The following is a 50,564-nucleotide window of genomic DNA, read 5'->3' as shown; positions in this document are numbered from 1 at the left end:
CTCATGATGAACCCTGTTCCATGGCTCCAGATGACAAACATGATCTCATATCAGGGACTTGTTCGCACCTTCCCTAGATTTTTCATCATGCTTCAAATCAGGTATTTGAATACGTTTTGCCCAATGACATGTGTCGATTAATTTGGAGTGATTTAAAAAATTGTTATAGTTTTTAGCATTGATAGAGTTAATTTCTTTTTTTAGCTTCTCTATGGCTTTAGTTTTTAATTGAGCATGTTCGGTATTGAAAATCCACTTTCTGGGGGCTCTTTTTAATACGTGTTCTTCTAACTGATGCCTTGATATATCTAAGCTTACCTCACTAAGATCTATTTCAATGGACATCAGTTTATTTTGTTCGAATTTGGATACGGCGGCATCATCCTTTTTGTTTGTTCGATATATTTCAATGGCAAAGGCTTGCCCTGTAATATTGTCTGTGCATAAAACATCCACTATCAGATTGTCAATTTTAACTTCTAGTTTTGCTGTGTAGTTAGATAAAAACAAGTTTTTATATTGCCAGTGTTCCACATGCCATTCTTCTAGATCGCAATATGAACCTTCTTCTCCCTTCGAAGAAGGAAAATGGATTCTTTCAGATTTTTTTGACGCATTCTCTATAATTTTCTTTGCTAAGAAATGAATAATGCTTTCACCGGTACAATTAGTCTCTGTTTGATGTGAGAAATGCCAAGTTTTAATTTCTCCTTGATTAGCACATAGTGCACCACCACATTCAATACACACGCATTGACATTTATTTCCATTAGGCACCTCATAAATATGCTTTATATCGCCATTAAGATTAATCCCCCATGCTAATTTTACACTATGAATCATTCTATACCTCGAATAGTCATCCGAAACAAAAGTGATTTTTTATAAAAAGATGAAGATTATCAATAGTTCTTCTTTAAAATTTCGATATCTGTGATTTGAAACTAACCTTGCATGTTGGGCTTCGCTGCGCTCTGCACCAGCCTACGCCCGCGTCTACCCATATCCCGCACGACGCCCCAACTAGCATTAAAGCCCCAAGTGGCCACCAGACCGGCCTTGGCCCCACTCTTGCTAAGTCTTATCCCATTAATGGCTGTGGCCGCCCTGAATGTCCTGCTCTGATCCGTCCCGAACGGGGTGGATCACGGGGGAGGGCGGCCTGGCAGAGACCTTCTGATGGGAGCCGTGACAGTGCAAGAGACAACCAAACCCCTCTCCCCGCAGCGCTGGCTGCAACTGGAGTTAAAGGCCATCGACAGCCAGGTTGGCCGCTGGCAGAGCCGCCGTTTCGAGATTGCGGCACTCCACCCCGCGCAGCCCAAGGCTGCCGGTGCCTTGCCCCTAACCCTGTTTCGCGATGAGCGGGGGGATTATCGCTTCAATTTGAGCTCCGGCTCGCCCCGCCTCTTTGTCACCGGAAGCCGCGTGGACAATGGCTTTGTGGCCGATGGCCTGACCCTGAGCCAGACCGTGGCCGCCGCCTATATGGATGGCGAGCGGCAGGTGCTCTCCTGCCCGCTGCCCGAAGCGCTGCAAGCCTGGGTGGAGGCCTTTATCGGCCGCCACGGCGAGCTGCTGGAGGCCCGTCGCAAGGGCAAGAAGGGCAAGGGGCGGGCGCAGGATCAGCTCGGTGTCGATAGCCAGGATCAAGCCAGCTGTGGCGCCGTCAAGGCCACCGGCCCCGATGGCCGCGAGCGTGGCAGCGACGCCGGAACCTGTGCCGTAAACAGCGCCCATGAGTGAGTTTCTCAAGCGCTGGTCGTCTCGCAAGAGTGAGGCGCGCAAGCATCAGGCATTGCAGCCGAGGGAAGAGGCCATCCCCGAGACTGTTGTCACCCCCATCGAAAGCAGTGACGAAGGTGAAATCCCTGATAATGCGCTGGATAGCCCCGTAGTCAGTACTGACAAGGGGAGCAGTGAACCCCTTGCCGTTGAGGGGGCCGAGAGTGGCGAACCGCAGCTAACAACAGCCCAGCCGGGCAAGGCCAAACTCCCCGACAGGGAGGCGCTGCGGGCCATGTTTCGCAGCCATAAGCCGGATGGGCTCGACGACTACACCCAGGATTTCAGCCAGCCCGAATTGCTGCCCGCGGCCCTGACCGCCGGCCTGCGCAACTGGCTGGTGGAGCAGGCGACGGCGCCGGATGACGAAGCGCCTCACTCAACCGCTGCCGCACCCGAACCGGCGACAGTGGCCGCCACGGCCATAACCAGCGAACCGCAAGGTTTGGCTGATAACCATTCTCAAACCCACACCGACGATCGGGACATTTTGGTTGACTATGATGGACAAAATGTCCCAACCAAGGGTGGGGAAATAGAGCATTTGGGATCCTGACTCCCTGCCAGTCACTTTTTTCCTGGGGGAGTTGGCTCGGCTCTTGCTCTCCCAGCTGACCAACAAGCACGCCGTCCCACGAGGTGGCGCGCACAGGAGTGCATGTGAGCATCGAACAACCCATAACAACATCCGTCGCAACTCTGACCGCCGATGGCGTGGCCGCGCGCAACGAACGTGCCCGCGCCCATGCCCTGCAGCATACGGTCAAGACCAACAACCTGATCCCGGCCACCGTCTCTTACCAGAGTCAGGGGCGCTTGCTGCTGGTCGGCCCGGAAGACCGCATTCGCCGCGCCGCCAGCCTGCTGCCCCAAGGCGTGATGCCGACCCTGCTGGTGACCGAGTCGGTGCATGACGCCGAGGCAGCGGATCTCGAGGCCATCTTCGAGGCTACCGCCACCCTGGATGCTCTGACCCTGCGCGAACCGAGCCTGACCGGGTATCTCGGTCAGTTTCAGCTCACCGGCCTCAATGGGCAGGGTGAGAGGTTTGATCTGGCTGCGCTCTGTTTTCCACAACAAGCGGCTGCTGCTAGTGAACAGCTACGCGAACCACGCTTCGATCTGGTGGCCGATCTGGGCCGCGTCCCGCTGTTTGCGCTGGAACGCCCGCCGGTGGGCTATCTGCATCTCTTTGATGACGCTGACCTGGCCGAGCGGCTTGCCGAGCTCTGTGCGCTGACCGGTATCTTCGACAAGCCGCGCTATTTTCGCCTCGACCCCGAGGCGTGCGCCTTTACCGCCCGCGGCGTGCCCGGTTGCAGCCGCTGTCTCGATGTCTGCCCGACCGATGCGCTCAAGCCTATCAATGGTCGCATCCAGATCGATCCCCATCTCTGTCAGGGCTTTGGTAGCTGCGCCTCAGCCTGTCCGACCGGGGCGATTGGCTATCACCAACCCGACGCCAATACCAGCGGCGACTATCTGCTGCGTCTGCTCAAGCACTACCGGGAGGCGGGAGGCGACGCACCTCGGCTGTTGATTGCCGGTGAAAGCGAGCGCGAATGGGTGGAAGCCGAGCTCACCCACCTATCTGCCAACTGGCTGCCGGTCTGGGTGGAGGAGAGCGCGAGTTTAGGCATCGAGAGCTGGCTCGCGGCACTCGCCTACGGTGCCAGCGCAGTGCGCATTGCGCTGGGTGACGATGCCCCCGCAAGCGTCCGTGCGCTGGTTGAGCGGGAACTGGCCAGCGCCGCCGTGCTGTTGGCGGGCGCTGGGCTTGCTGCCGATCGCATCGCCCTGTTTAACCCGGATGCCGAACAAGATAAGCCGATCTCCGGTGAACCAGCCATTGCCCTGCTGGACAAGCCGCTGAAAGGAGACAAACGGGAGAACCTGTTTGCCGCCTTCGATGCCCTCTGGCAGGCCAATGAGGGGCGCCGTGAGCCGCTGGCAGTGCCCCACGGCGCCCCTTACGGCAGCGTGGAGCTGAAAGACGCAGACTGCACCCTCTGCATGGGCTGCGTGGCGGTCTGTCCGAGCCGCGCCCTGCATGCGGTGGGTCATGCGCCCGGCCTCAACTTTATCGAGCAGGATTGCATCCAGTGCGGCATGTGCGAAAAGGCGTGCCCCGAGCAGGCCATCGTGCTGATGCCCCGCTTGCAGCCTGTGCCCGAGGCGCGCCGCGCCGTGCAGAGCCTTAAAGCCGAAGAGGCGGCCTGCTGCATTCGCTGCGGAAAGCCGTTCGCGCCGGCCTCCCTTATCCGCCGCATCCAGCAAAAACTGGCCGGTCACTCCCACTTTCAGAACGAGGCCGCCCAGCGGCTGCTGATGTGCGAGGACTGCCGGGTCAAGGATGTGTTTGCGGCGCTGGCGGCGGATCCCGTCTCCCAGCTCAAGGTGTGAGGGGGCTCTGATGACTGAACAACGCAATGACTACCCGGAGGCGCCGGCAATGACCGACCTGGATCGCAATAGCGCCGACATGTACGCCCTGCTGGCGAGCCTCTGGCGCGCCGCCCCCCGTGGCGAACAGCTCGCCTGGCTGCAAGGCCTGCAGGCCATGCCCGGCCCCTTTGCCAGAGGGCTGGGGCTGGTGCAGCTGGCGGCCAGCAGCCACCACGAGAATGAGCTTGCCGAGGAGTATCAGGATCTCTTTATCGGGCTGGGGCGCGGGGAGATCGTGCCGTTTGCCTCCTGGTATCTCACCGGCTCTTTGATGGAGCTGCCGCTGGCGGTGCTGCGCGCCGACCTCCAGTCGCTCGGCTTCGAGCGCCGGAGCGGGGTGTGCGAGCCGGAAGATCACCTGGCCGCCCTCTGCGAGGTGATGGCGGTGTTGATTGCCGAGCAGCACCCGGATCGCAACCGCTTCTATGAACGCCACCTTGCCCCCTGGGTACTCGCCTGCTGCCGCGATCAGCAACAGGCGAAAGGGGGCAGCTTCTATCGGGCGGTCGGTGCTCTTGCCGAAGACTTTTTCAAACTGGAACAGGAACTGCGCCTGCCCTTTGGCAGCCCGGTGGTGACGCAGCCATGACGCTGCGTCACCCACTCATAGCAAAACCGGCTCACCGCAGCCGACCATAACAACAGAGGTCACAGAAAGATGAGCGATGAACAGCTGAAAGACCCGTCCCGCCGCAATCTGATCAAGGGGGTGGGGGTGGTTGCCACCATCGGCGTGCTGGCCGGTGCCACTGGCCGGGTGGTGGGCAAGGAGGTGCTGACCCACGACACCGAGCCGGATAAGGGCTATCGGGAGACCCCCCATGTTCACGACTTTTATCGCACCCTGCGCGGCACCGACTGAGCCGGCTCAGTGAAGGAGAACTCATGAAACTGACGAAACGTGCCGAGCAGCCCCAGGCGGGCGAGCAGGGCAGCTTGCAAAGCAATGGGGCCGCTCGCGGTCAGGGGCTGACCCGTCGTGCCTTTATGGTCAACTCAAGTCTGGTGGCCGGCGGCGCCGTGGCCGCCGGTTGGCTGGCCCCTGCCATGATGCAGCGGGCCGAGGCCAAGAGCGTGGCGGCCGACGTGCCGGTCGAAGTGAAGCGCACCATCTGTTCCCACTGCTCGGTGGGCTGCGGCGTCTATGCCGAGGTGCAAAACGGCGTCTGGACCGGCCAGGAGCCGGCCTTCGATCACCCCTTCAACTTGGGCGGTCACTGCGCCAAGGGGGCGGCCCTGCGCGAGCACGGCCACGGCGAGCGTCGCCTCAAGTACCCGATGAAGCTGGTGGGCGGCAAGTGGCAGCGCCTGAGCTGGGAGCAGGCCATCGAAGAGGTGGGCAATGAAGTGCTGCGCCTTCGCAAGGAGTCCGGCCCCGACAGCGTCTACTGGCTCGGCTCCGCCAAGCACTCCAACGAGCAGGCCTACCTGTTTCGCAAGATGGCGTCCCTGTGGGGCACCAACAACGTGGATCACCAGGCGCGCATCTGCCACTCCACCACGGTCGCCGGGGTCGCCAACACCTGGGGCTACGGCGCCATGACCAACAGCCTGAACGACATGCACAACAGCAAGTCGATCATGTTCATCGGCTCCAACCCGGCGGAGGCCCATCCGGTCGCCATGCAGCACATCCTGCTGGCCAAAGAGCGCAACGGCTGCAAGATCCTGGTGGTCGACCCGCGCCGTACCCGCACCGCTGCCAAGGCGGACATGTACCTCTCCCTGCGTCCGGGCACCGACGTCGCCTTTATCTGGGGCATGCTCTGGCACATCTTCAAGAACGGCTGGGAAGACAAGGAGTTCATCCGCACCCGCGTCTACGGCATGGACGAGGTGCAAAAAGAGGTGGCGCGCTGGACCCCGGCCGAAGTGGAGCGGGTGACCGGCCTCAACGAACAGCAGGTTCATGGCGCCGCCAAACTGCTGGCCGACAACCGCCCCGGCTGCGTGGTCTGGTGCATGGGCGGCACCCAGCACACCACCGGCAACAACAACACCCGCGCTTACTGCATCCTCGAACTGGCCCTCGGCAACGTGGGCAAGAGCGGGGCGGGCACCAACATCTTCCGTGGTCACGACAACGTGCAGGGCGCCACCGACTTTGGTGTCACCTCCGACTCCCTGCCCGGTTACTACGGGCTGGAAGAGGGCTCCTGGAAGCACTGGGCCCGGGTGTGGGACGTCGATTACGAGTGGATCAAGGCCCGTTTTGACAACAAGGCCTACAACGGCAAGCTGCCGATGAACAACAACGGCATTCCGGTCTCCCGCTGGGTTGATGGTGTGCTGGAGAACGCCGATCTCATCGAGCAGGGTTCCAACATCCGCGCCATGTTCTACTGGGGTCATGCTGTCAACTCCCAGACCCGCGGCCCCGAGATGAAGAAGGCGATGCAAAAGCTCGACATGATGGTGATTGTCGACCCGTACCCCACGGTCGCCGCCGTCATGAACGATCGCACCGACGGCGTCTACCTGCTGCCGGCCACCACCCAGTTCGAGACCTATGGTTCCGTCACCGCCACCAACCGCTCCATGCAGTGGCGCGACAAGGTGGTCGAGCCGCTGTTCGAATCCAAGGTCGACCACGAGATCATGTATCTCTTGAGCAAGAAGCTCGGTTTTGCCGATGAGCTGTTCAAGCACATCAAGGTGGAGAACAACGAGCCGCTCTTGGAAGACATCACCCGCGAATACAACCGCGGCATGTGGAGCGTAGGCTACACCGGCCAGAGCCCGGAGCGGCTCAAGGCGCACCAGCAGAACTGGCACACCTTCCACAAGACCAACCTCAAGGCCGAAGGGGGCCCGGTCAGCGGCGAAGTGTACGGTCTGCCCTGGCCCTGCTGGGGTACCCCGGAGATGAAACACCCGGGCAGCCACATCCTCTACGACACCAGCATTCCGGTGTCGGAAGGGGGCGGCGGTTTCCGTGCCCGTTTCGGCATCGAGTATCAGGGCGTCTCGCTGCTGGCCGAAGACTCCTGGCCGAAGGGGAGCGAGGTGGAAGACGGTTATCCCGAGATCACCGCCGATCTGATGAAGCAGCTTGGCTGGTGGGATGAGCTGACCGAGGCCGAGAAGAAAGAGGCCGAGGGCAAAAACTGGAAGACCGATCTCTCCGGCGGTATCCAGCGGGTGGCCATCAAGCACGGCTTCGTCCCCTACGGCAACGCCAAGGCGCGCTGCGTGGTGTGGACCTTCCCGGATCAGGTGCCCAAGCACCGCGAGCCGCTCTACACCCCGCGCCGGGATCTGCTGGCCGACTACGCCACCTGGCCCGATGCCAAGAGCCTGTGGCGCCTGCCGACCCAGTACGCCTCGGTGCAGGAGAAGGACGTCAGCAAGGAGTTCCCGATCATCCTCACCTCCGGCCGTCTGGTGGAGTACGAGGGGGGCGGTGACGAGACCCGCTCCAACCCCTGGCTGGCCGAGTTGCAGCAGGAGATGTTCGTCGAGATGAACCCGGCGGATGCCAACGACGTCGGCGTGCGCGACGGTCAGGACGTGTGGGTCGAGGGGCCGGAAGGAGGCCGGGTCAAGGTGAAGGCGCTGGTGACCCCGCGGGTCAAGCCGGGGCTCGCCTTTATGCCGTTCCACTTCGGCGGCCACTTCGAGGGCAAGGATCTGCGATCCAAATATCCGGAAGGGTCTGACCCCTATGTGCTGGGGGAGTCGGTCAACATAGTCACTACCTATGGTTATGACCCGGTCACCCAGATGCAGGAGACCAAGGTCACCCTGTGCCGTTTTCGCAAAGTAGGAGCCTGATCCCATGGCCAGAATGAAATTCATGTGTGACACCAAGCGCTGCATCGAGTGCAACGGCTGTGTGACGGCGTGCAAGAACGAGAACGACGATGCCCTGGAGTGGGGCATCCAGCGCCGCCGGGTGGTAACCCTCAACGACGGCCTGCCGGGTGAGACCTCCATTTCGGTCGCCTGCATGCATTGCACCGACGCCCCCTGCATGGCGGTCTGCCCGGCCGACTGCTTCTATCACACTGACGACGGCATCGTGCTGCACAACAAGGATCTCTGCATCGGTTGTGGCTACTGCCTGTTCGCCTGCCCGTTCGGGGCGCCCCAGTTCCCGAAGACCGCCGCCTTCGGCGATCGGGGCAAGATGGACAAGTGCACCTTCTGTGCCGGCGGCCCGGAGGAGGATCACAGCGAGGCGGAGCGCCAGAAGTACGGAGCCAACCGCATCGCCGAGGGCAAGCTGCCCATGTGTGCCGAGCTCTGCTCCACCAAGGCGCTGCTGGCGGGGGATGCGCAGGTCATCTCCGACATCTTCCGCGAGCGGGTCGCCTATCGCGGCGCCAAAGAAGCGGGCTGGGGCAGCGGTGAAGAGCTGTTCCATGACGCCAGCAAGGCGGGCAAGGGAGGGGCGGCATGAAAACCTGGCTAATGGCCCTGTTTGCCGCCCTGCTGCTGGTGAGTACCGCCAGCTTCGCCGACGCCGAGAAAGAGGCGGTCGGTTTTGCCGGCGCCGACTACTGGCGGGCGGTGAAGGACGGGCAGGAGGGGGTGACCACCTCCCGCTCGCCGGAGCACGGGGTGCTCATCTCGGTGCCGGGCCAGCTCTGGTTCGAGGTGAAGACCAAGTGGGTGTCGCCGCTCGGTGCCATCGCCATTTTCGGGTCGCTCGCCATGTGCGGCCTGATGTACTGGGCGGTGGGGCCGACCAAGCTCTCCAAGCCGCGCACCGGGCGCAAGCTCAAGCGCTGGAGCCGGCTCGATCGGGCGCTGCACTGGACCACGGCGGGCATGTTCCTGACCCTCTCCGGGTCCGGGCTGGCCATCATCTACGGCAAGCACTTCATCAAGCCGGTGGTGAGCATCGGGGTGTGGGAGAACTGGATCTGGTTCGCCAAGGTGTTCCACAACTACGTGGGGCCGCTCTTCTTCCTCTGCCTGATGGGAGTGCTCATCAAGTGGTTTCGCCACAACATCGTCAACATGGTGGACGTGCGCTGGTTCATGAAGGCGGGCGGCATGCTGGGGCCCCACAAGGGGAGTCACCCCTCGGCGGGCTTCTCCAACGGCGGCGAGAAGGCGATCTTCTGGCTGCTGATCTGGTTTGGCGGCATCGTCGTGGCGACCGGGCTGTTTCTGGACTTCCCCATCTTCGGCCAGCTGCGCCGCCAGATGGAGTGGGCCAGCTTCATCCATATCGTCGGCGCCTTGATCCTCATCTGCGGCTTCATCTTCCACATCTACATGGGCCTGTTCCAGCTGGAAGGGGCGCTGGAGGGGATGATCAGCGGCGAGGTGGACGAGACCTGGGCCAAGGAGCACCACGATCTCTGGTATGAAGAGGTGAAGCACCAGCTCGACGAGCCCAAGGTAGGCAAGTCAGGCTGAGGCTGGCCGCGACATCAGAATGAAAGAAAAGGGGCGCTGCGGCGCCCCTTTGTTGTGTCTGCCGCTCAGAGCGGCGGCTGCAGCGGCAGCCGGATGCAGTAGCAGAGCCCCTCGCCGGGCGGGCTGGTGACGGCAAGCTGGCCGTGCAGGTTGTTCTCCACCAGATTGTGGATGCGACAGGCGCTCAGCCCGCAGTGGCGGGCGTCACCGCGCAGGGTGGTGAAGAAGGGCTCGAACAGGTGGGCGAGCTGCTCGGCCGCCATGCCGGGGCCGTTGTCCCGGTAGATCAGCAGTAGCTCGCTGCCGGCCCGCTCCACCTGCAGGGAGAGGCGGTGTTCCCCCGGCCCCTTGAAGGCGTGCTCCATGCTGTTCTTGATGAGCTCCTGCACCAGGTCGAGAAACAGCGACTCGGGGGCGGTCAGGGTGACCTCCTCGCCGCCCAGCTCGGCGTTGACTCGGGCGATGAGAAACTCGGGGGTGAAGGCCTGCAGCAGCTTGCGCAGGCTCTTCTGTACGGCAAAGGGGGTGGCGGGCAGTTCGGTCTGATCCCGGGTCAGCTCCTTGAAGCGGGTCACCAGCAGGGCGACCCGGCGCAGGCTGGATTCCACCAGCTCGGTGCCCTCCTTGATGTCGGTGAGCTGCTGCTGGAGCAGGCGCTGCCCCAGCATGCCGTTTTGCACCGCGCTGGCCAGCAGATCGCCGGCGCCGTGAATGAGGCTGGAGGCGGTGATGCCGATGCCGATCGGGGTGTTGATCTCGTGGGCGATGCTGGCGGTGAGCTGAAACAGGCTCTGGTAGAGCTGCACCTTGGCTTGCTGGCGCCCCAGCTCCTTGAGACGCAGCTGGTTTTGCACCCGGGCCAGCACCTCGAGCTGGTGGAAAGGCTTGGAGACATAGTCGCAGCCGCCGGCCTGAAAGGCCTGCTCGAGCGCCCCGATCCCGCTGTTGGTGCTGATGAAGAGCACCGGCAGGCACCACTGGCCCGGCAGCTGCTTGATGCGGCGGCACGCCTCGTAACCGTCCATCACCGGCATGTTGATGTCCATCAGCACCAGATCGGGGGGGAACTCGGTGGCGGCATCCACCGCCTGCAGGCCGTCGGTGGCCTCCCGCACCCGGTAACCCGCCTCTTCCAGCAGACTGCGCAAGATGTAGCGGTTGGATGCCATGTCATCGACGATCAGGATTTCACTCATCTGTGTGTTCTCTCCTGCCCCCGGGAACCTCTCCCTGCCGGTGGCCTGCTGTTGAGCATAGTTGGCCGCTCTCTGTGGCGCGTGGCCGGTATGAGACCATCATCCGCCTCGGCGCGGATTTTGGCCGCAGGGTATGCCCAAGCTCACAAAACTAAACAGGCAAACGTCATATGATTGATTTCATTATGAGTCTTGCTCTCCTGCCGAACGGCAATTTCACGTAAATCAAAGAGAATGACTATGGCTACCGGACAATATCTGCTGTGGAAAGATGCACAGGGACAAGATTTTCGCCCCGTCGCACTGACTGGCACCGATCTGCTCAACGATCGCAATCTCAACAAGGGCACCGCCTTTACCGAACAGGAGCGCGCCGACTTCGAGCTCGACGGCCTGTTGCCTCCCCAGGTGCAAACCTTCGAAGCCCAGCTGGATCGGGTCTATCAGGGCTTTTTGAGCGCCTGCAGCGACATCGAGAAGTATCAGAACCTGCGGGCATTGCAGGATCGCAACGAGACCCTGTTCTACGCCCTGCTGGCGCGCCACGTGGAGGAGATGACCCCCATCATCTACACCCCGACCGTGGGCAAGGCGTGTCAGGAGTTCAGCCACCGCTACCAGAAGGCGCGCGGCCTCTACATCACCCCGAAGAACGTCGATGACATGGGCTCCCTGGCCCGTCAGCTGGATGCCAAATCGGTGCGCATCATCGTCGTGACCGACAGCCAGGGGATCCTGGGGATCGGTGACCAGGGAGTGGGCGGCATGGGCATTCCCATCGGCAAGCTCTCCCTCTATACCCTGGCCGCCGGTATTCACCCCGCCTGCTGCCTGCCCATTGCGCTCGACGTGGGCACCGACAATCAGGCGCTGCTGGATGATCCCATGTACCTGGGTCAGCCCCACAAGCGCATCCGTGGCAAGGAGTACGACGACTTCATCGACAAGTTCGTGGCCGGGGTCAAGCGCCACTTCCCTAACGCCGTGCTGCAGTGGGAGGATTTCAGCAAGTCCAACGCCTTCAACAATCTCTCCCGCTATCAGCAGTCGCTGCCGTCGTTCAACGACGACATCCAGGGTACCGGGGCCGTGGTGCTGGCGGGCATCATAGGGGCGGTCAAGGTCAAGGGCGAGACCCTGGGCCAGCAGAACTACCTGGTCTATGGCGCCGGTGCTGGCGGGGTCGGGGTGGCGGATCAGATCTGCGCGGGCATGATCCGCGAAGGGTTGGATCCGCAGGCGGCCCGCGATCGCATCTATATCCTGGATACCCAGGGGCTGGTGTGTGACAACCGCGAGGGGCTCGACGAGTACAAGCGCCGCTACGCCAAGCCGGGTCTGCTGCTGGCTGGCTGGGACACCGAGGTGCCCGGCAAGGCCAACCTGACCGATGTGCTGCGCCATGTGCCGATCACCGTGCTGCTGGGCACCAGCGGCTCGGGCGGCGCCTTCAAGGAGGAGCACGTGCAGCTGATGCAAAAACACTGCGCGCGCCCCATGGTATTCCCGCTCTCCAACCCGACCGCCAACTGCGAGGCGCTGCCGGACGACATCTATCGCTGGAGCCAGGGCAAGGCCATCGTCGCCACCGGCAGCCCGTTCAAGGATGTGCACTACGAAGGGCAGGAGTTCCGGGTCGGCCAGGGCAACAACGTCTTCATCTTCCCGGGGGTGGGCCTGGCGGCCATCGTCAGCCAGATCCGCGAGATCACGCCGGACATCTTCACCACCGCCGCCTTTGCGCTGGCAGAGTGCGTGAGCGAGGTGGACCTGGCCAAGGGGGCCGTCTATCCGCGCATTCGCGAGCTGCGCAACATCTCGGTGCACGTGGCGACGGCGGTGCTCAAGGACATAGTGCGGCGGGATCCTTCCCATCCGCTCATCGGTCAGGATCTGCAGCAGCACATCCTCAACCACATGTGGGAGCCGGTCTACCTGCCCTATCGCCGGGTATGATGGCTGCAAGCTTGCACTGGCAATAGCAGAGGGGTGGCCACGGCCACCCCTTTTTTGTTACCTGAGCTGTCAGCTGCGCAGCGGCAGCCAGTGCCCCACCTTGCTGCGGCAGGCGGTGTCCTGCCACTGCTGACTGGCTTGGCCTATGTAGAGCTGCTCGCGGTAGTCGCGACACCAGAGGCCGTTGGGGTGGCGGAAGGTGCGCAGTGGCGTGACGCTGCCTGAGTGGCGGTTGGCGGAGTTGAACCAGGTGAGGCTCTGGCCCTTGGGGCGGGTTTGCAGCGCCTCGGCCAGCGCCTGATTGGCCAGCGCCACATCCTGCTTGTCCATCTGGTGATAGAGCGGGGTGGCTGGCTGGGTGGCACAGGCGGACAACCACAGCGCCAGGCAGATCAGCAGATAACGGCTCATGGTTGCACCTTGCTGTTGAACCCTTGCTGGATCAGCGCTTGCTCCTGCGCATCGGTCAGGGTCTGGTCGCGATCGTCTATCGTGCCGTCGCCCCGGATCTCGTTGCCATTGGCGTCGACGGCATCTACCCCGTTGTCGTCGACCGTGCCGTCACCCCGGATCTCGTTGCCATTGGCGTCGACGGTATCGACCCCGTTGTCATCGAGGCCATTGCCGAGGCCACGCCCGCCACCGTGACGATCTCCGCCGGCGTGGCTGTCCCCTCCGCCATGCTGCTCACCACCGGCATGCCGATCACCTCCTGCATGCTGTTCGCCGCCGGCATGTTCCCCACCGCCGTTGTCGTCACCGCCATGGCTGCTGTCGCTGCCGCCATCGTGACTGCTTCCACCACTGCTGCCGCCGCCATCGCTGTCACTGCCTCCACCGCTGCTGCCGCCGCCATCGCTGTCACTGCCTCCACCGCTGTCACTGCCTCCACCGCTGCTGCCGCCGCCATCGCTGTCGCTGCCTCCACCGCTGCTGCCGCCGCCATCGCTGTCGCTGCCTCCACCGCTGCTGCCACCGCCGTCGCTGTCATTGCCTCCACTACTGCTACCGCTACCGCCTCCGCCGCTGCTTCCTCCTCCACCGTTTCCACTGCCGCCGCCACTGCCATCGCCATCCTTGTTGTGAACGATCAGCCCATTGGCGACATAGCTGTGGCTGCCATCCAGGATCAGGTTGAACAGTGCCGTGGTGGGCGGGGCGTCCAGCCAGCAGAGGGACTCCACCAGTAGCGGGGTGGGTTGGGGGGCCAGCGCCAGGTTGCCTGCACTGCTGTGTTCCGACCAACCCAGCAGATGCATGCCGGTAAAGAGCGGCAGCACGGCGAGGGTCGGGTTCTCGGTGCGGGTCATGGCCGGGGCGATGGCCGCCCAACCGCGGGTGGTCAGCAAGGGGTGTTCGGCGGTGAAGAAGGGGGCCAGCCGGTTGAGCCCGTATAGTCTGCGCTCTCCCAGCGGTACCCGCTCGATCGCCAGGATCCGGTTGCTGTGGCCATATTGATCCCGCACCCGCTCACCGACCTGCAGGGTCTCGATGGGACTCTCCTCCCCATCGGCCATCAGGATGCGGGTGCCGGCCACGAAACAGGACTTGGCATAGGCCTGATTTAGCTGCCATTGATGGTGGCTGAAGTCATAGCTGAGCGGGGTGGCAAACAGGGCCAGGGCGATGGCCGAGCCCACCAGCAGTCGACGCTGGCTGGGCTTGAAAGCGGGCAGTGACATGGGGGACTCCTTGTCCGGCTGGGTTCACGCCATCAAGTATAGAGGGGGCCGGTGGCGGGGCAGGGGCAACACCTGACAACAAAACAGCGTGGAAAAACGATTGGCGTCAGCCATAAAAGTGCGTAAAATCGCTTCCTCGATGCTTGTAGCAACGAATCCCGCCTAAAAAGCCAGTTTCATGCTCTCCCCAAGCAGTAAGAGGCAACAAATGACGCCGAATGGCTCATTTAGTGCCTTGAAAAAGTCTTGTGATAACTGAAAAGTGTCAAATATCCCTGTCAGTTATCAAAAAATTAAGGACATCCATGTTTTCCTTAGTCAAGCAAAGTGTCGCCGGGCTGCAAATCCTGTTTGTCGCCTTCGGTGCCATGGTTCTGGTGCCCCTGCTCACCGGACTGAACCCCTCCATGGCCCTGCTTGGCGCCGGTGTGGGCACCCTGCTGTTCCAGCTCTGCACCCGCCGCCAGGTCCCGATTTTCCTCGGTTCCAGCTTTGCCTTTATCGCCCCCATCATTTACGCCACCCAGACCTGGGGCCTGCCCTCCACCATGTTCGGTCTGTTTGCCGCCGGTTTCATGTACTTCATCCTGGCCGCGCTCATTCGCGTACGTGGGATGGGCTTCGTGCACAAGCTGCTGCCGCCGGTGGTGATTGGTCCGGTGATCATGGTGATCGGTCTGTCGGTCGCCCAGGTGGCCTGCAACATGGCGATGGGCCGCGCCGGTGGTGAACAGGTGGTGCCAGCCTCGGTTGCGCTGACCCTGGCCGGTATCTCGCTGGCGGTGACCCTGATTGCGGCGGTGTTCTGCAAGGGCTGGATCAAGCTCATCCCCATCCTCTCCGGCGTCATCGCCGGTTATGTGGCCGCCGTGCTGATGGGTCAGGTGAGCTTCGATGGCATGGTGAACGCCCCCTGGTTGGCGCTGCCCCACTTCGTGACCCCCGAGATCAACTGGGCCGCGGCGCTGTTCATGCTGCCGGTGGCCATCGCCCCCTGTATCGAACACATCGGCGGCGTGCTGGCCATCGGTGGCGTGACGGGCAAGGATTACACCAAGAACCCGGGCCTGCACCGTACCCTGGCCGGTGACGGCATCGGCGTCTGCTTCGCCGGCTTCATTGGTGGCCCCCCCGTCACCACCTATGCCGAAGTGACCGGCGCCGTGATGATCACTCGCAACTTCAACCCGGTCACCATGACCTGGGCCGCGGTGTTCGCCATCATTCTGGCCTTCTTCGGCAAGTTCAACGCCCTGCTCACCTCCATCCCGATGCCGGTGATGGGCGGCATCATGCTGCTGCTGTTCGGATCCATCGCCGCCATCGGTCTCAAGACCCTGGTGGAGTCCAAGGTGGATCTGGGGCTGTCGCGCAACATCGCCATCGTGGCCGTGACCCTGACCGTGGGTGTCGGTGCGCTGGAGATGAAGATCGGTGACTTCGCCCTGGCGGGTGTGGGTCTGGCCTCGGTGGCCGCCATCCTGCTCAACCTCATCCTGCCCCAGCACTCCGAAGAGGGTGCCATGGAGAGCGCCAAGGATTAAATGCCTGGCTTGCTGTGCGTTGAGATGATGAAAGAGAGGCCACCCCAGGGTGGCCTCTCTGTTTTGTCGGTGCGCCGGGCTTGGGCTAAGTACTGAGATCTCAGGGTGCCAGCGTCAATACCCGCACCCACATGGCCCCTTCGCCCACTGGCTGGCGTGCCTGCAGGGTGAGGGCGCCGCTGGCCGGATCGATGCGGTGCAGCGCCAGCTGGTGGGAGGCTTGCCCTGCCGCCAGCAGCCAGCAGCCCTGCCCGTCGATGGCAAAGCCGCGCGGCATGGTTTCGGTGGGGAAGTGGCCGACCACCCCGAGCTCGCCATCCGGCGCAATGGCGAACTGGGTCAGCAGGCTGCTGGCCCGCTCGCTGCTGTAGAGAAAGAGCCCATCCGGTGTCACGTGCAGATCAGCTCCCCAGTACTCCCCCTGATAACCGGCAGGCAGCATCTCCAGGCTCTGGCACAGTGTGATGTCGCCATCGGCGCTGCGCCGATAGCGGTTGATGGTGCAGTCGAGCTCGTTCAGGCAATAGAGGTCGCCATTGATTGGGTGGAGCGCCAGATGGCGCGGGCCGGCGCCGCTGGCGGTCTGCAGATCCCCCAGCGGATGGGGGCGCAGCCGGCCCTCCCGGCAGAGCACAAAGCGGCGGATACGATCCTCCTTGAGGCAGGCGACCAGTACCTCCTGCTCGCCCTGGCCATCGGTGGCCAGCAGGGTGACCGAGTGGGCGGCCTGCAAGCCGTCGAGCTGCTGGTGGGGCGGCGCAGCCCGACCGGTGCTGCCGATGGCGGAGACGGTGACATGATTGAAGGCATAGGAGGCCGCCAGCAGGAAGCGGCCGTCGGCCGAGATGGCGGTGTGGGAAGCGCTGCCCGCCAGCGGCGCCGAGCTCGGCTCGCTGAGCCGGCCATCCACGCCAATCCGGTAGCTGATGAGCGCAAAATCGGGCCGTACGGCGGCATGGAGCCAGTGTCCGTCCGGGCTGATCACCAGCGGCTGGACCTGGCCCGGGGTGTCGACCACCTGCAATAACGCGAGCTCCCCGCTCCCGGCCAGGGCGAACACATGGATCTGCTGGCTGGCGGGGCTCGCCACATAAACGACCTGCTGCATCTGCTCTCTACTCCTTGTCATGGGCAACGGCGGTCATCTTATCCTCTTTCGGGCCCGCTCTGGCCTACTCTTTTGCCCGCCCAGGGCAGACCACCTGACGGGCCTTGAGGTGGTAGAGCTCCACTTGCGGGTGGCTGAAGAAGCCCACTTCCCACGGATTCTTCTGCACGAAGGCGGCACGGATGGGCTCGAACAGCGGGTGATCCTGCGGGATCTGGTAGGCATCGGCGGCGATGATGGTGTAGTTCCACTCGATGGCGCGGGTGTAGGTAAACACCGCCCGCGAGTCGATGGCGAAGTGGCAGCGCCCGTCGCGCTTGAGCAATTGCGACTTGAAGGTCTCGGGGAAGGTGATGAAGAAGATATCGTCCTCATCGGAGGAGAGAAACGCCAGCACAGTGGTGTGCGGCTGGGACTGGGCCCGGGTCACCAGCACCCCGATCTTGTTCTCCACTTCGCGCAGGTCAGGCACCGGCAGGCCGGTGAGCGGGGTGACCGGCAGCTCGCAGGCGGGACGTTCATCGGCCGGATGCTGATAGTCCGGCTGGGCGAAGCCATAGACCACCCGGTTGCCGTACCAGAGCTCGAACTGCAGCGGGGTGACCTGCACCTTGTCCGGGGCGGTTTTTGTTATCACCCCCTTGTAGGAGACGCGATAGACGCTCAAGGAGGCGTCGTACTCGTCGACCCCGGTGCGGTTGTCCAGATGCAGGGTGATCTTCTCCCCCACCGCCAGCTGGTGCCCCTTGGGAAAGCTCAGCACCAGTTCGTCGCCGGCCTGGATCTCGACCCCGCAGATGTAGACGCCGGTCTCCTTGCTGGCGGGGTCGACATAGGTGGCAGCCACCCCGAGCAGGGGGGAGCCGAGAAAAGAGAGCAGAGAGGGTTGGGAACTCATTGGCGCACCTTGACAAATGTGGGGGTTGGCCCCTCAGTGTATCGCGGCCGACCTCGATTGGCAGGTCGGTGAGCAGGGGATAAGCGCTTCAGGCTAGCGGCAAACGGCGTCCCATTCTGGCCGGCACGTCACAAAACCAGCGTGGGCGGCCGGCCGCCGACCATAAAAAAGGCCCCTTGCGGGGCCTTCTATTGGCATGGCGTGCTGCCTTAGACGGGCTGGGCACCCGGCAGGGCGGGAGGCTGGGCGGAGTCGGACTCCACCTTCTGCTCTTCGCCCTTCATGTTCTTGATGTAGACATCCATCTGGTTGAACGCGATCTCGATGCCGTTGGCCTTGAACAGGGCGTCGATCTTGCGGTTCAGCTCGTCCACCGCCGGGTTGCGATCGCCGAGCTCGCTCACGAAGAAGCGCAGCTCGTGATCCAGGGTGCTGGGGCCGAAGGTAAGGAAGTAGACGATGGGGGCCGGGTCTTTCAAGACGCGGCTGTTGTCGTCCGCCGCCTGTTTCAGCAGGGTGCGGGTCAGCTCCAGATCCGAGCCGTAGGCCACCCCCACCCGCACGATGACCCGGGTGACGGTGTCGCTCAGCGACCAGTTGATCAGCCGCTCGGTCATCAGCACCTTGTTGGGGATGATCACCTCCTTGCGGTCGAAGTCGGTGATGGTGGTGGCGCGGATGCGGATCTTGGAGACTGTACCGGAGAAGGTACCGATGGTGACGGTGTCACCGATCCGTACCGGACGCTCGAACAGGATGATGATGCCGGAGACGAAGTTGCCGACCACCTCCTGCAGACCGAAACCGATACCGACCGTCAGACCGGCGGCGAGCCATTGCAGCTTGTCCCACTGCATGCCCATCAGGGAGAGAGCGGTGAGGGTACCGACCCCGATCAGCACGTAGTTGAGCATGGTGGTGATGGCGTAGGCCGTGCCCTGGGCCAGGCGCAGCTTGGAGAGCACCAACACCTCCAGCAGACCCGGCAGGTTGCGGGCCAGCGACCAGGCCGCCCCCAGCATGAAGATGGCGGTCAGCACATCGCTCAGGCTGACGGGGTAGAGCACCGCATTGGCGCCGGAGCCCACGCTCTTGTGCCACAGCACCATGCTGTCGAGGTAGGAGAAGACCGCCACCAGATCGGACCAGAGCCAGTAGAAGGCGACGCCGAACACCAGCAGCAGCACAGTGCGGGTCAGGCGCAGGGACTGCTGGCTGACATCCTCCAGATCCATGGGCTGCTCTTCGATGGACTCACCCCCTTCCGCATCTTCCGAAGACTTGTGCTCGCGCTTGGCCACCGCACGGCGATAGGCCAGACGGCGGGCCGCCAGCTCCAGCCCGCGCAGGGCGGTGCGGTAGACCAGGCTCCAGATGATGATGAGGTAGAAGGATTCGATCAGCCGGCCGGTCAGCTTGAGGGCGGTGTAGTAGTAGCCCAGCCCGACCAGCACCATCAGCGCCACCGGCGCCAGCGCTAGGGCGATGGCGGTGATGGACTGCTGCATGCTCGCCTCGCCCTTGATGCGGGCGCGGGAGATGGGGAACACCAGATAGGCGGCCAGCCCCAGCAGGGCCAGGGTCAGCGCCTGACCCACCACGTCGTTGCCCAGCGACGAGGGCTCTACCACCGCCTTGGTCGACAGCATGATGAGCGGCAGCAAGGGCACCCACAGGTAGCGCATGCTGGTGCGCTTGGCCTGCAGCTCGGCTCTGGCAATGCGGAAATGGGTCTCGGCAATGCCGCCCGGCCGCATCACCGCCAGATAGACGCTGAACACCAGGTAGCCGAGCGCTAGGTTGAGGGTGATCTGGAAAATCAGCTTGGGACTGAGCAGGCCGCAGTAAGTGAGCCAGAGACCGGCGGCCAGAATGAACAGGCTGCCCGGCAGGCGTTGCAGCACGGTAAACAGCAGGGCACGCGGGGTGTGCCACTGGCTGTCCTGGCGAAAACGCCCCAGATCCTTGGTGATCTTCTTCTGCCGCTCCACCAGCGCCGGGCGCTTCCAGATCAGCAGACCGCCCACCAGCAGCAGCGGGAAGGCGAGCAGGGTGATGGGCAGCAAGGTTTCACCCCAGCCGCTCCAGTCCGGTTTCAGCACCCAGTCGGAGGCCTGTTTGTAGGCCTGGGCCGGCCAGCTGATGAACCACTTGCCGTCGATGGGCTTGTTGCTGCTCACCCAGAAGATGTGCTGCTGCAGGGTAAATTCGATGGAGGAGTAGATCCGCGCCAGCTGCTGCTGGGTCAGCTGCAGGCTGATGGCGTTGGTCAGCTGGGCATCCAGCTGGCGGTTGAGCTGGTCGAGCAGGCTGATGCGGGTGTCGAGCAGCTTGGAGAGGCTGGTTCTGTCCTCCTCGCTCACCGGCTCGCTACTGTTGGCGATCAGGTTGTCCAGATACTGGGTCTTCTGGAACAGCTGGTCGCGCTGCTGGCTCAGCTCGAACTGGGCCAGGTGCAGGTCGGCGATCTGCTCTTCCAGGTTCTTCACCAACGTGGAGGGCGATGACTCCAGCTGTTGATAGAGCTGGTAGAGAATGCGTGACAGCAGCAGGTTGCCCTTGAGCATCTGCACCTGTTCGTTGAGGTTGCGCTCGGTCTGGGTGCCGCGTTCCAGCCAGCTCTTGGCCTGCAGGTTCTTCTGCACCAGCGAGTTGAGGTTGGTGGTGGCGCTGACCAGCTGCTGGCTGAGCTGATGGTTGAGCTCCTGCTCTTTTTGTACCAGCGGGTTGTCATCGGCTGCGACCAGCTCACCGGTCTGCTCGGCGGTCTTTTCGGTGTCACCGAGGCGCTTGGCACTGCTCTGCTCTTGCAGCAGTTGCAGCTTTTGCTCTTCGCTCGCGAGGCGGGCGCTCTGGTAGTCGCGCTGCTTGACGGCCAGATCCTGCATGCTGGTGCGGTTGTCCAGCTGCTGTTGCAGGTTGGCCAGTTGCAGCTCCTGCAAGGCCAGTTCGGCGCCCAGTTTCATCTTCTCGGCACCGCTCACTCCGTCACCGGCATTGAGGCGGGTACGGATCTCCTGGCTGCGCTGATAGGCGCGGCTCATCAGGGCCTGGGCCCGTTCCGGCAGGGTTTGCAGGCTGGTGATCTGGCTGCCGATGGTGCCGAGGGCTTCCTGGGCATCCTGCATGTTGGCCATGACGTCGGGCTGGCGACTCTCCAGCTCGCTCAGACTCATGCTGGCGTATTCACTCTTGATCTGCTCGGCACTCTTGTTCTGGGTCAGGGCATCGAGCTTGGCGCTGATGTCCCTGAGCTCGGCCGGCAGGGAGCGGATGCGCTCGCTCTGGCTCTTGGCCTTGCTCTTCTCCTTCTCGATGCTGTCGAGCAGGGTGAGGGTGTCGGTCAGGAATTTCTGGTCGGCCTGCTGGCTGACGGTGAGGGTATCAGACTTGCCAAGGGCATCGAGCGCCCGCTGCACACTGGCACGTGAGGGCACATCCTGCGCCATGGCCTGCGGGGCGCAGAGGCTGACGAGTAAGCAGAGCAGCGGCAACAGGGTCGCCGAGGCTCTTTTGAAGCGTGTTGAGAGCATAAAACTTCCGGGTTATTACGCGATATTTGGGAGATTTCCCACTTGGATTAAATCCGCGTGGATTCTAACACCGGGCAGGAATGGGCAGCAGGGGGGCAGATAAAAAAAACGGCGCCCGCAGGCGCCGTTTTCAGCTTGTTCAGTTCCGATTAAAGAACGTGAACAGAAGCGGTGTTGGTGGTGCCGCTCGGTACCAGGGCACCGGAGACCATGACAACCACGTCACCCTTCAGACCCATGCCGCTGGCCAGCGCCGCTTCTTTGCCGATGCGATAGAAATCGTCGGTGGAGGCGATGCTGTCAACCACGTGAGCAACCACACCCTTGGTCAGTACCAGCTGGGCAGCGGTCTTCTTGTTGGTGGTGATGGCCAGGATCCAGGCTTTCGGGAAGTACTTGCGGATGGCCTTGGCAGACTTGCCGCCTTCGGTGGCAACCACGATCAGCGGGGCGTCCAGCTTCTCGGAGGTCTCTACCGCGCCTTTGCAGACCGCTTCGGTGATGCGCAGCTTGTTGCTGTCGTTGGCAGCAGACAGGTTGGACGGCATCACGGCATCGGTACGCTCGCAGATGGTGGCCATGATGGTCACGGCTTCCAGCGGGTATTTGCCCTTGGCGGACTCACCGGACAGCATGACTGCGTCGGTACCGTCCAGGATGGCGTTGGCCACGTCGCCGGCTTCGGCGCGGGTCGGACGCGGGTTCTTGATCATGGAGTCCAGCATCTGGGTGGCGGTGATGACCACTTTGCGGGCTTTGTTGCACTTCTCGATGATCATCTTCTGGGCGAAGATAACTTCTTCAACCGGAATTTCTACACCCATGTCACCACGAGCAACCATGATGCCGTCGGAGACAGCCAGGATCTCGTCGAAGTTGTCCAGGCCTTCCTGGTTTTCGATCTTGGAGATGATCTGGATGTTCTCGCCACCGTGGGCTTTCAGGTGCTCACGGATTTCCAGCACGTCTTCTTTCTTGCGAATGAAGGAGGCGGCAACGAAATCAACGCCTTGCTCGCAACCGAAGATCAGGTCGCGCTTGTCTTTCTCGGCCAGGGCCGGCAGCTTGATGGAGACGCCCGGCAGGTTGATGCCCTTGTTCTCGCCCAGATCGCCGTTGTTCAGTACTTTACAGATGACTTCGCGCTCGGTGATCTCGATGACGTCCAGACCGATCAGGCCATCGTCAACCAGGATGCGGTTGCCGACGCGCAGGTCGTTGGCGAAACCGGCATAGGTCACGGCTACTTTGTCTTTGTTGCCAACCACGGTCTGGTCGGTGGTGAAGGTGAAGGTCTGGCCAGCGACCAGGGCAACGTCGTTGCCGCCTTCCAGCTTGATGGTACGGATTTCCGGACCCTTGGTGTCCAGCAGAATGGCTGCGTGCTTGCCGGTTTCGGCCATGACAGCGCGCAGGTTGCTGATGCGACCACCGTGCTCGGCGTAGTCGCCGTGGGAGAAGTTCAGGCGCATGACGTTCATGCCGGCGTCCAGCATCTTGGCCAGCATTTCTTTGGATTCGGTCTTGGGACCGATGGTGCAGACGATTTTGGTCTTTTTCATGTCAGTCTTCATGGTTAAGGAGTTTCCGCCGTGCAATATACACCAGTTTTTGGATACTTTTTATGATCCAGAAACAACGTTTTGACCAGATAACGTTTTCTTTTCAGGGATAACGTTTTCCTCTTGGCTACTTTTTAGGGCATAAATTAACTGGTCCGCGCAGATTTGGCATAAATGTCGCCATATGTATCTCGGCGCCGGCCCGCCTCGTCAGATGTTGTAAAATGACGATCCCGTCCCGTCATCAAGCCGTCATCGGTCCTCGACAAGAATAGACACTCTGCTGCCACCGGAGTGCTGCAAGATGGCCCCTTATCTGTTGCTGTTGTCCGTTGCCCTGCTGGGGGTGCAGGCGCTGCCCGCCAGCTGCTGGCCAGCGGATCCCGCTCCCCGCGATGGCGCTCTGCGCGCGTTCGAGCGCCTTGAAATGCACCAGACCCAGGCCGCCACAGCCCGCGCGCAGCAGGGCTGGCCGCCCCCCAATACCCCGCTTGACGGGGCGCATCGACAGCCCTGAGTGGCAGACGCTGAGACGAAAGAGGGAGGCCTGGCCTCCCTCTTGTTTTGGATGCGTCACCTCGCCTCGGCGGCTCAGTTTATCTTGCCCATCTCGATGGCAAAGCTGGTGGCCAGCTGGGCGAACTTGAGGGCGTGGGCAGCCGAGGGATCCGAGTTCTGCAAGGTGTCCTGGGCGGTGTGGATGTCGGGGTTGTAGTCGTTGAAGCGCGACTCGAACGGCATGGCGGCCGGGTAGCCCTGATTATGCCAGGAGGCGTGATCCGAGCAGCCGTAACCGCAGCTGTCATAGCCGTAGCGGATCTGGGGCAGATAGGCGTCGAGCAGCTGGGCCAGATAGCCGGTCAGCCCCTTGTCGGTGTAGTCGGTCATGAAGACGATATCTTCCGCCGAGCCCTGGTAGTTGGTCATGTCCAGCTGCAGCGCCGCCAGCACCTTGGTATTGGCCGCCTTGTAGCGGGTGGCGATGTCCTTGGAGCCGCGCAGCCCCACCTCTTCCGCCGCATAGCCGATGAACTGCAGGGTGCGCTCCGGCTGGCGGCCCTGCTCGGCGATGACCCGCAGCACCTCGGTCAGGGTGGCGATGCCGGAGGCATCGTCATCGGCGCCGGGGGCCAGGGTGCGGCTGTTGGGGGCCGAGCCCGCGGTGGAGTCGAGGTGGCCGCCGAGTACCACCACTTCGTCCGGGTAGCGGCTGCCCTTGAGGGTCAGCACCACGGATTGTTGCGGATAGCCGCTGTGCTTGACCCGGCTGACGCTGGCCCAGGGCAGGGTCGCGCTCAGGGCCTGCCACTGGCCGGCCACCCAGTCCGCCGACTGCACCCCTGTGGTGGTGGTGTAGTAGCGGTTGCGCCAGCTGGCGAGCTGGCTGATGGTGCCGACTATGTTGCCCTGATCCAGATAGGGCAGCAGCCGGTTGACGCTGGCCCCCTGGGTCAGCGGCGGGGCGCTGAACAGGTTCTGGCTGATGGGTTGGGCCATGCTCTGCAAGGCGTCGGCCAGGGTGCTGTGCACCACGTAGCCGCCGCAGCGCTGATGCCCTTCGTGCATCAGGTGGGAGAGGGTGCCAAGCTCGCTCGCCTCGACCTGGGCCAGCTGGACCGGGGCGCCGCTGGCGCTGAACAGGGGGGCCAGTTTGGCCTTGACCTGCTTGAGTTCGACGCCGCTGTCGGCACCGACCGTGATCCAGACGGGCTCGGCGGCCTGTACGGCGAGGGGTAGCAGGGGGAGCAAGAGGGCGGTCAACAAGGGTTTCATAGCGGATCCTTCCAGAATGAGTTGCAGGCATGTGTGCCAAGTGGGTGTCATAAGACGACTGGCCCAGTCTAGCCAAAGGGAGAAAACGGCGAATTTGCCCATCTGGCGCGACCCTACCCCCGTCCGGTGGGGGCCGCTGCAGGATCTGCTGTCTACTGCGCCCCGCTGGGGGTAACCGCTGGAGCTTTGTGCTGGCGAGGGGAAGCTGCGCAGTGTGCCCGCCGCAGAGGCGGCGTACGGCCCTGACCTGGGGGGCTGACAAAGGGAGCCAAACTGTGCCATATCGGCGTGAGACGCCGGCGGGAATGGGTGGGAAAGGGGGCGGCACCCAAAAGTGCGGGTGGACAAAGAGGCATAAAAAAAGAGGGGCCAAGGCCCCTCTGGTTCACTGGATAGCGGTTTATGCGGTGGCCTGGGCCAGCATGCCGAGGGCTATCTCCCGCTCGCCCATGATCACCTTGTCCGCCCCCTGCTTGGTGAGGAAGCTCACCTCGTCGTCGCTGTGGGCGCGGGCGATCACCCGGATCGCCGGGTTGATGAGCTTGGCCTGGGCGATGGCCTCGCCGGCCTCGAAGCTGTTGGGAATGGCTACCAGCAGCCAGCTGGCGTCGGTGATGGCGGCGCGGCACAGCACGTCGTCATCGGCCACGTTGCCGTTGACGTGGGGAATGTCGGCCTGGCGCAGGCTCTCCAGCCGGTGCGGATCCTGCTCGATCACCACCAGCTCGCGGCCGGCCTGCTGCAGGCCGTTCACCAGCAGGCGGCCGACCCGGCCATAGCCCACCAGTATGGTGTGGGCCTTCATCTCCACCGCCGGGCATTTGCACTCTGCCAGCACCTTGGCGTTGTCGGCGTCCGGGTGTTTCTCCAGGTAGCGCTCGACGGCGTTGAACACCAGCGGGTTGAGCATGATGGAGAGGCTGGCACCCACCAGGATCAGGTCACGGGCCCCTTCCGGCACCAGCTTGAGCACGATGGCCAGCCCGATGAGGATGAAGGAGAACTCGCCGATCTGGGCCAGGCTGGCGGAGATGGTGAGGGCGGTGCGCCGGCTGTAGCGGAACAGTCGCACAATGGCGTAGGCCGCCGCCGACTTGCCGAACATGATGATGAACAGGGTGGCCAGCACCGCCAGCGGCTCGGTCAGCAGCACCGCCGGGTTGAACAGCATGCCCACCGAGACGAAGAACAGCACGGCGAAGGCGTCCTGCAGCGGCAGGGTGTTGTTGGCGGCGCGGTGGCTCAGCTCGGAGCGGTTCATGACGATGCCGGTGAAGAAGGCGCCGAGGGCGAAGGAGACGCCAAACAGCTTGACCGCGCCGAAGGCGATGCCGAGCGAGCAGGTCAGCACCGCCAGGGTGAACAGCTCGCGCGAGCCGGTGCTGGCGGTGTGGGCCAGCAGCCAGGGGATGAAGCGGCTGCCCACCACCATCATCAGCGCCACGAACAGGCTCACCTTGCCGAGGGTCCAGCCCAGATCCAGCGCAATGCTCTGCCAGCTCAGGGTCTGCTCGCCGAACTGGATGTCGGCGATGATCGGCAGCATCACCAGCGCCAGCACCATCACCAGATCCTCGACGATGAGCCAGCCGATGGCGATGCGCCCCTGCAGGGTTTCCAGATTCTGACGGCTCTCCAGCGCCCGCAGCAGCACCACGGTACTGGCGGTGGAGAGGGCGAGGCCGAACATCAGGCCGGCGACCGGATCCCAGCCCAGCAGGGAGGAGAGCCCCATGCCGAGCAGGGTAGCGACCGCGATCTGGGCGATGGCACCGGGGATGGCGATCCGCTTCACCGATATCAGATCGCGGAAGGAGAAGTGCAGCCCCACCCCGAACATCAGCAGGATCACCCCCAGCTCCGCCAGCTCGGGCACCAGCTTCATGTCGGCCACATAACCCGGGGTGAAGGGACCCGAGATCACCCCGGCCGCCAGATAACCCACCATGGGGGAGATCTTGAGGCGCTGGGCAAACATGCCGAGGATGTAGGCCAGCACGAAGCCGCCGACCAGAGTGGTAATCAGGGGAAGGGAGTGGTCCATGTCGTCACCTCGCTAATGGCAGTCAGGGGGCTACCAGATCACCGCACGGGCGAAGAGGGCAGCTGTCAATGAGCAGGGGGCGAAAGAGACAGATGCTGGCCGCATGCACAGAGGGTGTGTCTGGGGGACAACAGTTGCCGTTTCTGTTGAAAAATAATACGTTTTTGGTAGAAAAACAATATTTATCCACATTTAAGACTTAATTTGCGATTAAAACTGTATAAGTGGCTGTTTTGAGGCGAAAGCGCGCTTCTCTGGCGGTCAGGCTGGCAACAGTAATCAATCGGTGATGGTTTTTCTGGTCACCGCTGGAGGAGGGGAGATAGCAAAAAAGCGGCCAACTGGCCGCTTCGCTGCGTGGGGGGCTGAGTGCAGATTCAGCCGCGCTCACTGGCCCTTGGCGATCCCCTCCCGGCGCGGATCGGCGGCGCCCAGCCAGCCGCTTGCGTTGCGCTGCACGCCCTGTAGGCCCGAAGTCTGCTCGCTCAGTAACACCTCGTGCCCCTTCGCCTTGAGCGCCTCGACCACGGCGGCCGGGGTGCGGCCCGCCTCCAGCTCGGTGGGGCCGTTGCGACTGCCGAAGTTGGGCAGATTGATCGCCTGCTGCAGGTTGAGCCCCCAATCCTGGGTGCCCAGCAACGTCTTGCCCACGTAGTTGATGATGGCGGAACCCCCCGGCGAGCCCAGGCTCATCTCCAGCTCGCCGCTGTCCTTGTCAAACACCAGCAGGGGGGACATGGAGGAGCGTGGCCGCTTGCCCGGCTCCACCCGGTTGGCCACCGGCAGTCCGGCGGCGTCCAGCGAGGTGAAGGAGAAGTCGGTGAGCTGGTTGTTGAGGAGGTAGCCGTTGACCATTAGCCGCGAGCCGAAGCCGTCTTCGATGGAGCTGGTCATGGAGACCGCCATCCCCGCCTTGTCGACGATGGAGACGTGGCTGGTGGAGGGGAGCTCCGGGGTGGCATCCTGGCCGCGAGCCGGCGCCAGCGGCGGGGTGCCCGCTTTGGCCAGGCCCATGGAGCGCTCGCCGATGAGGGCACCGCGGCGGGCCAGATAGTGCTTGTCGAGCAGGCCGCTGACGGGGACCGCCACATAGTCGCTGTCCGCCACGTACTGGTTGCGATCGGCAAAGGCGAGCCGCGCCGCCTCGCTGTAGAGGTGGATCGCCTCGGCGGAGGCGGCCGGCTGGCCCTGCTCCCCTTGCACCGGCTTGAGGGCCGCCATGTCGCGGCTCTCCAGCATGCCGAAGATCTGGCCGAGGGCGAGGGTGCCGGACGAGGGGGCCGGGAAGCCACACACCCGGCTCTGGCGATAGTCAAAGCAGAGGCCGTCGCGCAGCTTGGCGCGGTAGCTGGCGAGATCGACCGCGCTCAGCACCCCGGGGTTGGTCGGGTGGGCGTGCACCTTGGCCACCATGGCCTCGGCCAGCGGGCCGCGATAGAAGGCGTCCGGCCCCTGGCTTGCCAGGGTTCGCAGCACCTTGGCCAGGGCCGGGTTGGTCAGTCGGGTTCCCGCCGCTTTGGGGCTGCCGTCGGCCTGATAGAAGTAGGCCCGCGCGTCCGGGTCCTTGGCAAGATAAGGGTCCTTGGCCAGCAACGCGGCCAGCCGAGGGCTTATCACGAATCCCTGCTCCGCGAGGGTGATGGCGGGCTCGAACAGCGCAGCCCAGGGCAGCTTGCCGTAACGCTGGTGGGCCAGCGCCAGCGCCCGCACCGTGCCGGGGGCGCCCACCGAGCGCCCGCCCACCACGCCGTCGTAGAAGGCCATCGGCTTGCCATCTTTCATGAACAGCTGATCGGTAGCGGCGGCGGGGGCTGTCTCGCGGCCATCCACCGCCGCGACTTTTTTACCATCCCACACCAGCAGCAGGGAGCCGCCGCCGATGCCGGAGGATTGTGGCTCCACCAGGGTCAACACCAGCTGCACCGCGATGGCGGCGTCCACCGCGCTGCCACCGGCCTGGATCATCTGGTAGCCTGCCTCCACCGCCAGCGGGTTGGCGGCGGCCACCATGAAGTCGCGGCCTTGCCAGCCTTGTTTGTCCTGCCAGCCGCTGGCGGCCTCAGGCGCGATCAGGGTGTGGGCGGGGGGCGCTTGCAGGCTCTGCTGAGTGGCGCAGCCGGCCAGCAGTGCGAGGGCGATGGCCAGCCCCAGTGGTTTGCGCAACATGACACTCTCCTTGTCTGTTTTATGAGCATGAAGAGCGACTATGTCACGATTGGCGCTAATGGCTCAAGTTGTTGAATCAGATCAACAAGTTACTCATCTATCAACAAGTCGCCCCGAGCGAGCGCCCATAAAAAAACCGCCCGGAGGCGGTTTTTTGCAATCAGGCTGAGCCAGTTCACTTAGATGGACTGCTCTTCACCGCCCAGGGCGGCAAACAGGGCCGGGATGAACTGGGCCAGCTCGGCGGTGACCAGGGCGAAGTCGGCATCCAGACGGGCGGCCGGATCTTCGCTGGTGACGTCATCGTTCTGCTCGCGCAGCTCTTCGCTGAATTTCAGGCGCTTGATGGAGAGATCGTCCCCCAGCACGAAGCTCAGGGTTTCGCCCCAGTTGAGGGCCAGCTTGGTGACCAGCTTGTCGTTGGCCAGGTGGTTCTTGATCTCGTCCGTCATCAGATCCTGCTGCTTGCAGCGGATGATGCCGCCGTGCTCCATGGCGCTGCGCAGCTCGGCCTCGTCCTCCAGGGTGAAGGAGGCGGGCAGGTTGCCCTCGTTCAGCCACTCGGTCATGGTGATCTCGGGCGGGTTCTTGAGGGCCACCGGCACCACCGGCAGGGTGCCGATGGATTTGCGCAGCAGGGCCAGCAGGTCGTCCGCCTTCTTGGCGGAGCCCGCGTCCACCACCATCAGGTTGTCGGCCGGATTGATCCAGGCGAAGGTCTGGCTGGTGCGGCTGAAGGCGCGCGGCAGCAAGGTGTGGAGGATCTCCTCTTTCAGCGCTTCCTTCTCTTTCTTCTTGAGAGCGCGGCCCTGCTCGAACTCGATCGCTTCTACCTTCTCCGCCAGCATCTCCTTGACCACGGTGCCGGGCAGCATCTTCTCTTCCTTGCGGGCACAGATGAGGATGTGGCCGGCGGCGGAGTGGGTCAGGGTGGAGCCGAATTTGCCAAGGGGCTTGACCCACCCGAACCGGGAGATGTCCTGGCTGCCGCACGGGGTGAAGGCACAGGCTTCCAGCTGGGTTTCCAGCTGCTCGACGGTCAGCTCGAAGGGGCGGGTAAAGCGATAAATCTGCAGGTTTTTAAACCACATGGCGTCCTCGGTCTCATAGATTGTCCGGCGGGCATTGTACTAGAGAGGCGCTTTGTGATCAGCCAATCATTCTTGTTAAATAAAGGGCGATCGACTTCACAGGGAGTCATATTCGTCCCCAAAGCCGTCATCAAACTCCCCTAGACTGCGGATGTTCAGGTTGTTAACAAGGATACCAATATGCTGAGGGCGAGTCGGTCCGACGACATGGACGAGATCGTCGAAATCTGGTTGCTGGCCTCCCTGCAGGCCCACGACTTTGTTGATGCCTCCTGCTGGTGGCAGGCCCAGGAAGATCTACGCACCCGCTATCTCGATCACGCCCGCATCTGGGTGTTCGAGGAGCGCGGCGAGCTGCTCGGTTTCATGGCGCTGGTGGATGACTACCTGGCGGCCCTGTTCGTGCGCCCCGACCGCCAGGGGCGGGGGGTGGGCCATGCCCTGCTGCAGGAGGCCAAATCCAAGGGGGCCCGGCTGCATGCGCGGGTGTTCGTGGAAAACGATCTGGCGGTGCGCTTTTATCGTCGCCACGGTTTCGTGATCGAGGGGGAGGTGGCCGATCCCCTCACCGGTCATCCCCAGTACCAGATGTGCTGCGAGCCCGCCTGAATCTGCCGGCCGCGCCGGGTATGGCTTGAAAAAGGGGAGGCATATCCTCATCTTGTCTGCATCGGGTGCCGCTGACACCTCCTCCATACGAGCCGTTTTTCATGAAGATCCTGCATACCGCCGACTGGCATCTTGGCCATCAACTCCATGGCCACGATCGCCGTTTTGAACACGATGCCTTTCTCGACTGGCTGGCTGACACCATCAAGCGTCGCGACATCGACGCCCTGCTGGTGGCGGGCGACCTGTTCGATACCGCCAACCCCCCCGCCAGCGCCTGGCAGCAGCTCTACCGCTTTCTGGCGCGGCTGCGCGCCGAGCACCCGGCACTGGAGATGGTGCTGATCGGCGGCAACCATGACTCTCCCTCCAAGCTGGATGCCCCCCACGAGCTGCTGCGCGCCTTCGACCTGCATCTGGTGGGCAGCATCAGCCGGGACGACGAGGGGCGCCTCGAGACCGAGCGTCTGCTGGTGCCGCTGCGAGGCAAGGGTGGTGAGGTGGCCGCCTGGTGCGCCGCCGTGCCGTTTCTGCGCAGCAGCGATCTGCGCCCCGACGGGCTCAGCGAGGGGCAGGACAGACTGATCGAAGGGGTACGCCAGGTCTATGAGGCGGTGCTGAGCGAGGGGCGTGCGCGCTGCAATCCGGATCAGGCCCTCATCGCCATGGGCCACGCCTATCTGGCGGCGGGCCAGCTTTCCGAGCTCTCCGAGCGGCGGGTGCTCGGCGGCAACCAGCATGCCCTGCCTGCCGAGCTGTTTGCCGCCGCCGACTACACGGCGCTGGGTCACCTGCATCTGGCCCAGAGCCCGGCCGAGGGGGTGCACTACAGCGGCTCGCCGCTGCCGCTCTCGCTGGCCGAGGCGAACTACAACCATCAGGTGCTGGAGGTGACGTTTGAGGGGGGCAAGCTGGCCCGGCTTGAGCGGATCCCGGTGCCCCGCGCGGTGGAGATGATCCGGCTGCCCCAGAGCGGTCTCGACGAGGCGCTACAGGCCATCGAGGCGCTGGACCTGCCCGCTTGCCCGCAGCTGGCGCAGCCCTTCCTCGAGGTGCGGCTGCTGTTGCCCAAACCCGAGGCCCGCATCCGCGAGCGCGTGCTGGCCGCCATCGGCGACAAGCCGGTGCGCCTTGCCCGCATCACGACCAGTTATCAGGGCTCGGGCCAGGGGCTGGCGGATGGAGCCGGCCAGCGCCGGCTGGATGAGCTCTCCCCCACCGAGGTGTTTCGCCTCTGTTATCAGCGTCAGTTCGACGGGGAGCCGGAGGCCGAGCTGGTGGCGTCGTTTGAAGAGATCCTGGAGCAGGTGAAGGAGTCTAGCCAATGAAAATCTTGTCGCTGTCAGGGGAGAATCTGGCCAGCCTGACCGGCCCCTTTACCATCGATTTTGCCGGTGGCGCCCTGGGGGCCGCCGGCCTGTTTGCCATCACCGGCAATACCCGGGCTGATGGGGGCAAGAGCACGCGCGATATCGGGTCGGTATGGATGGAGGCGTGTGGCGTATGAAGATCCTCTCTTTGAGTGGTGAGAACCTCGCCAGCCTGACCGGTCAATTCACCATCGATTTTGCTGGTGGTGCCCTGGGGGCCGCCGGCCTGTTTGCCATCACCGGCAATACCGGCGCCGGCAAGAGCACCCTGCTCGATGCCATCTGCCTGGCGCTCTACGACGAGATGCCGCGCTTTATCGCCAATCGCAAGAACGTGGCCGAAGTGGGCCGCATGGATGACGAGGAGAAGCTCAAGGCCAACGACGTGCGCGGTATCCTCAGCCGCGGCCACGCCAGCGGTTTTGCCGAGGTGCAGTTTCGCGGCTGTGACGGCCGCATCTGGCTGGCCCGCTGGGCGGTACGCCGGGCCCGCAACCGCGCCGAGGGGCGCTTTCAGGCCCAGGAGCGCAGCCTGACCGACGTGGCGTCTGGCCAGGTGTTCAGTGGCAACAAGCGGGAGCTGCAGGATCGCATCGACGAGCTGGTGGGGCTCTCCTGGGAGCAGTTTCGCCGCGCCGTCATCCTGCCGCAGGGGGAGTTTGCCGCCTTCCTCAAATCGAGCGCCGACGAGCGTTCTGCCCTACTCGAACGGATGACCGGCACCGAGCTTTACTCCGCCATCTCGATTCAGACTCATGAACGGGCGCGGGAGGAGCAGCAGAAACTGGCCGCCATCAGCCAGCGGCTCGGCGACGTGGCACTGATGGACGAGGCGACCCGCGAGCAGTGGGTGAGCCAACAGGTCAGCCTCGCCACCAGCCTCAAGCACGAGCAGCAGCAACAGCAGCTGATGCAGGATTTGCGCGATCTCAACGGCCGCATCGCCGCCCAGTTGCAGGCCTGTCAGGAGGGGGAGGCGGCCCTTGCCGCGGCCGAGGCGGCCCATGGTGCGGCCGCCCCGGAGCGCGAGGAGTTCGCCCGCGCCGAGCAGGCCCAGGTGGCCCGCGCCGATCACGACGAGTTGGCTCGCCTCACCCTGGAGGTGCAGCAGCAGGAGAAGGCGCTGGCCGAGCTTGGTCCCGAACTTGGCAAGCTGGAGGAGCAGACCCAGCAGAGCGCCCTCACCGAACAGCAGCTACTGGCGGAGAAGATCGCCGCCGAGCGCGAGTGGGGCGCCCTGCAGCCCGAGCTCAAACGGGCGCAGGAACTCGACACCCGCATTCGGGAAAAGCAGCAGCAACTGCAGAAGATCCAGCAGGAGGGGGCGCAGGAGCGGGAGGTGCAGCTCACTCTGGAGCAGGGCTGGCGCCAGCAGCGCCAGCAGGTGGAGCAGCTCCAGGCCCAGCACCTGCAGTGGGGCGCCTGGCTTGAGGAGCACAAGGAGCTGGCGCCGGTGGCCCGCCAGTGGCAGTCCCTGCTCACCGCCATGCAGGATTGGGCCGAGGATGCCGATAGGCTGCAGCAACTGCTCACCCTGCGCGAACACAAGCTGCGCGCCCTCAGGCAGTTGCAGCACCAGCTGGAGCAGGGGCAGCAGGAGCGCGACTACTGGCAGCGCGAGCAGGCGCGGCTGCAGCAACAGCAGCATGAGCTGCAGGAACAGCAGTGGGAGGGGCGTCTGGCCAAGGCGCAGGAGCAGTGGCAAGGGCAGACCGAGCAGCTGGGCCAGTTGCGCCAGCTGCTGGAGCTGGCGGACTATGGCCGCAATCACGGCGAGCAGCATGGTCGCCTGCAGCAGGAGGTCGCCCAGCTGGAGCAGGCGCTTGGCAAGCTGGCCATCCTCGGCGACGAGCTGACGCCGGCCCGCGAGCGGCTCGCCCTGCAACGGGACGAGGCACGCCATGCGTTGGAGCAGTCCCGCGCCATCGCCAGTTTCGAGCAGCATCGCCACATCCTGCGCGACGGTGAACCTTGCCCGCTCTGCGGCGCCGAGGAGCATCCCTATCACCAGAGCCAGCCACAGGTGGCGGGTATTCTCGGCCAGCTGGCGGAGCGCGTCCGCAGCCTGGAGCTCGAGTGGGAGCGGCTCAATCACCAATACATTCAGTGCGAGAGCGAGCACCAGGAGCTGGCCCGTCAGCTGGCGGTGCGCCAACAGCATCTGCCTGAGCTGGAGACGCGCGCCGAGCAGCTGACCCAGCGCTGGCAACAGCTGGGCGGTGCCGAGCTGCTGGGCCATCCGTTGCCGCTGCGTCAGAGCCCAATCGAGTGGAACGAGTTGATGAGTACCCTGCTCGGTCGCGGCCAGAGTCTGGAGCAGGGGCTGGCCCGCAGCCAGCAGCAGCTGCGCGAGGCCCAGCTCGGCCAGCAGCAGTTGCAGGCCGTGCGTCAGCAGCTGAGCCAGCTGGCCAGCCAGCACCAGCAGTTCGAGCAGCAGTGGCAGGAGGCCGACCGCCAGCGCATCGCCCTGGAAGGGGAGGTGAAGGCGATGGGCGAGCAGGAAACGACCCTGCGCCAGCGCCTTGAGCAGGGGGGCAGCCGGCTCGACGAGCAGATGGGAGGTCAGCCCTGGCGTCAGTGGCTGGGCAGCCAGCAGTGGCGCGAGTGGCAGCGGGCCTGCGAGGCCTGGCTGCATGGCCAGAGCGAGTGGGAGCGGCTGACCGGCGAGATTGCCAGCCTCACCCCGGCCCTGAGCGCCCAGGAGGCGCGTCTGCAGACCCAGCGCGAGCTGCTGCACAAGCTCGAGCGCGACTACAAGGAGCATGAACAGCAACGACAGGGGCTGGTTACCAGCCGTGCCACCTGTCTGGGGGGGGAGGAGATTGCCCTGGTCGAGAGCCGCTGGCAGCAGCGGCTGCAGCAGCTGGCCAGCGAGCTGGAGACGATGCAGGGGGCGGCCCGCGCCCTGCGCGAGCGCCAGACCGAGCTCAAGACCCGTCTCAGCCATCTTGAACAGGAGAAGCAGGTGAGCAGCCGGCGGCGACGGGAGGTGCTGGGGCGCTGGGCTGCCCACGCCAGCAGCCTCGGCATCGCCGAATATGACCTGCGCCGCCTGCTGGCCATGAGCCCGGATGAGCTCAAGGCGCGCCGCGCCGCCTTGCAGGCGCTGGAGGATGCCCGCGCCGAGGCGCGTACCCGTTTGACCGAGCGGCAGCGGACGCTGGCACTGGAGGAGAGCAAGCGGGATCGTTACCGCGAGCATCACCCCGAGCTGGCCGCGTTGGCGCTACAGGAGCTCGACAGCCGGCTGACGGCGCTGGAAGCGCACTGCCGCGCCCTTGACGAGCAGTTGTTCCAGTGCAAGAGCACGCTGGCCCAGGCTGAGGCGGCGGCTCTCAAGGCGGGTTCTTTACAGGAGAAACTGGCCGCCCAGCAGGCGGTGGCGGATCACTGGCAGCGACTCTGTGATCTCATCGGCTCGGCCAGCGGCGCCAAGCTGCGTACCTTCGCCCAGAGCCTCACGCTGGAGCGGCTGCTGCTGGAGGCCAACGCCCAGCTCGCCGAGCTTTCCCCCCGCTATCGACTGGAGCGGGTGCCCGGCACCGATCTGGCGCTGCAGGTGGTGGATCTCGACATGGGGGACGAGGTGCGCTCGGTGGACTCCCTCTCCGGCGGTGAGAGCTTCCTGGTGTCGCTGGCGCTGGCGCTGGCCCTCTCCAGCCTGTCGTCGCGCCAGACCCAGGTCGAATCGCTGTTTATCGACGAGGGCTTCGGCACGCTCGATCCCGACAGCCTGGATCTGGCGCTCTCAAGCCTTGATTCCCTGCAGGCGGCCGGCCGCCAGATCGGGGTCATCTCCCACGTGCAGACCCTGGTGGAGCGGATCGGCGTGCAGGTGCGGGTGGAGGCCCTCGGCGGCGGCGAAAGCCGGGTGGTGTTGCCCTGAATCCTGCTTAGGTTTGCTGATTAATCGCGGCCCCGCCTTCTGGCGGGGCTTTTTTGTTTCAGTGTTTCGGCAATCTGGTCGCTTGAGCTAGGTCCATGCCCGCGTATCGCGGGAAACGAGAGTGAGGGGTTGACCCCGGTCTTGCATCCATCTGCCCGCAAGAGGGAATGGTCAATGACATTGATGCCTGAAAGGATCCTGGCTCGCATCGCGATGCGGCCACGCAGTGACGCGCTGTATCTCATCTGGTTCTGCTGGGGCCTGGCGTTGCTGCTTTATGTGGCGGGATCTGCATATTACAAATTACCCATAGTGCCGTTGCTACTGATGGTGCTGCTGTTGATGGTGGAGAAAACCAAGATGTTTGGACGAAAGCGCAACGAGTCTGAGGTGGTCGGGGCGGGGAGCACGACCACGGTGATCGCCAAGGGGGCACGTTTCAAGGGTGAGTTGCAGGTGGAGGGCAATCTGGATGTGTATGGCCAGTTCGTCGGGACGCTGCAGCTGAACGGCGGGACGGTTCGCATCATGGAAGGCGGCCGGATTGAAGGGGATGTCAGCGCCGCCCACGTGATCATCAATGGCACTCTGGATGGCACTTGTGCCTCGAGCGAGGTGGAGATCCTCGAAAACGGCAAGATGAAGGGGTTGTTCAAGGGCGGGAGCCTCTCCATCCGCAAAGGAGGCCAGTTTGTCGGCCAGTCCCAATCTCAGGAGGAGCAGAAGGGCGAGAGCAAGGGCAACGTCAAGCAACTGCAGCCTGAAGGTAAAAACAAGGCTGTCGATGCTGCCGAGGTTGTGGCCAAACAGGCCTGATCAAAAGAGGGGCGAGTACGCCCCTCTTTGCTGGCAAGGGATCAACTGCGCCGTTCGGGCAGCATATTGGTCAGGGTGTTGTCCTTGAGCACATGGTGGTGGTAGATGGCTGCCGCCGCGTGCAGGGCAATCAGCGCATAGCCAATGTTGGCCAGCGTCTCGTGCAGCTCCTTGATGGTGCCCTTCAGGCCGTCATCGGGGGCGATGAGGGCAGGGAGCTCCAGGCCGAAGAAGGGGATGGGCTTGCCGCCTGCGCTCAGCAGCAGCCAGCCCAGCAGCGGGGTGAGGATCAGGAAGCCATAGAGCGCCAGGTGGGCGAGCTTGGCCAGCGTGAGCATCAGGGGGGAGAGCTCGGGCACGATACGCGGTGAGGGGCTACCCGCGCGCACCAGCAGGCGCACGACCACCAGTGCCAGGATCAGCAGACCCACCATGAAGTGAAACTCTTTCATCAGGTCGCGGCCGGCCGACCCTTTGGGGAAGATGTCCCTGAACTCCATCAGCGCATAGACGGCGATCATCAGCAGCAGAGTCAACCAGTGCAGCCCTATGCTCAGGCTGCCATAACGTTGTTCGGTATTTTTCAACATGCTCATATCCTTCTCGGGGCTCGCATTGCATCAAGGGTGGTCGCAGCGGGCATCCTGCCCCCGCACCATTCCTTTTCATGTTACCGCGCAGATGTGTCAAAACCTTGATCTCGGTGTGTTTTTTAACATCTTATTTGCAACTCGCCCGACACGCTCTGTGCCGAGTCTATGCTTCTGATCAACAGGGCCATGCCGGCCAGGGTGGTGAGAGGTTGCATCATGAAGCATCTGAGAGTGGGCGTGCTGGCAGGCTTGATGCTGCTCGCCATGCTGCTGGGGATAGCGGGGGTCGACGAGGAGCGGCTGGCTGCGGCAGAACCTGGCCGACCGACCCATTTTTCAGCCTATCTTGGTTTGTTGCCGGGGCTCATCGATTCCAACGGCACCGGTCCCTTCGTCGACCTGGTCAAGGCCATCGCCGGGCTGGATGACGGGGTGGAGCTGAGCGTGATGGTCTACCCCATGTCCCGTGCCACCCGCAGCGTGGTGGTGGGGGAGGCGGACTTCAACCTGCCGGCGCTGCGCAATCCCTACATCGACGAGTCCATGCTGCCCTATCGCTTCAGCTCGGCGACCTTTGGCAAGGTGACCCACGTGCTCTACAGCAACAGTGCGGCGCCCATTACTCCCGCCATGGTGCTGGGCTACGAGTACACCAAGCGGGATCTGCTCATCGAGGGGGTGACCGACTTCTGGCCCTTCTCGGTCAAGCGCTCTCTCTCGCTCGAGCAATCCCTCGGCAAGCTGAGCCGGGGCCGCATCGATGCCTTGCTGTGGGCGCAGGAGGAGGCGGATTTCACCCTGCGCAAGATGGGGCTGACCAATATCCACCGGGTCTATTTCGGCGAGTTTGACGATGTGTTCATCATCCCCAAAGGGCCGAAAGGGGATGCGGTCGACCGCTTCCTGACCCAGTCCATCGAGCGGCTCAGGGCCTCCGGTCAGCTCGACAAGATCTACTCCGCCATTCACGGCCCCTATCAGGAGTGGCAACCGGGAGAAAATGCTGCGACCAAGGCGGTCAGAGCCGCGCAATGAGCGCTTTACCCGCGATCAGCGCTCACTTACCTTTGAACGATACCTTGGTAAAGGAGTTACCTTGAACATCACCGATCCTGTGATCCTGACCGAGCTGCAGCAGATCCTGTTTCGCTCCTTCGACGTGATCCCGTTTCCGATCCTGATATCTGAGTCCGCCTGCAGCGAGACGCTGGGCAGCATACCTACTCGACTGTCGGAGATCCCGGCCCGCCATCACAGGTTCGTGAACCGGGCCTTCGTGACTCAGCTGGGCTACGACCTGACGGATCTGCCCGACATGGCCAGCTGGTTTGCCACCGTCTATCGCGATGAAGAGAGCAGGGCCCAGGCGATTGAGCGCTGGAACCAGGCGGTGATGACCAGCCTGGCCAACGGCGCGGCGGTGGCCGAGATGAACGCCTGTCTCTACTGCAAGAGCGGCCAGCAGCGCTGGTTTACCATCACGGCCCAGCTGACGGCGGATGCCATGCCGGGTTGGCACATAGTGACGCTGCGCGACATCCACGACCTGCACTGCATGATAGAGGAGGTGAGCCGGCTCTCCTGCACCGATCCGCTGACCGAGCTCGGCAACCGGCGTGCCGCCGGGCAGCAGTTGCAGGCGCTCTGGCTGCAGGGGGAGCCCTTCTCGGTGATCCTGTGCGATATCGACCACTTCAAGCAGATCAATGACCGCTACGGTCATCCCGCCGGGGATGCGGCGTTGTGCGAGGTGGCCCGCATCATGGCGCAGCAGCTGCAGCCCGCAGAGCATCTGGCCCGCTGGGGCGGGGAGGAGTTTCTGTTGATCCTGCCTGGGGTGGATGCTGAACAGGTGGTCGAGCGAGCCGAGCAGTTGCGCCGGCAGTTTGTCGACCATGTGGTGGCGTGGGAGGGGCAGAGTTTTTCCCTGACGATGAGTCTGGGCTGTGCCACCCGAGGCGAGTGCAAGAGCTGCGACAGCCTGCTGCAGGTGGCGGACAAGGCGCTCTACCAGGCCAAGAGCAACGGCCGCAACCGGGTGGTATTTGGCAGGGCCTAGCCGGAAAACGCCCATAAAAAAACCGAAGCCAGGGCTTCGGTTTTTTGTTGCGGCGACGGGCGCTCGGCCCATGCGGCCTTATTTCTTGATGCGGATCACCGGGGTCTCGCCCACGGTCACGGCACCCGTCATCTTCACCAGCTCTTTGATCTCGTCCATGTTGGAGATGACCACCGGAGTCAGGGTAGATTTGGCTTTGGCTTCCAGAACGGCCAGATCGAACTCGATGATGGTGTCACCGCGCTTGACCTGTTGACCTTCCTGGGCGATGCGCTTGAAGCCTTCGCCTTTCAGTTCAACGGTGTCGATACCGAAGTGAACGAACAGCTCGATACCAGAGTCAGATTCCAGCGAGAACGCGTGGTTGGTCTCGAAGATCTTGCCGATGGTGCCGTCGCACGGCGCAACCATCTTGTTGCCAGCCGGCTTGATGGCGATGCCGTCGCCGACGATCTTCTCGGCGAAGACTACGTCGGGCACATCTTCGATCGGTACGATTTCGCCTGACAGCGGGGCAAAGATTTCGATGCCGCCGGTATCAGAACTGTCATCGGAAACCAGTTTCTTCAGTTTATCAAACAGACCCATAGTAAAAGCTCCTAGAGATGATTGTCGCTGTTTGCAGCCGATCTTAGCAGACTGCCTTCTGCTTAATAAAGTTATCTACACAGGCTTCGATTTCGGCGGCGGTGGCAAAGCTCAGCGCTTGATCAGCCATGGCCTTCACATCTTCGAAGTTGGTGTTGCGGATAAGCTTCTTGATACGCGGTACAGAGATGGCGCTCATGGAGAACTCATCCAGACCCATACCCAGCAGCAGCAGGGTGGCACGCTCGTCACCAGCCAGTTCACCACACATACCGGTCCACTTGCCTTCGGCGTGGGATGCATCGATAACCATCTTGATCAGCGTCAAGACGGAGGGTGACAGCGGGTTGTACATGGCGGAAATCATCTCGTTACCACGGTCGACAGCCAGGGTGTACTGGGTCAGGTCGTTGGTACCGATACTGAAGAAATCCACTTCCTTGGCCAGATGATGAGCCATCACGGCAGCAGCCGGGGTCTCGATCATGATACCCACTTCGATGGATTCATCAAAGGCTTTGCCTTCGGCACGCAGTTCGGCTTTCAGCGTCTCTACTGTAGCCTTCAGGCTGCGGAACTCTTCGACAGAGATGATCATCGGGAACATGATGCGCAGTTTGCCAAAGGCAGACGCACGCAGGATGGCTCGCAGCTGGGCATGCATGATGTCGGCGCGATCGAAGAAGATCCGCACGGCACGCCAGCCCAGGAAAGGGTTCATCTCTTTCGGGAAATTCATGTAGGGCAGTTCTTTGTCGCCGCCGATGTCCATGGTGCGCACGATGATCGGCTGATCCGGCATCGCTTCGGCCACTTCTTTGTAGGCTTTGAACTGCTCGTCTTCGGTCGGCAGCGCGTCACGGTCCATGAACAGGAACTCGGTACGGTACAGACCCACGCCCTCGGCGCCGTTGCGGATGGCACCTTCGGTATCCTTGACGGTACCTATGTTGGCGCACACTTCGACCTGATGGCCATCGAGGGTGATGGCAGGCAGATCTTTGAGCTTGGCCAGTTCATCTTTCTCGGCCTGGAACTGGGCCTGGAATTGCTTGGCTTCGTTCAGCTGTTCGGCAGTCGGATTGATGATGATCTGGTTGTTGATCGCGTCCAGCACCAGCACGTCACCATTCTTGACGCGCTCGGTGATGTCGTTGGTACCCACGATGGCCGGCAGCTCCAGAGAGCGGGCCATGATGGAGGTGTGGGAAGTACGGCCACCGATGTCGGTGACGAAACCCAGCACGTATTTCAGGTTGATCTGAGCGGTTTCGGACGGGGTCAGGTCTTTGGCGACCAGGATCACCTCTTCGTCGATGGTGCTCAGGTTGACAACGGCGATGCCCAGTACGTTCTTGACCAGACGGGTACCGATGTCACGGAAGTCGGTGGCGCGCTCGCGCAGATAGGGGTCATCCAGCTCGGCCATCATCTTCGCGTACTGCTCGATGACCTCGTAGATGGCCTTGTCAGCGGTGGCCTTGTTGTCTTTGATGAAGGATCTGATATCCCCTTCCAGCTCTTCATCTTCGAGCAGCATGATGTGGCCTTCGAAGATGGCCTCTTTTTCTTCACCGAAGGTGCGACCGGCCATCTCTTTGATGGCTTCCAGCTGTGCGGCTGACTTGGTGCGGGCTTCGAGGAAGCGGTTGATTTCGGCATCAATCTGTTCGGCAGCGATTTTGCCCTGATTGATAACGATTTCATCTTCTTTCAGAAGAAGCGCCTTGCCGAATGCGATACCGGGGGACGCAAGAATGCCAGATATCATAATCCTTCCTATTAAAACGACTGTGGGGGAGGAATAAAGCTGGATTACTCCAGCTCGTCCATCAGGGCAACCAGCTTCTCAACGGCTTTCTGAGCGTCCGGGCCGTCGGCCTGGATGGTCACGTTGGTGCCTTTGGTCAGGCCCAGGGTCTGCAGCTTGAACAGGCTCTTGGCGCTGGCGGATTTGCCACCGGAGACCACAGTGATCTCGCTTTGGAATTCTTTGGCTTCTTTCACGAACTGAGCTGCCGGACGGGTGTGCAGGCCGTTTTCAGCAGTAATAACAACAGACTTCTCGTACATGGTTTCACCCCATATTATTGATATTTTTTGGTGTGAGGGATGCTTTTGACGCATCCTTCTCGCACCGTGTCAGTATGGATATGTTGTAAAGTAACGAAATCAGACCTGCAATGGTTTAATCCAGGTCAATTTTCTGTGCAGTATTCGGTGTCTGCCTCAACTCTTTTCCGTTATCACTCTACAAGCCGCGTCAATGCTGGCTTGAAATTATTTTATAACGAAAAATAACACTTTGTTACTTTGTGATACCTAGTCGGCAAACACCTCGTGACGCGGCACAGGATATGAGATTTATCACAGAATGTCTGCTTTTTTTGTCGCTGGGTTGCTTGTTATTTTACCCCGAAAAATAAGGGGTCGACTGGCGCTGCCAAGTGCTCAGTCTAGCTCATAAAGAAACGGCGCTCCTGAGAGCGCCGTTGTTTTGAAATAATCCGATCACTTATTGCTGCAGTTCCTGCTCGCTGAACACCCCGGCAAACAGGGCGCTGGAGAGGTAACGCTCGGCGGCGCTCGGCAGAATGACAACGATAGTCTTGTCAGCAAACTCCGGCAGTTCAGCGAGGCGAGCTGCGGCCACTACGGCGGCGCCTGAGCTGATCCCGGCCAGGATCCCTTCCTCTTCCATCAGGCGGCGAGCCATCTCGATGGCGTCATCGCTGTTCACCTGCTCGACGCGGTCCAGCAGGGTCAGGTCCAGGTTGCCCGGGATGAAGCCGGCACCGATCCCCTGGATCTTGTGGGGACCCGGTTTGATTTCAAGGCCGGCCAGACGCTGGCTGATCACCGGCGATTCGCTCGGCTCGACGGCGACGGAGACCACCGCCTTGCCCTTGGTCTGTTTCAGGTAACGGGAGACACCCGTGATGGTGCCGCCGGTGCCGACGCCGGCCACGAACACATCCACCTGACCGTCGGTGGCGTCCCAGATCTCGGGGCCTGTGGTCTTCTCGTGGATTTCCGGGTTGGCGGGGTTTTCAAACTGTTGCAGCAGCACGTATTTGCCCGGCTCAGACTCGAGGATCTCGTTGGCCTTGGCAATGGCGCCCTTCATGCCGAGCGGCCCTTCTGTCAGCACCAGGTTGGCGCCGAGTGCCTTGAGCAGCTTGCGGCGCTCCAGGCTCATGGTGGCCGGCATGGTCAATGTGATGGGATAGCCACGGGCGGCGGCCACGAAGGCCAGAGCAATACCCGTGTTACCGCTGGTGGGTTCGATGATCTCCTTGCCCTTGGTCAGGACGCCGCGTTTCTCGGCATCCCAGATCAGGTTGGCGCCGATACGGCACTTGACGCTGAAGCTCGGGTTACGGCTCTCAATCTTGGCCAGCACGCGGCCCTTGGTAACACGGTTGAGACGAACCAGCGGGGTGTGACCTATGGTCTGGCTGTTGTCCTCAAAAATTTTGCTCATGGTGCTATCCCTGTTTGTTACGGCGATGAAACAAGATTACCCTGTGGTTTCTGAATGAGAAGTGACGATTTGTTATAACAATATGTTATTACAAGATATAGAGCTTATTCTTTCTTATTGAGGCCTCGATCTCAAAAAGGTCTCTCATCGTCAAAGGAATGGACGTTATGGGATTTGCAGGAAGCGATCGCTATCTCGCCTCTGAATCGCTCAAGATGGCGGTCAATGCCGCCATCGTGCTGGAAAAACCCTTGCTTATCAAAGGGGAACCCGGCACAGGCAAGACCGAGCTGGCCGAAGCTGTGGCCCGCCATCTGGGTACCGAGCTGATTGCCTGGCACATCAAATCCACTACCAAGGCCCAGCAGGGGCTCTATGAGTACGATGCGGTGGCCAGGCTGCGCGACTCCCAGCTCGGCGACCCCAGGGTAGGGGAGATCAGCCACTACATCCGCCGGGGCAAGCTTTGGCAGGCGTTCACCGCCGACCAGCGCCCGGTGCTGCTCATCGATGAAATCGACAAGGCGGACATCGAGTTCCCCAACGATCTGCTGCAGGAGCTCGATCGGATGGAGTTCGATGTCTACGAGACCGGCGAGCGGGTCAAGGCGCGCCAGCGGCCGGTGGTCATCATCACCTCCAACAACGAGAAGGAGCTGCCGGACGCCTTCCTGCGCCGCTGCTTCTTCCACTACATCCGCTTCCCCGACAAGGCCGAGATGCAGGCCATCGTCAAGCTCCACTACCCCGACCTCAAGGAGAGTCTGCTTGGCGAGGCGATGGATCTCTTCTTCGAGTTGCGCGAGGTAGAGGGGCTGCGCAAGAAGCCGTCCACTTCTGAGCTGCTGGACTGGATCCGGCTGCTGTTGGCCGACGATATCGCCCCCGAGGTGATGCGTGCCCGTGAGCCCGGCAAGCTGGTGCCCGCCCTCTACGGCGCCCTGCTCAAGACCGAGCAGGACCTGCATCTCTTTGAGAAGCTTGCCTTTCTGGCCAGACGCGGCAGCTGACTCATGCTGATCGACTTTTTTACCCACCTGCGCCGCCACAAGCTCCCCTGCAGTCTGCGTGAACTGCTGGACTTGCACGCGGCGCTGGCAGCCCGGCTGGCCAGCCTCGACATGGACGAGTTCTACCAGCTCTCCCGCTGCCTGCTGGTGAAAGACGAGGCCCACTATGATCGCTTCGATCGCGCCTTCGCCGAGTATTACGAAGGGCTGGCCGCCATCCCCCTGTTGCCGGAGAGTCTGCCCGATGAGTGGTTGCGCCAGGAGTTCGAGCGGCTATTGAGCGCCGAGGAGAAGGCGTTGCTCACATCCCTCGGCGGGCTCGACCAGCTGCTGGCGACCCTCAACCAGCGGTTAAGCGAGCAGAAGGAGCGTCACGCCGGCGGCAACAAGTGGGTGGGGACCGGTGGCAGCAGCCCGTTTGGTCACGGCGGTTTTCACCCGGAAGGAGTGCGCATGGGGGGAGAGGGCCAGCATGGCAAGGCGGTCAAGGTGTGGGAGGCAAGGCATTACCGCAACTTCAGCGACGACTCGCCGCTCGGCCAGCGGGCCATCCAGCTGGCGCTGCGCAAGCTCAGACGCTGGGTGCGCAAGGGCAACCCCGACGAGCTGGATCTCGACGACACCATCCAGAGCACGGCCAGACAGGGCTGGCTCGATGTGAAGCTCAGACCCGAGCGCCACAACGGGGTCAAGTTGCTGGTCTTCTTCGACGTGGGGGGATCCATGGATGCCCACGTGGCCGAGGTGCAGCGCCTCTTCTCGGCCCTGCGCCACGAGTTCAAGCATCTGGAGTACTTCTATTTTCACAACTGTCTCTACGACTTCGTCTGGCAGGACAACGCCCGCCGGCACGAGGCGCGCTTCGATACCCTGCGCCTGCTGCGCACCTACGGCAGCGACTACAAGGTGATCCTGGTGGGGGATGCCACCATGGGCCCCTATGAGATCACCTGGCCCGGCGGCAGCGTCGAATACTGGAACGAGGAGGCGGGCCAGGTGTGGCTGGCCCGCCTGCAGCAGCACTTTCCCAAGCTGGTGTGGATCAACCCCACCCCGCGCCGGGAGTGGCTCTGGCACCCCTCCATCAAGCTGATGAATGAATTGATCGGCGGGCGCATGCACCCGTTGACCCTGGCGGGTCTGGCTGCGGCCATCGACCAGCTGTGACCCTCTCTACCCGAACAAACCAACAAGCCGGGAGTGAACCCGGCGAGGAGCAAAGATGACCTCTATCGTGATCAGTGGCTCAGGCCTCTATACCCCTCCCTTTGCCGTCAGCAATGAAGCGCTGGTGGCCGCCTTCAACCAGTACGTGGATCTCTACAACGAGGAGAACGCCTCCGCCATCGACGCCGGCCAGCTGCCCGCCAAGCAGCATTCGAGCAGCGACTTCATCGAGAAGGCCTCCGGCATCAAGAGCCGCTATCTGGTGAGCAAGGAGGGGGTGCTGGATCCCGACATCATGCAGCCGCTGCTGCCCGAGCGGCCCGATGACAAGCCCTCCATCATGGTGGAGATGGCGGTGGCCGCCGCCGAGCAGGCGCTGATCGCCGCCGGTCGCGAGCCCGGCGAGATCGATCTGGTGATCGTCGCCGCCTCCAACATGCCGCGCCCCTATCCGGCGCTGGCCATCGAGCTGCAGCATTATCTGGGGGCGGGCGGCATGGCGTTTGACATGAATGTGGCCTGCTCCTCCGCCACCTTCGGCATCAAGACAGCGGCAGACATGCTGGCGGCCGGCAGCGCCAAACTGGCGCTGGTGGTCAACCCGGAGATCTGCTCGGGGCACCTCAACTTCCGCGATCGGGACAGTCACTTCATCTTCGGCGACGCCTGTACCGCCGTGCTGCTGGAGCGGGAGGCAGATTGCAAGGTGGCCAACCCCTGGCAACTGGTGGCCAGCAAGCTGGTGACCCAGTACTCCAACAACATCCGCAACAACTTCGGCTTCCTCAATCGGCTCAGCCCGCGCACCCGCTACGGCGACGACAAGCTGTTTCGCCAGCAGGGGCGCAAGGTGTTCAAGGAGGTGCTGCCACTGGTGTGTGACCAGATTGCAGGCCAGCTCGATGAGCAGGGCTGGTCGGCGGATTCCCTGAGCCGGCTCTGGCTCCACCAGGCGAATCTGACCATGAACCAGTTCATCGCCCGCAAGCTGCTCGGCCACGATGCCAGCCAGCAGGAGGCGCCGGTCATTCTCGATAGCTACGGCAACACCAGCTCTGCGGGCTCCATCATTGCCTTCCATCTTCACAACGGCGACCTTCCTGCCGGGGCGCGCGGCGTACTCTGCTCGTTCGGCGCCGGTTACTCCATCGGCAGCCTGCTGCTCACCCGTTTGTAAGAGGGGCCGAGCAGCGGCAAGCAACAAAAAACCACCCGGGCGGGTGGTTTTTTATTGGCTGGCTCACTGGGCCGGCTCGATGGCGAGCACCAGGCAACTGGGCTCGCTGATGTGAAAGCGTACGTTGCAGTCAAACAGCCTGACGCCGTACTCCTTGTCATCCGGCTTGCCCTTCTTGTAGGCGGGGCGCGGATCCTGGGCCAGCACTTCGCTCACCAGCAGGCGCAGCTCGGGGTGGGCCTTAAGCCAGGGTTGCAGCTGCTGCTCAGCCTCGGGGCTGAAATTCACCGCCAGCGGCGGGGTGGGGGCATCGGGGGCGAACCCGCCGCGAGCATCCGGCAGGCTGTCGGCATAGGGGATATAGGGCTTGATGTCGACGATGGGAGTGCCATCGAGCAGGTCCACCGCCCCCAGCTCGAGCCAGAGTTTGCCGCGCTCACGACCGACCCCGTGCAGCTCGACCACCGAGAGGCCGAGCGGGTTGGGGCGAAAGGTGGAGCGGGTGGCAAACACCCCGACCCGCTCGTTGCCGCCCAGGCGCGGCGGGCGCACCGTCGGGTGCCAGCCCTGCGCCATGGTCTGGTGAAACACGAAGCTGAGCCAGAGGTGGGAGAATTGCTCGATGCCGCGCAGCACGTCCGGCTGATCGTAGGGAGGCAGTAACTCGAGGCGGGCGCGGGCCGATTTGACCAGACCGGGCTGGCGCGGGATGGCGAACTTCTCCTTGTAGGGAGAGCGGATGATACCCAGGGTGTCGATTTCGAACTTCATGGCGGATCCTGACTGAAAACCCCGGCAATGTAGCACAGCGGCCCTCAAAACGCAGGCTTGCCCGCCGGCCGGTGGCTGCCTGCTTGCCGTGATCCCGCTCCCATCCCGGCCGCTTCGGGGCTGTATCGCGCCGCCAAGTTGCGTAGGGTGGGCGCAGGATGAGTGAACGGCGCGTCCGCCAGCAGGGCGGCTCGCTACAACCGGCGTGACCGCAGTAGAGGGGCCGCGCCGTACAGGAGAGACAGGGATGAAACTGCTGATCATCGGCGGCACCGGATTTCTGGGGCGCCATCTCACTGCGCTGGCGCTGGACTGGGGCCACGAGGTGACCTTGTTCAATCGCGGCCGTCGCCAGCACCCGGATTGGCGCGAGCTCACCCAGCTGCAGGGGGACCGGGATCAGGACCTGACCCCGCTGCATCGCTATCAGGGAAGCTGGGATCTGGCTATCGACACTTGCTGCTATCGCCCCGAACAGGCGGCGAGCCTCTCGGCTGCTCTGCTCGGGCGCTGCGAGCGGTTGATCTTCATCTCCACCATCAGCGTCTATCGCGACTTCGCTCAGCCCGGGCAGGACGAGTCGGCGCCGCTGCACGCGATTGCCGAGGGGGAGATGCCGGAAGATTACGGCCCCCTCAAGGTAATGTGCGAGGCCACGTATCGCGCCCGTTGGGGCGAGCGGCTCTGCGTTTTGCGCCCAGGTGTCTTGTGCGGCCCTCATGACCCCACCGGCCGGCTGGCCTGGTGGGTGAAACGGGTGCAACAGGGCGGTCCCTGGCTGCTGCCGGGGCAGGGGGAAGACCGGCTGCAATATCTGGACGTGCGCGACTGCGCCGAGTTCGTGCTGCGGGCCGCCGAACAGCAATTGAGCGGCATCTTCAATCTGGTCAAGCCCGGTATCGCGCTGAACGACTGGGTTGATCGCCTGGCCGCCAGGCTGGCCCCCGCCACTGCGATCGTGCCCGAATGGGCGCCCTGGCCCGCGCTGCTGGCCGCCGGGGTGGAGCCCTGGCAGAGCTATCCGACCCTGTTGCCCAATGAGCAGCCCGAGTATGCCGGTTATGGTCGCATCAGCGCCGAGGCGGCCATCGTGCAGGGCCTCAACTTTCGGCCGCTGGAGGAGACGGTGGCAGATGTGGCTGAGTGGCTGGCCGGCGCACCGGACGCCGCGGTGGCCGCCGGCATCACGGCCGAGCAGGAGACGCGGCTGCGTCAGCTTGTCTGGTAGTGTGGCCGGCAAGTGCGGCAGCAAAGCAAAAGGGCATCGAGAGATGCCCTTTTCTTTTCGGCGTGAGCGCAGCTACTCGGTGCGCATGGCGGCGCCGGCGGCGGTCAGTTGCTCGCGCAAGATGGCGCGATGACAGCGGGACTCCTGCTCGCAGTAACAGCCCACCGACAGGTTGGTGGTGTGGGAGAGGGCGGCCAGCAGCGCCAGATCGTGCCTGGCGGCCGGAGTGGCCAGCTCGGCCTTGTACTGTTTGCAGAAGGCGCTCCACTGGGCGGGCGTCTCGGCAGCCTGGCCCAGCTTCATGGTGTCGTTGCTGGGGGCGAGATTGGGGAACCAGACGTCGTACCAATCCTGGCTGGCAAACTCGGCTTTGGGCACGCCGCGGGGCGGGCGGCGCACGGTGCCGATCCGCAGTCCCTCGTCGGGCAGGCGGGGCGTGCCGAGGCGAACGATGGCCAGTGCCATGCAGGCTCCTTACAGTTGACGCTTATTTCTCGGTGGCGACTTTCAGCGCCTGGCCGTAGCAGATCACCTGCTTCAGGCAGCCCGGGGTGTCGCTGAATTCGGCGCACTTGTCGAAGGTGACGCCGTTGCCACCCATGTCGGCCACGCGGCGGCGAGCCAGGGTACGGGCCTCGCCAGCGTTGGGGATCGGCTGCTTGGCATCGCTCTGGCAGGACTCCCCTTCGACGGTGCCGAGATAGAGGTAGTTGAGATCGGCCAGCTGGCCCTGTTCATAGATCTGAACGCTGCCCGGCTTGAAGTACTCGTCGAAGTTCTCTTTGTCCAGATTGCTGTTGAAGGCAAAGTCGGCGCAGCCGGAGGCAATCAGGGGCATCATCAGGATCAGGCGTTTCATCGTCTCGTATCTTGTGTCGGTGATGAGGACAGTAGCAAGGCGCAGGCGCTCCATGTCGGCATCTTGTGGAATAACGAAGGAGCCATTATAGGGGCCAGTCGACGGTGTCGACCAGCCCCATTTTTAGCCGTATGGGCGGGGTGTGACCAGGATCCGGCCGTGTGTTGCCCGTGCAGCTGCACGCTGCCGGCAAAGATGACTGGCCCGGTGTCATGAGAGAAGGGCGCACCGGGCGCCCCTCTCTCGTTGCTCATCAGGCCGGTGCCAGCCGCTGATACAGGCTGCGGTAGTAGTCGTCCGCCAGCAGCGTCTGATGGGGGGCGCAGAGGCGGATCTGCCCCTCTTCCATCAGGGCGATCCGGTCCATCTGCTCCAGCCCCAGCAAACGGTGGGAGATGAGCAGCAGGGTGCGATCCGCCCCCAGCTTGAACAGCAGATCCATGATCTCCCGCTCGGTCTGGCTGTCGAGCCCCTCGGTCGGCTCATCCAGCAGCCAGAGCGGCGCGTCGTGCAGCAAGGCGCGGGCGATGCCGATGCGGCGGCGCTCGCCACCGGAGAGCGGCCGACCGCCATCCCCCAGCCAGGCATCGAGCCCGCTGTCGCTGTGGCCGTTGTCATCTTCCAGCAGATTGGCAAGGCCGACCTGGGTCAGCACCTGCACCAGCTGCTCGTCACTGGCATGGGGGGCGGCCAGCTTGAGGTTGCCGCGCAGGGTATCAGCAAACAGGTGCACCCGCTGGCTCACCACCGAGAGGGAGGCGCGCAGCGCCCCTTCGCTGTAGTCGGTGAGCGGC

The 50,564-nt window shown here is 63.0% G+C and carries 43 protein-coding genes (1 of these 43 running past the window's edge); 22 read left to right on the top strand and 21 right to left on the bottom strand.

Features of this window, described 5'->3' with window-relative positions; genetic code table 11:
* Positions 1 to 45 precede the first annotated feature (45 nt).
* Positions 46 to 843: a competence protein CoiA family protein gene (locus tag PG881_RS13075; RefSeq protein ID WP_270800479.1), complete on the bottom strand. Its 798-nt coding sequence runs from the start codon at positions 841 to 843 to the stop codon at positions 46 to 48.
* 336 nt (positions 844 to 1,179) lie between these two features.
* Between PG881_RS13075 and PG881_RS13070 the strand changes: the two genes are divergently transcribed.
* The 8 genes from PG881_RS13070 (at position 1,180) to PG881_RS13035 (ending at position 9,600) form a co-directional block, all read left to right on the top strand.
* Positions 1,180 to 1,746 (top strand): DUF3305 domain-containing protein, encoded by a 567-nt coding sequence (locus PG881_RS13070; RefSeq protein ID WP_270800477.1) that lies wholly within the window; start codon positions 1,180 to 1,182, stop codon positions 1,744 to 1,746.
* Positions 1,739 to 2,341 (top strand): DUF3306 domain-containing protein, encoded by a 603-nt coding sequence (locus tag PG881_RS13065; RefSeq protein WP_270800475.1) that lies wholly within the window; start codon positions 1,739 to 1,741, stop codon positions 2,339 to 2,341. The genes PG881_RS13070 and PG881_RS13065 overlap by 8 nt, the downstream gene beginning before the upstream one ends.
* 104 nt (positions 2,342 to 2,445) lie before the next feature.
* Positions 2,446 to 4,188: a 4Fe-4S dicluster domain-containing protein gene (locus PG881_RS13060; RefSeq protein WP_270800473.1), complete on the top strand. Its 1,743-nt coding sequence runs from the start codon at positions 2,446 to 2,448 to the stop codon at positions 4,186 to 4,188.
* 10 nt (positions 4,189 to 4,198) lie between these two features.
* The gene (locus tag PG881_RS13055; protein WP_045789288.1) at positions 4,199 to 4,819 is read left to right on the top strand and encodes a TorD/DmsD family molecular chaperone; all 621 of its coding nucleotides are present in this window, start codon (positions 4,199 to 4,201) and stop codon (positions 4,817 to 4,819) included.
* 69 nt (positions 4,820 to 4,888) lie between these two features.
* Positions 4,889 to 5,092: a transcriptional initiation protein Tat gene (locus tag PG881_RS13050; RefSeq protein WP_005303194.1), complete on the top strand. Its 204-nt coding sequence runs from the start codon at positions 4,889 to 4,891 to the stop codon at positions 5,090 to 5,092.
* A 23-nt stretch (positions 5,093 to 5,115) separates the two neighbouring features.
* Positions 5,116 to 8,004 carry a formate dehydrogenase subunit alpha gene (locus PG881_RS13045; RefSeq protein ID WP_270800470.1) on the top strand — a complete coding sequence of 963 codons (2,889 nt, stop codon included), beginning with the start codon at positions 5,116 to 5,118 and terminating at the stop codon, positions 8,002 to 8,004.
* 4 nt (positions 8,005 to 8,008) lie between these two features.
* Complete coding sequence (fdh3B, locus tag PG881_RS13040) at positions 8,009 to 8,632, top strand: formate dehydrogenase FDH3 subunit beta (RefSeq protein WP_042865547.1); 624 nt, start codon at positions 8,009 to 8,011, stop codon at positions 8,630 to 8,632.
* The gene (locus tag PG881_RS13035) at positions 8,629 to 9,600 is read left to right on the top strand and encodes a formate dehydrogenase subunit gamma (protein ID WP_158196934.1); all 972 of its coding nucleotides are present in this window, start codon (positions 8,629 to 8,631) and stop codon (positions 9,598 to 9,600) included. Before fdh3B ends, PG881_RS13035 begins: the two co-directional genes overlap by 4 nt.
* A gap of 65 nt (positions 9,601 to 9,665) precedes the next feature.
* Here the strand turns inward: PG881_RS13035 and PG881_RS13030 are convergent, their stop codons facing one another.
* Complete coding sequence (locus PG881_RS13030) at positions 9,666 to 10,796, bottom strand: hybrid sensor histidine kinase/response regulator (RefSeq protein ID WP_270800467.1); 1,131 nt, start codon at positions 10,794 to 10,796, stop codon at positions 9,666 to 9,668.
* A 240-nt stretch (positions 10,797 to 11,036) separates the two neighbouring features.
* Here PG881_RS13030 and PG881_RS13025 point away from each other — a divergent pair, with 240 nt between their 5' ends.
* Positions 11,037 to 12,752 (top strand): NAD-dependent malic enzyme, encoded by a 1,716-nt coding sequence (locus PG881_RS13025; protein WP_024944164.1) that lies wholly within the window; start codon positions 11,037 to 11,039, stop codon positions 12,750 to 12,752.
* Between the two features lie 69 nt (positions 12,753 to 12,821).
* Here the strand turns inward: PG881_RS13025 and PG881_RS13020 are convergent, their stop codons facing one another.
* Together PG881_RS13020 and PG881_RS13015 are read right to left on the bottom strand one after the other, a co-directional pair.
* On the bottom strand, positions 12,822 to 13,163 hold the full coding sequence (locus PG881_RS13020; protein WP_270800464.1) for an RT0821/Lpp0805 family surface protein: 342 nt from the start codon (positions 13,161 to 13,163) through the stop codon (positions 12,822 to 12,824).
* Positions 13,160 to 14,434, bottom strand: coding sequence for a hypothetical protein (locus PG881_RS13015; protein ID WP_270800461.1), 1,275 nt, complete (start codon positions 14,432 to 14,434; stop codon positions 13,160 to 13,162). The genes PG881_RS13020 and PG881_RS13015 overlap by 4 nt, the downstream gene beginning before the upstream one ends.
* 305 nt (positions 14,435 to 14,739) lie before the next feature.
* On the opposite strand from PG881_RS13015, the gene PG881_RS13010 reads away from it, so the two are divergent.
* Entirely contained in the window at positions 14,740 to 15,978 is a 1,239-nt protein-coding gene (locus PG881_RS13010) for a uracil-xanthine permease family protein (RefSeq protein WP_016351527.1), read from the top strand.
* Positions 15,979 to 16,078: 100 nt separating this feature from the next.
* On the opposite strand, the gene pgl is transcribed toward PG881_RS13010, so the two are convergent.
* From pgl to pykF, 4 genes are all read right to left on the bottom strand, one after another.
* The gene (gene pgl / locus PG881_RS13005; protein ID WP_270800459.1) at positions 16,079 to 17,086 is read right to left on the bottom strand and encodes a 6-phosphogluconolactonase; all 1,008 of its coding nucleotides are present in this window, start codon (positions 17,084 to 17,086) and stop codon (positions 16,079 to 16,081) included.
* Between the two features lie 64 nt (positions 17,087 to 17,150).
* The gene (locus tag PG881_RS13000; RefSeq protein WP_270800457.1) at positions 17,151 to 17,984 is read right to left on the bottom strand and encodes a hypothetical protein; all 834 of its coding nucleotides are present in this window, start codon (positions 17,982 to 17,984) and stop codon (positions 17,151 to 17,153) included.
* Positions 17,985 to 18,193: 209 nt separating this feature from the next.
* Complete coding sequence (gene mscK / locus PG881_RS12995) at positions 18,194 to 21,517, bottom strand: mechanosensitive channel MscK (protein WP_270800455.1); 3,324 nt, start codon at positions 21,515 to 21,517, stop codon at positions 18,194 to 18,196.
* 149 nt (positions 21,518 to 21,666) lie between these two features.
* A complete protein-coding gene (gene pykF / locus PG881_RS12990; protein WP_010633307.1) occupies positions 21,667 to 23,079 on the bottom strand; it encodes a pyruvate kinase PykF in 1,413 nt (470 codons plus the stop codon).
* Between the two features lie 304 nt (positions 23,080 to 23,383).
* Between pykF and PG881_RS12985 the strand changes: the two genes are divergently transcribed.
* Complete coding sequence (locus PG881_RS12985; protein ID WP_270800452.1) at positions 23,384 to 23,596, top strand: hypothetical protein; 213 nt, start codon at positions 23,384 to 23,386, stop codon at positions 23,594 to 23,596.
* 74 nt (positions 23,597 to 23,670) lie between these two features.
* Here PG881_RS12985 and PG881_RS12980 read toward each other — a convergent pair whose 3' ends face one another.
* The 4 genes from PG881_RS12980 to rdgC form a co-directional block, all read right to left on the bottom strand.
* The gene (locus PG881_RS12980; RefSeq protein WP_270800450.1) at positions 23,671 to 24,852 is read right to left on the bottom strand and encodes a M28 family metallopeptidase; all 1,182 of its coding nucleotides are present in this window, start codon (positions 24,850 to 24,852) and stop codon (positions 23,671 to 23,673) included.
* A 400-nt stretch (positions 24,853 to 25,252) separates the two neighbouring features.
* Positions 25,253 to 26,896 (bottom strand): YbaL family putative K(+) efflux transporter, encoded by a 1,644-nt coding sequence (gene ybaL, locus PG881_RS12975; RefSeq protein ID WP_270800448.1) that lies wholly within the window; start codon positions 26,894 to 26,896, stop codon positions 25,253 to 25,255.
* 387 nt (positions 26,897 to 27,283) lie between these two features.
* Positions 27,284 to 29,062 (bottom strand): gamma-glutamyltransferase, encoded by a 1,779-nt coding sequence (gene ggt / locus PG881_RS12970; RefSeq protein ID WP_270800446.1) that lies wholly within the window; start codon positions 29,060 to 29,062, stop codon positions 27,284 to 27,286.
* 179 nt (positions 29,063 to 29,241) lie between these two features.
* The gene (gene rdgC, locus PG881_RS12965) at positions 29,242 to 30,153 is read right to left on the bottom strand and encodes a recombination-associated protein RdgC (protein WP_011706841.1); all 912 of its coding nucleotides are present in this window, start codon (positions 30,151 to 30,153) and stop codon (positions 29,242 to 29,244) included.
* Between the two features lie 180 nt (positions 30,154 to 30,333).
* Between rdgC and PG881_RS12960 the strand changes: the two genes are divergently transcribed.
* The 5 genes from PG881_RS12960 to PG881_RS12940 all read left to right on the top strand — a co-directional run bounded on the left by PG881_RS12960 (position 30,334) and on the right by PG881_RS12940 (position 36,834).
* Positions 30,334 to 30,762 (top strand): GNAT family N-acetyltransferase, encoded by a 429-nt coding sequence (locus PG881_RS12960; RefSeq protein ID WP_011706840.1) that lies wholly within the window; start codon positions 30,334 to 30,336, stop codon positions 30,760 to 30,762.
* A 101-nt stretch (positions 30,763 to 30,863) separates the two neighbouring features.
* Positions 30,864 to 32,090, top strand: a complete 1,227-nt coding sequence (locus PG881_RS12955; RefSeq protein WP_266141106.1) for an exonuclease SbcCD subunit D — start codon at positions 30,864 to 30,866, stop codon at positions 32,088 to 32,090.
* Entirely contained in the window at positions 32,087 to 32,269 is a 183-nt protein-coding gene (locus tag PG881_RS12950) for a hypothetical protein (protein ID WP_024944177.1), read from the top strand. Before PG881_RS12955 ends, PG881_RS12950 begins: the two co-directional genes overlap by 4 nt.
* Complete coding sequence (locus PG881_RS12945) at positions 32,266 to 36,018, top strand: AAA family ATPase (protein WP_266141107.1); 3,753 nt, start codon at positions 32,266 to 32,268, stop codon at positions 36,016 to 36,018. Before PG881_RS12950 ends, PG881_RS12945 begins: the two co-directional genes overlap by 4 nt.
* A gap of 174 nt (positions 36,019 to 36,192) precedes the next feature.
* The gene (locus PG881_RS12940) at positions 36,193 to 36,834 is read left to right on the top strand and encodes a bactofilin family protein (RefSeq protein WP_043121419.1); all 642 of its coding nucleotides are present in this window, start codon (positions 36,193 to 36,195) and stop codon (positions 36,832 to 36,834) included.
* Between the two features lie 41 nt (positions 36,835 to 36,875).
* Here the strand turns inward: PG881_RS12940 and PG881_RS12935 are convergent, their stop codons facing one another.
* Positions 36,876 to 37,424, bottom strand: a complete 549-nt coding sequence (locus tag PG881_RS12935; RefSeq protein WP_039215989.1) for a cytochrome b — start codon at positions 37,422 to 37,424, stop codon at positions 36,876 to 36,878.
* Positions 37,425 to 37,643: 219 nt separating this feature from the next.
* Between PG881_RS12935 and PG881_RS12930 the strand changes: the two genes are divergently transcribed.
* Together PG881_RS12930 and PG881_RS12925 are read left to right on the top strand one after the other, a co-directional pair.
* Positions 37,644 to 38,462: an ABC transporter substrate-binding protein gene (locus PG881_RS12930; protein ID WP_270800440.1), complete on the top strand. Its 819-nt coding sequence runs from the start codon at positions 37,644 to 37,646 to the stop codon at positions 38,460 to 38,462.
* Positions 38,463 to 38,523: 61 nt separating this feature from the next.
* The gene (locus PG881_RS12925; RefSeq protein ID WP_266141109.1) at positions 38,524 to 39,486 is read left to right on the top strand and encodes a sensor domain-containing diguanylate cyclase; all 963 of its coding nucleotides are present in this window, start codon (positions 38,524 to 38,526) and stop codon (positions 39,484 to 39,486) included.
* 78 nt (positions 39,487 to 39,564) lie between these two features.
* Here PG881_RS12925 and crr read toward each other — a convergent pair whose 3' ends face one another.
* The 4 genes from crr to cysK form a co-directional block, all read right to left on the bottom strand.
* Entirely contained in the window at positions 39,565 to 40,074 is a 510-nt protein-coding gene (gene crr / locus PG881_RS12920) for a PTS glucose transporter subunit IIA (protein ID WP_005303134.1), read from the bottom strand.
* 43 nt (positions 40,075 to 40,117) lie between these two features.
* Complete coding sequence (gene ptsI / locus PG881_RS12915; RefSeq protein WP_011706834.1) at positions 40,118 to 41,845, bottom strand: phosphoenolpyruvate-protein phosphotransferase PtsI; 1,728 nt, start codon at positions 41,843 to 41,845, stop codon at positions 40,118 to 40,120.
* Positions 41,846 to 41,889: 44 nt separating this feature from the next.
* Positions 41,890 to 42,147, bottom strand: a complete 258-nt coding sequence (locus tag PG881_RS12910) for an HPr family phosphocarrier protein (RefSeq protein WP_005303128.1) — start codon at positions 42,145 to 42,147, stop codon at positions 41,890 to 41,892.
* A 442-nt stretch (positions 42,148 to 42,589) separates the two neighbouring features.
* A complete protein-coding gene (cysK, locus tag PG881_RS12905; RefSeq protein WP_011706833.1) occupies positions 42,590 to 43,558 on the bottom strand; it encodes a cysteine synthase A in 969 nt (322 codons plus the stop codon).
* 167 nt (positions 43,559 to 43,725) lie between these two features.
* Between cysK and PG881_RS12900 the strand changes: the two genes are divergently transcribed.
* Genes PG881_RS12900 through PG881_RS12890 form a run of 3 tightly spaced genes read left to right on the top strand, consistent with a single transcriptional unit; the run spans position 43,726 to position 46,912 of the window.
* Positions 43,726 to 44,568: an AAA family ATPase gene (locus PG881_RS12900; RefSeq protein WP_266141110.1), complete on the top strand. Its 843-nt coding sequence runs from the start codon at positions 43,726 to 43,728 to the stop codon at positions 44,566 to 44,568.
* Positions 44,569 to 44,571: 3 nt separating this feature from the next.
* The gene (locus tag PG881_RS12895) at positions 44,572 to 45,735 is read left to right on the top strand and encodes a vWA domain-containing protein (RefSeq protein WP_266141111.1); all 1,164 of its coding nucleotides are present in this window, start codon (positions 44,572 to 44,574) and stop codon (positions 45,733 to 45,735) included.
* Between the two features lie 55 nt (positions 45,736 to 45,790).
* The gene (locus tag PG881_RS12890) at positions 45,791 to 46,912 is read left to right on the top strand and encodes a beta-ketoacyl-ACP synthase III (protein ID WP_266141112.1); all 1,122 of its coding nucleotides are present in this window, start codon (positions 45,791 to 45,793) and stop codon (positions 46,910 to 46,912) included.
* A 63-nt stretch (positions 46,913 to 46,975) separates the two neighbouring features.
* Here PG881_RS12890 and tsaA read toward each other — a convergent pair whose 3' ends face one another.
* The gene (gene tsaA, locus PG881_RS12885; RefSeq protein WP_266141113.1) at positions 46,976 to 47,683 is read right to left on the bottom strand and encodes a tRNA (N6-threonylcarbamoyladenosine(37)-N6)-methyltransferase TrmO; all 708 of its coding nucleotides are present in this window, start codon (positions 47,681 to 47,683) and stop codon (positions 46,976 to 46,978) included.
* A gap of 247 nt (positions 47,684 to 47,930) precedes the next feature.
* On the opposite strand from tsaA, the gene PG881_RS12880 reads away from it, so the two are divergent.
* A complete protein-coding gene (locus PG881_RS12880; RefSeq protein ID WP_270800430.1) occupies positions 47,931 to 48,911 on the top strand; it encodes an NAD-dependent epimerase/dehydratase family protein in 981 nt (326 codons plus the stop codon).
* A gap of 72 nt (positions 48,912 to 48,983) precedes the next feature.
* Here the strand turns inward: PG881_RS12880 and PG881_RS12875 are convergent, their stop codons facing one another.
* The 3 genes from PG881_RS12875 to cydC form a co-directional block, all read right to left on the bottom strand.
* Complete coding sequence (locus PG881_RS12875) at positions 48,984 to 49,376, bottom strand: DUF488 domain-containing protein (RefSeq protein ID WP_270800428.1); 393 nt, start codon at positions 49,374 to 49,376, stop codon at positions 48,984 to 48,986.
* 22 nt (positions 49,377 to 49,398) lie between these two features.
* Positions 49,399 to 49,770 carry an Rcs stress response system protein RcsF gene (gene rcsF / locus PG881_RS12870; protein WP_010633326.1) on the bottom strand — a complete coding sequence of 124 codons (372 nt, stop codon included), beginning with the start codon at positions 49,768 to 49,770 and terminating at the stop codon, positions 49,399 to 49,401.
* Positions 49,771 to 50,023: 253 nt separating this feature from the next.
* Positions 50,024 to 50,564, bottom strand: the final stretch of a protein-coding gene (gene cydC / locus PG881_RS12865) for a heme ABC transporter ATP-binding protein/permease CydC (RefSeq protein ID WP_270800426.1). The gene runs 1,205 nt beyond the window's last position; 541 of the gene's 1,746 nt are visible here — the last part of the coding sequence; its start codon lies beyond the right edge, outside the window — the gene reads right to left on this strand; it ends in the stop codon at positions 50,024 to 50,026.

The sequence above is a fragment of the Aeromonas sp. QDB54 genome (genome assembly GCF_027707385.1).
Classification (GTDB): domain Bacteria; phylum Pseudomonadota; class Gammaproteobacteria; order Enterobacterales; family Aeromonadaceae; genus Aeromonas; species Aeromonas hydrophila.
The sequence above is the reverse complement of the archived record's forward strand: the minus strand, read 5'-3'. Positions and strand labels throughout refer to the sequence as shown.

Coding starts and splice junctions, on each gene's coding strand:
- PG881_RS13075 (WP_270800479.1), bottom strand. CDS start 843: ATGATTCATAGTGTAAAATTAGCATGGGGGATTAATCTTAATGGCGAT.
- PG881_RS13070 (WP_270800477.1), top strand. CDS start 1,180: ATGGGAGCCGTGACAGTGCAAGAGACAACCAAACCCCTCTCCCCGCAG.
- PG881_RS13065 (WP_270800475.1), top strand. CDS start 1,739: ATGAGTGAGTTTCTCAAGCGCTGGTCGTCTCGCAAGAGTGAGGCGCGC.
- PG881_RS13055 (WP_045789288.1), top strand. CDS start 4,199: ATGACTGAACAACGCAATGACTACCCGGAGGCGCCGGCAATGACCGAC.
- PG881_RS13050 (WP_005303194.1), top strand. CDS start 4,889: ATGAGCGATGAACAGCTGAAAGACCCGTCCCGCCGCAATCTGATCAAG.
- PG881_RS13045 (WP_270800470.1), top strand. CDS start 5,116: ATGAAACTGACGAAACGTGCCGAGCAGCCCCAGGCGGGCGAGCAGGGC.
- fdh3B (WP_042865547.1), top strand. CDS start 8,009: ATGGCCAGAATGAAATTCATGTGTGACACCAAGCGCTGCATCGAGTGC.
- PG881_RS13035 (WP_158196934.1), top strand. CDS start 8,629: ATGAAAACCTGGCTAATGGCCCTGTTTGCCGCCCTGCTGCTGGTGAGT.
- PG881_RS13030 (WP_270800467.1), bottom strand. CDS start 10,796: ATGAGTGAAATCCTGATCGTCGATGACATGGCATCCAACCGCTACATC.
- PG881_RS13025 (WP_024944164.1), top strand. CDS start 11,037: ATGGCTACCGGACAATATCTGCTGTGGAAAGATGCACAGGGACAAGAT.
- PG881_RS13020 (WP_270800464.1), bottom strand. CDS start 13,163: ATGAGCCGTTATCTGCTGATCTGCCTGGCGCTGTGGTTGTCCGCCTGT.
- PG881_RS13015 (WP_270800461.1), bottom strand. CDS start 14,434: ATGTCACTGCCCGCTTTCAAGCCCAGCCAGCGTCGACTGCTGGTGGGC.
- PG881_RS13010 (WP_016351527.1), top strand. CDS start 14,740: ATGTTTTCCTTAGTCAAGCAAAGTGTCGCCGGGCTGCAAATCCTGTTT.
- pgl (WP_270800459.1), bottom strand. CDS start 17,086: ATGCAGCAGGTCGTTTATGTGGCGAGCCCCGCCAGCCAGCAGATCCAT.
- PG881_RS13000 (WP_270800457.1), bottom strand. CDS start 17,984: ATGAGTTCCCAACCCTCTCTGCTCTCTTTTCTCGGCTCCCCCCTGCTC.
- mscK (WP_270800455.1), bottom strand. CDS start 21,517: ATGCTCTCAACACGCTTCAAAAGAGCCTCGGCGACCCTGTTGCCGCTG.
- pykF (WP_010633307.1), bottom strand. CDS start 23,079: ATGAAAAAGACCAAAATCGTCTGCACCATCGGTCCCAAGACCGAATCC.
- PG881_RS12985 (WP_270800452.1), top strand. CDS start 23,384: ATGGCCCCTTATCTGTTGCTGTTGTCCGTTGCCCTGCTGGGGGTGCAG.
- PG881_RS12980 (WP_270800450.1), bottom strand. CDS start 24,852: ATGAAACCCTTGTTGACCGCCCTCTTGCTCCCCCTGCTACCCCTCGCC.
- ybaL (WP_270800448.1), bottom strand. CDS start 26,896: ATGGACCACTCCCTTCCCCTGATTACCACTCTGGTCGGCGGCTTCGTG.
- ggt (WP_270800446.1), bottom strand. CDS start 29,062: ATGTTGCGCAAACCACTGGGGCTGGCCATCGCCCTCGCACTGCTGGCC.
- rdgC (WP_011706841.1), bottom strand. CDS start 30,153: ATGTGGTTTAAAAACCTGCAGATTTATCGCTTTACCCGCCCCTTCGAG.
- PG881_RS12960 (WP_011706840.1), top strand. CDS start 30,334: ATGCTGAGGGCGAGTCGGTCCGACGACATGGACGAGATCGTCGAAATC.
- PG881_RS12955 (WP_266141106.1), top strand. CDS start 30,864: ATGAAGATCCTGCATACCGCCGACTGGCATCTTGGCCATCAACTCCAT.
- PG881_RS12950 (WP_024944177.1), top strand. CDS start 32,087: ATGAAAATCTTGTCGCTGTCAGGGGAGAATCTGGCCAGCCTGACCGGC.
- PG881_RS12945 (WP_266141107.1), top strand. CDS start 32,266: ATGAAGATCCTCTCTTTGAGTGGTGAGAACCTCGCCAGCCTGACCGGT.
- PG881_RS12940 (WP_043121419.1), top strand. CDS start 36,193: ATGACATTGATGCCTGAAAGGATCCTGGCTCGCATCGCGATGCGGCCA.
- PG881_RS12935 (WP_039215989.1), bottom strand. CDS start 37,424: ATGTTGAAAAATACCGAACAACGTTATGGCAGCCTGAGCATAGGGCTG.
- PG881_RS12930 (WP_270800440.1), top strand. CDS start 37,644: ATGAAGCATCTGAGAGTGGGCGTGCTGGCAGGCTTGATGCTGCTCGCC.
- crr (WP_005303134.1), bottom strand. CDS start 40,074: ATGGGTCTGTTTGATAAACTGAAGAAACTGGTTTCCGATGACAGTTCT.
- ptsI (WP_011706834.1), bottom strand. CDS start 41,845: ATGATATCTGGCATTCTTGCGTCCCCCGGTATCGCATTCGGCAAGGCG.
- PG881_RS12910 (WP_005303128.1), bottom strand. CDS start 42,147: ATGTACGAGAAGTCTGTTGTTATTACTGCTGAAAACGGCCTGCACACC.
- cysK (WP_011706833.1), bottom strand. CDS start 43,558: ATGAGCAAAATTTTTGAGGACAACAGCCAGACCATAGGTCACACCCCG.
- PG881_RS12900 (WP_266141110.1), top strand. CDS start 43,726: ATGGGATTTGCAGGAAGCGATCGCTATCTCGCCTCTGAATCGCTCAAG.
- PG881_RS12895 (WP_266141111.1), top strand. CDS start 44,572: ATGCTGATCGACTTTTTTACCCACCTGCGCCGCCACAAGCTCCCCTGC.
- PG881_RS12890 (WP_266141112.1), top strand. CDS start 45,791: ATGACCTCTATCGTGATCAGTGGCTCAGGCCTCTATACCCCTCCCTTT.
- tsaA (WP_266141113.1), bottom strand. CDS start 47,683: ATGAAGTTCGAAATCGACACCCTGGGTATCATCCGCTCTCCCTACAAG.
- PG881_RS12880 (WP_270800430.1), top strand. CDS start 47,931: ATGAAACTGCTGATCATCGGCGGCACCGGATTTCTGGGGCGCCATCTC.
- PG881_RS12875 (WP_270800428.1), bottom strand. CDS start 49,376: ATGGCACTGGCCATCGTTCGCCTCGGCACGCCCCGCCTGCCCGACGAG.
- rcsF (WP_010633326.1), bottom strand. CDS start 49,770: ATGAAACGCCTGATCCTGATGATGCCCCTGATTGCCTCCGGCTGCGCC.